This is a genomic window from Streptomyces silvae (assembly GCF_016745505.1).
GTDB lineage: Bacteria > Actinomycetota > Actinomycetes > Streptomycetales > Streptomycetaceae > Streptomyces > Streptomyces silvae.
The window spans coordinates 1-46,219 of the sequence record NZ_JAERUC010000079.1 but is presented as its reverse complement, the minus strand read 5'-3'; the positions used below and the strand labels follow the sequence as shown (position 1 = coordinate 46,219).

Here is a 46,219-nt window from a genome sequence, read left to right as displayed (position 1 = left end):
ACTGCTCGGGTCTGACCCAGTGGGCGTACGCCCAGGCCGGTGCCCAGATCACCCGCACCACCTACACCCAGATCAACCAGGGCACCCGCATCGCGCGCAGCCAGTTGAAGCCGGGCGACCTGGTCTTCTTCAGCAACACCACGCACGTGGGGCTCTACGCGGGCAACAACACCGTGCTGCACGCCCCGTACCCGGGCACGAACGTCCGCTACGAATCGATGAGCACCATCGGCAGCTTCCAGGCCGCGGTACGCATCTGACCGAGGCCGCGTGTGCGGGACGGGTGCACGGATGCCGACGCCGGCCGAGGCGGTCCTGACGGTACGGGTGATGCGGCGTTACCCTGCGCGGACGATCCTGCACTGGAGGTACGGATGCGTCATTCCGTCAGCCGGAATGTGTCGTTCTCAATCGTGATCGCCGTCATCGGGACGCTCGGTGCCGCGACGCCCGCGGCCTCGGCGCCACCCGTCCCGCCTCCCAAGTCGCCGGTGGCGGTGGGGTACGGGGGAGCGGTGTCGAGCGTCGACGCGGACGCCTCGGCGGCCGGCATCGAGGTACTCCGCAAGGGCGGCAACGCCGTTGACGCCGCCGTCGCCACCGCCGCCGCGCTCGGTGTCACCGAGCCCTACTCGGCGGGCATCGGGGGCGGCGGGTACTTCGTCCACTACGACGCCAGGACGGGCCGGGTGGAAACCGTCGACGGCCGCGAGACCGCCCCCCGCAGCGCGGACTCCTCGCTCTTCCTGGAGAACGGGAAGCCGATCCCCTTCGAGGACGCCGTCACCAGCGGACTCGGCGTGGGCACCCCCGGCACCCCCGCCACCTGGGAGAAGGCGCTGGACGCCTGGGGGACCAAACCGCTCGGGCGGCTGCTGGAGCCGGCCGAGCGGCTGGCCCGCGACGGCTTCGTCGTGGACGAGACCTTCCGCTCCCAGACCGCCGCCAACCAGGCGCGGTTCGCCGACTTCCCCGCGACCGCCGAACTCTTCCTGCCCGGCGGGAAGCCGCCGGCGACCGGCTCGGTGCTCAAGAACCCCGACCTCGCCCGTACGTACCGGACCCTGGGGCGCAAGGGCGTCGACGAGCTGTACCGGGGCAGCCTGGCCCGGGACATCGTGTCGACCGTACGGAAGCCCCCCGTGGACCCGGAGGCGACGCGCACGGTACGTCCGGGAGACCTGACCACCGCCGACCTGAAGGCGTACCGCGCGCTGCGCCAGGCCCCGACGAAGACCGGCTACCGAGGCCTCGACGTGTACGGCATCGCGCCGTCCTCGTCGGGGGGCACCAGCGTGGGCGAGGCCCTCAACATCCTGGAGTCGACGGACCTTTCGAAGGCGAGCGAGACGCAGTACCTGCACCGCCTCATCGAGGCGAGCAGGATCGCGTTCGCCGACCGGGGCCGCTGGGTCGGTGACCCCGCCTTCGAGGACGTGCCCACGCGTGAGCTGCTCAGCCAGCGCTTCGCCGACTCGCGCGAGTGCCTGATCAAGGACGACGCGGTTCTCACCAGCCCGCTCGCACCGGGCGACCCGCGCCACCCCACCCGCTGCGCCACCGGGGGGAAGGCGGCCCCGACGACGTACGAGGGGGAGAACACGACGCACCTGACGACCGCCGACAAGTGGGGCAACGTCGTCGCGTACACCCTGACGATCGAGCAGACCGGCGGCAGCGGGATCACCGTGCCGGGGCGGGGCTTCCTGCTCAACAACGAGCTGACCGACTTCTCGTTCGCGCCGGCCTCCCCGGCGGTGCACGACCCGAATCTGCCCGGGCCGTCCAAGCGCCCGCGCTCGTCGATCTCGCCGACCATCGTGCTGGAGCACGGGAAGCCCGTGCTGGCCCTCGGGTCGCCCGGCGGTGCCACGATCATCACCACCGTCCTGCAGTCGCTCATCGGCCACCTGGACCGGGGACTGCCGCTGGTCGACGCGATCGCCGAGCCGCGCGCCAGCCAGCGGAACGCGGCCACGACGGAGATCGAGCCCGGACTGTGGGACAGCCCGGTCCGCGGCGAGCTGGAGGCACTCGGGCACGTGTTCAAGGCGAACCCCGAGATCGGGGCGGCCACCGGCGTCCAGCGGCTCCCGGACGGGCGCTGGCTCGCGGCCGCCGAAAAGGTGCGGCGGGGCGGCGGCTCGGCCATGGTGGTGCAGCCGAGCGGGCGTTCCTGACCGGTCGGCGGCAGCAGTGGGCCCCGGGGCCGGCACGCGGCTGAGCGCGGTGTGCCGGCCCCGGGGCCGTGACGGGCGGCAGGGGTGCCCCGGCCGCCCGGGTCAGGAAGGGCCACCGGGTCCTTCACGTCCAGTGAAAGGCGTCCCCCACGGTGCGTACGCGCATGCACACCCTCGCCGTCGTCTCCTGTGCCGCTCTGCTCGCCGCGACGGCCCTGCCCGCCGCGGCCGACGACACCGGCGGAACCGGGAAGGACCCGGTGAGCGCCGCCGAGCTGCTGGCCAAGGTGAAGACCTGCGACCGGATCTCCACCGGGAAGTACCGGACGGACCAAGGAGGCCCGGCGAAGGTGCCCGTGTGCGGGACGGAGGGAGCCGTGTTCTGGGAGGCGGACATGGACATCGACTGCGACGGCCGGATCACCAAGGCCTGCAACAGCAGGACCGACCCGTCCTTCCAGGCGCAGACGGCGTTCCGGACATCGGCCGGCAAGCCCCTGGACTCCGCCCGTCTGCCGTACGTCGTCGTGCCGGGCCCCGGGCCGCTCTGGGACTACCGGAAGTCGGGGATCCGCGGCGGCGGGGTGGCCGCCGTGATCCACGACGGCAAGGTCCGCTACGCCGTCGTGGGGGACACCGGCCCCACCGGGATCATCGGGGAGGCGTCGTACGCCGCCGCGGTCGCGCTCGGCATCGACCCCGACCCGAGGACCGGCGGGACCGCGTCCGGCGTCACGTACATCCTGTTCAAGAACTCCGAGGTGACGCCCATCGAGAGCGCCGGAGCGGCCGTCACCGAAGGTGAGGCCCTGGCCCGGAAGTTCGTCGGCCAGGGCTGAGCCGCTCCGGCCGTCCCGTGGGGCGGCGCCCGGTCAGAGCGCGGTCAGGATCCGGGGGCCGCTGTCCGTGATGGCCACCGTGTGTTCGGCGTGGGCCGCCCGGCTGCCGTCGTCCGTACGGAGGGTCCAGCCGTCCCGGTCCGGGTGGAACACGTCGCCGCCGCCCGCGATCAGCATCGGTTCGATGGCCAGCACCAGACCGTGCCGCAGCGGCATGCCCCGGCCCGGGCGCCCCTCGTTCGGGACTCCCGGGTCCTCGTGCATCTGCCTGCCGATGCCGTGGCCGCCGAACCCCTCCGGGATGCCGTACCCGGCGCCCCGGCAGACCGTGCCGATGGCGTGGGCGATGTCGCCGATCCGGTTGCCCACGACCGCCGCCGCGATGCCCGCGTCCAGGGCGGCGTACGCCGTGTCGACCAGCCGGGTGTCCGCGGGGCGGGCCCGGCCGACGATGAAGCTGATTGCCGAGTCGCCGGCCCAGCCGTCCAGGATCGCGCCCGCGTCGATGCTCACCAGGTCGCCGTCGCGGAGCCGGTAGGCGGTCGGGATGCCGTGCACGATCGCGTCGTTGACGGACGCGCAGATCACGGCGGGGAAGGGGGTGGGGGCGAAATGCGGCCGATAGTTGAGGAAGGGCGATCCGGCCCCCGCGTCGCGCAGGACCCCGCGCGCCACCTCGTCGAGCTCCAGGAGGGACACGCCGACCGCGGCGGCCTCCCTCACGGCGGTGAGCAGCTGAGCCACGACCCGCCCCGTCTCGCGCATCGCCTCGATGGATGAATCTGTCTTGAGTTGCACCATGCCAATTACTATACCGGTTGAACCGGTATTAGAATGACGGCATGGTACGGAACCCACTGACCCCCGAAGAGCGCCGCCGCGGCGAGCGGCTCGGCGAAGTGCTGCGTGAGGCGCGCGGCGGACGCAGCATGGTCGCGGTCGCGGCGAGCGCCGGAATCTCGGCCGAGACGCTCCGCAAGATCGAGACGGGCCGGGCCCCCACCCCCGCCTTCTTCACCGTCGCGGCCCTGGCGGGAGCCCTCGGGCTGTCCATGGACGAACTGCTCACGCACTGCGCCCCGGCGCCCGCCCCGGTCCCCGGGTCACTGCCGGAACCGGGGGTGCTGCCCCTCACGGCGTAGGCCGAGTAGGGTCACGGCCGTGACTCTCCAGGACTTCGCCCGCAGTGAATACGTCAGCCTGACCACGTACCGGAAGAACGGCACCCCCGTCGCCACGCCCGTCTGGGCCGCGGCGGACGGCGGCGTGCTCTACGTCTGGACCCGGTCCGACTCCTGGAAGGTCAGGAGGCTGCGCAAGGACAGCCGTGTGCGGGTCACCGTCTGCGACGTCCGGGGGCGGATCGCCGAGGGCGCGCCGAGCGCGGAGGGCACCGCGCGGCTGCTCGACGCGGACGGGACCGCGGTGGTCCGCAAGGTGCTGGCCCGCAAGTACACCTGGAAGTTCTGGCTCCTGGACTGGCCCGCCATGGTCGTACGGCTCGGCAAGCGCCCCCACACGGGGATCGCCGTCACCCTCTGAGGGGCGCGCCGACGCCGCCGCGCTCCGGACGCACCGTGCCGGAAAAGCGCGCGTAGTCCACCCGTAACACGCCTGCGGTCGAATGCCCGGCGGACTGGAATGTTCCAGCCCGGGCGACCGGTGAGGGCGACGGTGACAGTGCATCAGCATGCGGTGGAAGTAAGGGCGTTCGCACAGTACCTACGAGAACTGGCCGACCTGCTCGATCCCGGGCAGGGCTGGTACGGGGTCTTCCGCGCACGCGACCCCGAGGGGATGCGCGCCTGCTTCGACGGCTTGGAGGTCCCGCCCTGGGACGTGGTCGAGTCACTGCTCCAGGACCTCGCGGCGGTGCGCGGCACGGCGTTCGCCGCGCAGGAGTCCGTACGGGCCGCCGCCCTGTGCGCCGCGTCGGCCGCCGCGTACGACCGGCGCCCCGGCGGCCGGCAGGCCCTGGTCGACCGGCTCGGCGTGATGCTCGGGGAGCAGGCGTACGCGGCCCGGAGGATGCGGGCGGCCGGGGCGGACGGCGCGGCCGCGCGGGACGGGGAGGGTGAGGCGCTGGCCTGGGCGCGCGACGACCACGCCCGTGCCACGGCGCGCTGCGCCGAGCTCCGTAACCGGCTGGCGGCCGTGGAGAGGACCGTGCCGGACAGCTGGTTCCGTGGTCAGGAGGACCCGGGCGCACCGGACCGGGGTGGCGTACCCACGGTCCCGGGGCCCGGCGCCCAGGGGGCGCACTCCGGCGCGCTCGGCCCGGAGGCGGCGCCCGCCCCGGCGAAGAAGCGCGGGAAGCCACGCGGGGCGCGCTTCGCCGGGCTGGACCTCGAGGACGAGACGGAGCCCGGGCCGGTCACCTCGCAGATCCCCGAGCTGCCCGCCCCCGCGCCCGCCGCCCCCGCCCCGCGTGGGGCACGCTTCAGCGGCGCCCCCGCCGAGACGGGACCGGGCCCGGCCCGGAACGCGGAGCCCGACCCCGCCGCACGCCGGGCCGCCGAGGACGCCGTCGCACAGCTCGTACGGCTGCGCGCGGAGGGCCGCAGCGGCGAGGCGCACGCCCTGCTCTGCGAGGCCGCCGCCTGGCCCGCCGGACACCTGCCGGTGCTCGCCGTCACCCTGCACGGGGCGGGCCTGGACGCCGACTGGGCGACCCTGCTCTGGGAGGTGTCCTCCCTGCCGCCCGCCGGGCTGGCCGCCGCCGCGGGGGCGCTGGCCGTCGCCGGGCACGCCGACGACTGCGGGCAGCTGCTCCGGCAGGGGGTGGTCCGGCCCGCCGGTGAGATCGCCGAGGCCGTGGTGGCCCTCGAACTGGCCGGGCTGGAGCCGGAGGCCCGTGCCCTGCTGGGTGCGTTCGTCCGCGTACGGACCCCGCAGGACGCGGCGCGCGTCGCCGAGGGCGAGCCGCGCCACCTCGTCCCCCGGCTGCTCGCCGCGGCACGCGAGGTGTCGGCGGCGCGGGAGTGGGACGTGGTCCACGCGCTGCGGGTGGCGGGCATCGCGACACCGTAGGGCGCCGGGCGCGCGTACGTCCGGAAAGGCGCCCCCTGTGTCGTACGGCTGGAAGGGCGCCCCCCGCGTCGTACGCCTGGAAGGGCGCCCCCCGCGTCGTACGGCTGGAACGGCGCCCCCCGCGTCGTACGCCTGGAACGGCGCCCCCCGCGTCGTGCGGCTAGAAGGGTGCCCCGCGCGTCGTGCGGCGAGGGCCGGTGCGGCAGTCGTCGATGGCTGCCCAGCGCGCCCACCGTCCCGGTTACCTCGGGCTCGCGCAGGAAGTCGTGCGGGAACCCGAGGGGCACCGCGCTCACCCGGTCCAGCCGCTCGACGGCCTCCGCGTCGAGCTTCACCTCCAGGCAGGCCAGGTTGTCCGTCAGCTGGCTCTCGGTGGAGGCGCCGATGATCGGGACGATGTTGCCCGGCCGTCCGCGCAGCCAGGCGAGCGCGACCTGCGCCGGGGTCCAGCCGCCCCGGTCCGCGATCTCCACCACCGCGCGCACCGTCGCGTACTCACGCCGCTCCGTCTCGCTCGCCGTGCCGTCCGGGGGAGTGGCCGCGTCGAGGTGTTTCCCCGTCAGCCGGCCGCGCGCGAGGGGGCTCCAGGCGAAGACCGCCTGGTCGAACCCGTAAGCCTGGGGCAGGAGTTCACGCTCCGGGGTGCGCTCCAGCAGGCTGTAGCGCAGCTGCGAGCCCGCGAAGGCGGTCCAGCCGCGCAGCTCGGCGAGCGTGCAGGCCTGGGCGATCTCCCAGGCGGGCCAGTCCGACACCCCGAGGTAGAGCACCTTCCCCGCACGTACGAGGTCGTCGAGCGCCCGCATGACCTCCTCCACCGGGGTGAAGTGGTCCCGCGCGTGCACCCACAGCACGTCGAGCCGGTCGGTGCGCAGCCGCCGCAGGCTCGCCTCCACCGCCCGCACGAGGTTCTTGCGGTGGTTCCCCGCCGCGTTCAGATCGTCGGGATCGGTCGCGCAGGAGTACTTGCTGGCGAGGACGAGGCTCTCGCGGCGGTCGCCGAGCAGCCCGCCCAGCACCGATTCCGAGGAGCCGCCGCCGTAGATGTCGGCGGTGTCGACGAAGTTGCCGCCCGCCGCCAGAAAGGCGTCGAGGATGCGCCCGCTGGTCCTGCTGACCGCCTCCGGCCCGGACTCGTGGCTGCCGAGCGTCATGGCCCCCAGGGCCAGTTCGCTGACGCGCAGCCCCGTCCTGCCGAACAGTGTGTACCGCACAAGATCCCCTTCGGTCGGATGCTGCACGGAGGCTACGAGCTGGAGCGGGCTCGAAGGCAAGTGCCGCCACCGGCCGGTCCCGAACAGGTCCCGCCGCGTGCGCCGGTGCCGTCCCGGACACGCCCCGCCGCCGGGCGCCCCCTGTGGTCCATGCATGTCACCGGTCGGCACGGGGTTGGGGAGATAAATCCCCTGTCACCCTTTATCGTCGGTCGAGGCATAACCACACAAGTGGCACATGTCCCCCCAGTGATGTGGAGGCACCATGCTCACCCAGGAGATCACCCTCACTGCCACACCGGCCCAGACCACCACGCTGAGCGCCCTCATGGCGGAGCCCGAGGCGGCCGTCAGCGACGCTCCGCTCTACACCCCCGAGGCCGCGGGCTTCCTGCTCGCCCTCCTCCTCCTGTCTCCCAAGGAGCCGAAGGAGCCCCGGGGCAAGTGAGTTCCCACTCCGCATTCGCCGAGGCGGCCGACGCCCTGGCAGTCAGTGTCCTCGGTGCCCTCGACGGCACCGGGGGCGCTGTGCAGCTGGCGCGGTACGCCGACGACGCCCCCGACACCCTCGCGGCCCTGGCCGCTGTCCGGGTCCTGGGGGCCGACGTCTTCAGCCCCCATCTCCTGGCGGGCCACCCTTTCCCGGCGCAGGACACCGCCGTCGTGGCGAAGGCCTTCGACGCCTTCCCCGCGTCCGACGCCCCGGAGGAGGCCGCGGTCGCCCTGCGCGACCACGCCACCGCGGCCCTGCTCGCCCGGATCTCCGGGGACGATGCGCTGGGCGGCCTCGCACCCGTACCGGCGGACGACGCCGCGCCCGATGACACCGCCGACTGGAGCGCCTGGTCCGTGAGGATGGCCCAACTCGCGCCCCTCGCCACGCTCGGCCTCGACGGCCCGGTCCACGAGGCCGCCCGCCGAGGGGCCCTGTCGCTGAGCCGCGGGGTCAGCCGCTCGATCCTGCGCCGCGACTTCCCCACCGCCGTGCGCCTCGTCCGCTGGCTGGCCTGGCTGCGGTACGACGGCGCGGAACTGCCCCTGGATCCGGATGTCGCCGCCGAGCACGTATGGCTGGTGGGCGGGGCGGGCCCGCGCGCCGCCCTGGACCTGGCGATGGCCCGGCACTTCCTCGAACTGCCGCCCGGTACGGCCCCCAAGGAGGCGGCACGCCCATGACGACGATTCCCGAGCCGGTCACCCGGGCCGCCCGCGGCATGGCGGACCGGGCGCTGTCGTGGCTGCACGCCAACCGGCACCTCGGCGGGCTGCCGCCCGGCACGACCGAGACCATGGCCGACCCCGACAGCGTCTACAAGCCCCTGGGGGAGACCACCCTCGCGGCCTCCCTGATCCTGCGCGACGGCGTCGCGGGCCCCGGCCGGCTGGCCGCCGCCCAGAGCCTGATGGACTTCACCTGGGAGCAGTTCAGGCGCGGCGACATGATCTACGAACGCCAGCTCCGCCACACCCTGATGACGGACCCGCTGGAGATGTACGCCCCCTTCGTCCGCTGCGGCTACCGCCACGAGGCGCTGGACCGGCTCCTCGTCCACCGGTCCCGCATGCGGTCGGTGAGCAGCGTCGAGGTCCTGCCGAACCGGCGGCTCGCCGTCGCCAACGCCGCCCGGGTCGTGGGCCTGGACCAGGCGGAGGACCTGAACGCCCTGGCCGGGGCCACCTGGCTCGGTGCGCGGCCGGAGCCGTGGGCCATCAACTGGATCACGGCCTACGCCATGACCCACACCGTCTTCCACCTCACCGACTGGGGCGGCAACCCGGCCGGACTGCCGCCCGAACTCGCCGACTACGTACGCACCTGGCTCCCCGTCTGGATCGACATCTGGCGCGAGGTGGGGCAGTGGGACCTCGTCACGGAACTGCTCGTGGTGGGTGCCTCGATCGAGGACCCGTACTGCCGGGCGGAGGACTGGGAGGCCGTCGCGGCCCTCCAGCACGAGGACGGACTCGTGCCCCGGGACAGCGACCCGGTGGACGACGACCCGCAGCGGCGCTTCACGGACCACCAGCACACGGTCGTCGTCGCGGCCGTCGCCGGATCGATCGCCCTCGCCCGGGCGGCGGGACAGCGGTGAGCAGGTGACCCGGCCGCCGCTGACCGCCGTGCTCCGGCCCCTCCTGGCATCCGCCCCGGGGCCGGCGGCGGCGGTCGCGGCGGTGCGGGGCGCCGAGCGTACGGTGCTCTGCCGCGGCCCGGTGGGGGAGAGCACCCGGTTCGAGACGGGCTCGCTGACGAAGACCTTCACCGCACTGCTCCTCGCCGAGCTGGCCGCCCGGGGCGAGGTCGGCTACGGCGACCGCGCCGACCGCTATCTGCCCTTCCGGCTGCCCGGCCCCCCGCTCACCCTCCTCCACCTCGCCACCCACACCTCCGGCCTGCCCCGGCTGCCCCCGGGGCTGCTCGGCCGGGCCGTGCGCGGCGGATGGTTCAGCAACCCGTACGCCGGTTTCTCCGAGGACGACCTCCTGGTCTCGCTGCGCCGCACCCGGCTGCGGAACAGGCCCGGCACCAGGGTCCTGTACTCCAACTTCGGCGGGGGCCTGCTCGGCCACGTGCTCGCCAGGGCCGCCGGGGGCACCGGGAGCGACTACCCGGCGCTGCTGGCCGAGCGCGTCACCGGCCCGCTCGGCCTCACCGACACGGACTGCGACCCCAACCGCCCCCAGGCCACCGGCCATTGGCACGGCCGCCCGCGCCCCGCCCTGCTGATGCCCGGGCTGACCGCGGCCGGCGCCGTACGGTCCAGCGCCCGGGACCTGCTGCGCGTCCTGACCGCGCTCCTGGACCCGGAAACCGCCCCCGGCCCCGCCCTGCGCACCGCGCTCACCGAGGTGCAGCGGCCCCGGCTGAGCGTGCCCCGCACCGGATCCCGGCTCTGCCTGATCTGGAACCTGCGCCCGCGTCCGGGCGGTGCACTGCTCCACCACTCCGGCGGCACCCGCGGCTTCACCGCCTTCGCGGGCTTCCTCCCCGGCTCGGGCACCGGCGTCGTGGCCCTCACGAACACGGCCCCGACCCCGCTCGCGCCCTTCGTGCAGTCCGCGTACGGGGCACTGCGCGAACTGGACGCCACACCCTCCGCGACGGTGTGGACCGCTCGGGTATGAAACATGATCGACTCCGCCGGTTCACGGCGATGGTCTTGCCCCGCTGTGTGACGGGGCTTACGTTCTCCTCCTATGCACCGTGTCTACGGGCGTAGAGAACGTAGAGGCTCTCTGACGCCGCGTCGAAGGAGCAGCTCATGTCCCACGTCGTACGCGCCGCACTCGTCCAGGCGACCTGGACCGGCGACACCGAATCCATGATCGCCAAGCACGAGGAACACGCGCGCGAGGCCGCCCGCCAGGGCGCGCAGATCATCGGCTTCCAGGAGGTGTTCAACGCCCCCTACTTCTGCCAGGTCCAGGAGCCCGAGCACTACCGCTGGGCCGAACCCGTCCCGGACGGGCCGACGGTCCGGCGGATGGCCGACCTGGCCCGGGAGACGGGCATGGTGATCGTCGTGCCGGTCTTCGAGGTCGAGCAGTCCGGCTTCTACTACAACACCGCGGCGGTGATCGACGCCGACGGCTCCTACCTCGGCAAGTACCGCAAGCACCACATCCCGCAGGTCAAGGGCTTCTGGGAGAAGTACTACTTCAAGCCCGGCAACGTCGGCTGGCCCGTCTTCGACACCGCCGTCGGCAAGGTCGGCGTCTACATCTGCTACGACCGGCACTTCCCCGAGGGGTGGCGCCAACTCGGACTCAACGGAGCCCAGTTGGTGTACAACCCGTCCGCCACCTCGCGCGGCCTCTCCGGCTATCTGTGGCAGCTGGAACAGCCCGCCTCGGCCGTCGCCAACGAGTACTTCGTGGCCGCGATCAACCGCGTCGGCCAGGAGGAGTACGGCGACAACGACTTCTACGGCACGAGCTACTTCGTCGACCCCCGCGGCCAGTTCGTCGGCGACGTCGCGAGCGACAAGGAAGAGGAACTCGTCGTACGCGACCTGGACTTCGGGCTGATCGACGAGGTCCGCCAGCAGTGGGCCTTCTACCGGGACCGCAGGCCCGACGCGTACGACGGGCTGGTGGAGCCGTGACCGGACTGCACGAACGGCACCTGGCCGTCAGCCCCGCCTGGCTGGCGCTCTACTACCGGCACCCCCTGGAACTCACCCACGGCGAGGGCCGCCATGTCTGGGACGCGGACGGCAACCGCTACCTCGACTTCTTCGGCGGCATCCTCACCACGATGACGGCGCACGCCCTGCCCGAGGTGACCAAGGCCGTCTCCGAGCAGGCCGGCCGGCTCATCCACTCCTCGACCCTCTACCTCAACCGCCCCATGGTCGAGCTCGCCGAACGGATCGCGACACTCTCCGGCATCCCCGACGCCCGGGTCTTCTTCACCACCTCGGGCACCGAGGCCAACGACACCGCCCTGCTGCTCGCCACCGCCTACCGAGGCTCCAACCAGATCCTGGCGATGCGCAACAGCTACCACGGCAGGTCGTTCTCGGCCGTGTCCATCACGGGTAACACGTCCTGGTCGCCGACGAGTCTGTCGCCCCTCCAGACGCTCTACGTCCACGGCGGGGTCCGCAGCAGGGGACCGTACGCCGAGCTGAGCGACGAACACTTCATCAAGGCCTGCGTGGCCGACCTGGAGGACCTGCTCGGACACACCCGGAACCCCGCGGCGCTGATCGCCGAACCCGTGCAGGGGGTCGGCGGGTTCACCGCACCCCCCGACGGGCTGTACGCGGCGTTCCGCGAGGTCCTCGACCGGCACGGCATCCTGTGGATCTCCGACGAGGTGCAGACCGGCTGGGGACGCACCGGCGACCACTTCTGGGGCTGGCAGGCACACGCGGCGAGCGGGCCGCCGGACATCCTCACCTTCGCCAAGGGCATCGGCAACGGCATGTCCATCGGCGGGGTCGTCGCCCGCGCCGACGTCATGAACTGCCTGGACGCCAACTCCATCTCGACGTTCGGCGGATCCCCGGTCACCATGGCGGCCGGGCTCGCCAACCTCTCCTACCTGCTGGAGCACGACCTCCAGGGCAACGCCCGGCGGGTCGGCGGCCTGCTCATCGAACGGCTCCGCGCGGTCGGCGCGAGCTCGCCCGCCGTACGGGAGGTGCGCGGCCGAGGACTCATGATCGGCATCGAGCTGGTGAAGCCCGGCACCGACGAGGCCGCCCCGGAGGCCGCCGCGGCCGTACTCGAAGCGGCCCGCGCGGGCGGGCTGCTCATCGGGAAGGGCGGCGGCCACGACACCAGCGTCCTGCGGATCGCGCCGCCCCTGTCGCTCACCGTCGCCGAGGCCGAGGAAGGCGCGGAGATCCTGGGCGAGGCCCTGCACGCGGCCACCTGAGAGCGGGGCCCCGCGGCGGCCGCCCCGCCGCGGGGCCCGCCCACGTCCCCGTACGCCATCACGCACCAGGAGGGGCACATGAGCCGCACCGTCATCCACGGCGGACTCGTCATCACCGCGTCGGACGAGATCCACGCCGACGTACTCGTCGAGGGCGGCCGCGTCGCCGCACTCGCCGCCCCCGGCACCGACGCCGCGGCGGGCTGGAGCGCCGAGCGCAGGATCGACGCCACCGGGAAGTACGTCATCCCGGGCGGGGTCGACGCGCACACCCACATGGAGATGCCGTTCGGCGGGACCTACGCCGCCGACACCTTCGAGACCGGCACCCGGGCGGCGGCCTGGGGCGGCACCACCACGATCGTCGACTTCGCCATCCAGAGCATGGGCCGCTCGCTGCGCGAAGGGCTGGACGCCTGGTTCGAGAAGGCCGACGGCAGGTGCGCCGTCGACTACGGCTTCCACATGATCCTCTCGGACGTGAACGAGTCCTCGCTCAAGGAGATGGACCGCCTGGTGGCGGAGGGCATCACCTCGTTCAAGCTCTTCATGGCCTACCCCGGGGTGTTCTACAGCGACGACGGCCAGATCCTCCGGGCCATGCAGCGGGCCTCCGGCAACGGCGGCCTGATCATGATGCACGCGGAGAACGGCATCGCCATCGACGTCCTGGTCGAGCAGGCGCTCGCCGAGGGGCGCACCGACCCCCGCTACCACGGCGACGTACGCAAGGTCGCACTGGAGGCCGAGGCCACGCACCGCGCGGTCCAGCTCGCGAGGGTCGCGGGGGCACCGCTGTACGTCGTCCACGTCTCCGCCGACGAAGCCGTCGCCGAGATCGCCGCCGCCCGCCACAAGGGGCTCCCCGTCTTCGGCGAGACCTGTCCGCAGTACCTCTTCCTCTCGACGGACAACCTCGCCGAACCCGACTTCGAGGGCGCGAAGTACGTCTGCTCGACCCCGCTGCGCCCCCGGGAACACCAGGAGGCACTCTGGCGCGGGCTCAGGAACAACGAACTCCAGGTGGTCTCCACCGACCACTGCCCGTTCTGCTTCTCGGGCCAGAAGGAGATGGGCCGGGGGGACTTCTCGAAGATCCCCAACGGCATGCCGGGCGTGGAACACCGGATGGACCTGCTGCACCAGGCGGTGGTGGAGGGACACATCTCCCGCCGCCGCTGGATCGAGATCGCCTGCGCGGCACCGGCCCGGATGTTCGGCCTGTACCCGCGCAAGGGGACGATCGCACCGGGCACGGACGCGGACATCGTGGTGTACGACCCGGAGGCGGAACAGGTGCTCTCGGCCGAGACGCACCACATGAACGTGGACTACTCGGCGTACGAGGGAAAGCGGATCACCGGACGCGTCGAGACGGTCCTGTCGCGCGGGGTCCCGGTGATCGAGGACGGGGCGTACGTGGGGCACGCGGGCCACGGGGCTTACGTGCCACGGGGGTTGAGCCAGAACCTGTGAGCGGCGGTCAGCTCGGGCTGGTGTCGTGCGGGCGCCCTCCTCGTCGGGCCGATGGCCGTGTGGCCCGTGCAGCCTTGAGGAGGGCGGTCCCCCGGTCCGGGAGTGGTCAGTCGACGCAGAACTCGTTGCCCTCGATGTCCAGCATCGGGATGCACGACTCGTTCTCCTCGTCGGCGTACAGCGTCTGCACGTGGGTCGCACCCAGCGCCACCAGCCGTGCGCACTCGGCTTCGAGCGCGGCGAGGCGCTCGTCCCCGACCAGGCCGGTGCCGACCCGGACATCGAGATGCACCCGGTTCTTGGCGACCTTGCCTTCGGGGACGCGCTGGAAGAACAGGCGCGGGCCCTCGCCCGAGGGATCAGTGCAGGCGGACCATGCTCCCTGCTCCTCGGGAGGCAGGGTGCGGTTGTACTCGTCCCAGGTGGTGAACCCCTTCGGCGGAGGCGACATGGCGTACCCCAACACCTCACACCAGAAGCGGGCTACGCGCTCTGGCTCTGCGCAGTCAAAGGTGACTTGGAACTTCTTGATCGCCGACATCGGCGCACCGTACCGCGTACCGGGGGACTCCGCCGCCCATTTTTCTGAGGTGGCTGGTCGGGCTCCGGCTTGACCTTCGAGCTGAGTCGAAGGTCTACCGTCGGTGGGGTGAGCACGATGAGGATCTCCCAGCTCGCCGAGCGCTCGGGCGTACCGGCGACCACGCTGCGCTTCTACGAGGGCGCGGGGCTGCTGCCCGCCGACCGGACCCCGGCCGGCTACCGGGTGTACGGCGAGGACGCGGTCGAGCGGCTGGCGTTCATCGGCGCGGCCAAGCACCTGGGGCTGCCCCTGGAGGAGATCGGTGAGCTCCTCGGGGTGTGGGAGGCCGGTGCCTGCCGGGACGTGAAGGCCGACCTGCGGCCGCGGATCGCCGCCCGCCTGGCCGGGGCGGAGTCCCCCGCCGCTGAGCTGGCCGCGTTCACCGCTTCCCTGCGCACGGCCCTGCACCACCTGGACGCGCTGCCCGACCGGGCGAGCCCGTGTGATTCCGGGTGTGGCCTCCTCGCCCCGCCCACTCCGCCCATGGCCGGTACGGGGGCGGTGGACGCGGTGCTCGCGTCCAGCCCGCACTCCGCCCCGGCAGAGGTGGAGGCAGAGGTGGAGAGGTGGCGTACGGCGCCGGTTGCCTGCTCCCTGAGCGGTGAGGGCCTGGGCGAGCGGACCGGCCGGTGGCGCGAGGCCGTCGCCGGCGCCGTACGGACCGCGATGCCCGAGGGGCTACGGCTGACGCTGCCGGTCGAGCGGACGGGGCGGATCGCGGAGCTGGCTGCGGCCGAGCAGCAGTGCTGCCCGTTCTTCGACTTCCGGCTCCACCTCGACGGCCCGCACCTGCACCTGGAGGTACGCGCACCCGCCGAAGGCGCGGGGCTGCTAGGCGAGTTGTTCGGCCCGGCCGCCTGACCCGTTGCCGTCCATCCTCCGAGAGCCGATCTCGTAGAGTCCTGGCGGGCGACGGGACGACTTGAGTCTCCTGTAGGGGGAGACACAAGGGTGGGGGCATGGACGGCGACACGTACTACACGATCGGCGAGCTCGCTCGGCGAACCGGCCTCACGGTCAAGACCATCCGGTTCTACTCCGATCGCGGAATCGTGGCGCCGACGGACCGCAGCCCGGCCGGCTACCGCCTGTACACCATCGACGCCGTCGCACGCCTCGACCTCGTGCGGACCCTGCGCGAGCTGGGACTGGACCTTCCCACGATCCGCAAGGTCGTGGACCGCGAGCTCTCGCTTCCCGAGGTCGCCGCGGCGCACGCCGAAGCACTGGCCGTGCAGATCCGTGTCCTGCGCCTGCGGCACGCGGTGCTGACGGCGGTGGCCGAGCGCGGGTCCACACCTGAGGAGACGGAACTCATGCACAGGCTGGCCCAGCTCTCCGAGGACGAACGCCGGCGTCTGATCGGCGATTTCCTCGATGCCGTGTTCGGCGGCCTTGACGCCGCTCCCGTATTCGCGGGGGTCATGCGCTCGATGACCCCCGAGCTGCCCGACACCCCGGAGGCGGAGCAGCTCCAGGCGTGGGTCGAGTTGGCCGAGGTTTCTCTGGACCCGGACTTCCGCGCCGTCATGCGGCGGATGGTCGAGGACCAGGCGGCCGACCAGGCCCGGAGCAACACGACGGGCCCACGCCGCGACATTGCCGCAGCCGTCCGTGACCACGTCGGCCCGGCCCTGACCGCCGGCATCGACCCCGCCTCGCCGCAGGCCGGACTGATCGTCGCGGCGCTCACGGCGCACTACGCGCACCTCCTCGGCCGCCCCGACGACGTCGAGCTCCGCCAAAGGTTGGCGACTCGGCTGGAATGCGTGAACGACCCCCGCAGGGAGCGCTACCTCCGGCTGCTCGCCGTGGTCAACGGCTGGCCGGCCCCGGAGAGTCTGGCTCCGGTGTTCGACTGGTCCGTCCAGGCTCTGCGCGTCCGGACACAGCAATGACGGGACGGTCGCCGGACGGCACGGGCCGGACGCGGCCGGCGCCGGGGGAGAGCACCGGCGTACATGAGCGGTCGCTGCATGCCCCCGTCGTACTTCAGGTGGTCGCGACGCCGGTCTCTCCCGCTCTCGTCATGCGCCCCTGGCGCCTGGAGGACGTGACCGCGATGGTCGAGGTGGGCCGGGATCCCGCACTGCGCCGGTGGGTGAGCTCCGTCGTGGACAACGACGCCGACGGGGCACGGTGGGTGCGGGCCCAGCAGCGGGGCTGGGCAGCGGGGGACCGCTTCGGCTTCGCGGTCCTTCAGGCCCGACCCGGTCCGGTCGGCGCACAGTTGGTGGGCGGCATCGTTCTCAAGGACGTCGCCTCCGGCAGACCGGCGGCCGAGGTGGGCTACTGGACCGCGGCCCATGCGCGCGGGCGGGGAGTCGCCCCCCGCGCCCTGGAGGCACTCACCGGCTGGGCCTTCGCCGCCTTCGCGGCCGACGGCCTGGAGCGTCTCGAACTCCTGCATCAGGTGGACAACCTGGCATCATGCCGGGTCGCGCGGAAGAGCCGGTACGCGTTCGAGAGCGTCCTGCCCGCGGAGCCGCCCTGTTTCCCCCGCGACGGCCACCTGCACATACGGCGCAGGTGCGGCTGAGGGTTTCTGTGTGGACCACTTCGCGATCCGTCGCCGCCGGGCCTGCTCCACGGCCTCAGACGGCGACGGAGAGCAGGTCCACCACGAAGACGAGTGTCGACCCCGCAGGGATCGACGACGAGGGTGACTGGTTGCCGTAGCCGAGGCGCGGGGGAACGATGATCTCCCGCCGGCCTCCGACCTTCATCCCTCTGATCCCGCGGTCCCAGCCCTTGATGACCTTGCCACCGCCCACCGCGAACTTGAACGTCCTGCCCCGGTCCCAGGAGGCGTCGAATTCCTTTCCGGACTCGAACGTCACCCCGACGTAGTGCACCTGGACCACCCGGCCCGGCTTCGCCTCGAGCCCGTCCCCTACGACGAGGTCGCGGACCGTCAGCTCGGTAGGCGCGTCACCCTCCGGGAGATCGACCTCGGGCTTCGTCGGTTCACTCATTGCCACCCTCATCCGCTTGTCGCCGGAAGCCGTCGTACGGAGCAGCCAGGCGCGTGGTCCACTCCATGCAGTAGATCATCATGCTGCCGGGCCCCTGCGACGCCGTAGGACGCTCGCCGGGCACGCCATCCGGCGGATGATGCGGCCGTGATGGCGCCACGTCACTTCTCGTGGGCCTGGCCGCGCCCGGTTGCGGGGCGCTTCTTCCCCTCGGGCACGGGCAGGACCGCCAGTGCGGTGTCCGCGACGGTGCGCACCGTCTCCGGGTCCAGTCCCGCCTTGCCCACCGCCTCGATACCGCGGACCACCGTCAGCAGCAGTGCCGCCAGCCGCTCCGGATCCGCGGCGCTGTCGATGTCGCCGTGGCGCTGGGCGGCGCCGATCTCCGTACGCAGCAGGGCCAGCAGGGCTGTCATGGTCTCGGCCGACCGTCCGGCGACCGCCGGGTCGTGCTCGGCCAGTTCCGCCGTGCCCTTGGCCAGCAGGCAGCCCCGGTGCTCGGTGTCGGAGGCGGTGTTCTCCGCCATCAGGTGCACGTATTCCGACAGCCGGTCCAGCGCCTCCGCGTCCGGGCCGCCTGTCAGCCGTCCTTCGGCCACCTCGACGACCGCCGTGCACCAGTCGCCGAAAACGCGGTGGAACAGCTTGCCCTTGTCGCCGAACGCGCCGTACAGGCTGCCCTTGCCCAGGCCGGTCGCCCGGGCGATGTCGTCCATCCGCGTTCCCGCGTAGCCCGTCGTCCAGAACTGTTCCCGGGCCCGCTCCAGGACTTGGTGCTCGTCGAATGCGCGTGGTCTCGGCATGACCTCAGCCTAGCCATTCTTGACTCGATCGTCCATTACGGCCTACGTTATGGACGATCCATTCCAGAACTAAGGGGTTCGACATGCCAGGTGTGCTGCACGAGAAGGTCGCCGTGATCACCGGAGGGACCAGCGGGATCGGGCTGGCCATCGCCCACCGCTTCATCCGGGAGGGCGCGCGGGTCTTCGTGACCGGCCGGGACGTCGACCGTCTCGAAGCGGCGGTCAAGGAGCTGGGCCCCGCGGCCACCGGCGTACGGTCCGACGTCTCGCACCTCGCCGACCTGGACGCGCTCTACGCGCAGGTCGGTGAGGAGGCCGGACGTATCGACGTACTGGTGGCCAACGCGGGAGTCGTCGCGGACGCCTCGCTCGGCGCCCACATCGAGGCGAACGTCGACCTGACGCTCGCCGTCAACGTCAAGGGCCCGCTGTTCACCGTCCAGAAGGCCCTTCCGCTGCTGGCGAAGAACGCCTCCGTCCTGGTCATCGGTTCGAGCAACAGCGTGCGGCCCAACGAGCACCTCGAGGTCTACAGCGCCTCGAAGGCGGCACTGAGCAACCTCGTGCACAACTGGTCCCGGCAGTCACGGGAGCGCCGATTCCGGGTCAACGTGCTCAGCCCGGGACCCACGCGTACCCCTGGCCTGCTGAGCGCCGCGGGGCCGGACGCCGACCGGTTCGCCGAGGCCGTCGTGCCGCTGGGCCGGCTGGCCGACGCCGAGGAGATCGCCGAGGCCGCCCTCTTCCTGGCTTCGGACGCCTCGTCGTTCGTCACCGGCGCCGAACTCTTCGCCGACGGCGGCTACACCCGCGCCTGAATGACCGCCGGCCGGGGGTGCGCATCCGGATCCCTCGAAGCGAGGGGCGCACTCCCGGCCGCGTACCGGCGGTGGGGTGGGGGCTTCTGCGGAGGATTCGCGCGCCGGGAGGCAGGTTCAGGAACTCGTCGCGCATACCCTCTTGCTCAATGGTCAAGAAACGTTGACCATTGCTCGTATGCCTACCGACGACGTCCCCGAGACCTTTCACGTCACCACCGAGGAGCAGCTGCGCGCCGTCTCCAGCCTCACGCGCCACCGGATCATGGCCGTCCTCCGCTTCGAGCCCGCGACGATCACGCAGATCGCCGAGAGGGTGGGCCTCGCGAAGGGGAGTTCCAGCTATCACGTACGGCTGCTGGAGCGGGCCGGCCTGGTGAAGGTGGTACGGACGCGGAAGGTGCGCGGTGTCACCGAGCGGTACTACGCGATGGCCGCGCGAGCGATCGCACTGCCGGATCCGGGCGAGGGCGGGCCGGATGTGCTGATGCGCCATGCGGTGGCCGACCTGGAGGCGTCGCCGGTCGACGACCGGCACGTACGGATGACGCATCTGCGGCTCACCGAGGAGCAGTTCGCGCAGCTGGGGGCGCGGTTGCAGGCACTGGCGGACGAGTACCAGGAGCTGTCGGACCCGTCGCTGCCGGACGCGTCGCTCGTCTTCGCACTGTTCCACCCGGCGCCGCGCGAGCAGGCCGAGGGGGACGCCAAGTGACGTCAGACGTACGGAAGTTCCCTGCCGGGTTCGGACGGCTGTGGACCGCGCAGACGGTGTCCTCGCTCGGCGACGGGGTGTCGCACGCCGCCCTGCCGCTGCTCGCACTGACGCTGACGCGGGAGCCGATGGCGCTGGCCGCCGTCACGGCCGCCGGTACGCTCCCGTGGCTGCTCTTCGGGGTGCTCGGCGGTGCGCTGGTGGACCGCTGGGACCGCCGGCGCACGATGTGGGTCATGGACGCGGCGCGTGCGGCGCTGCTCGTGATACCGGCGGCAGCGGCCGCGCTCGACCTGCTGAGCATTCCGCTGCTCGCGGCCGTCGCCTTCGTGCTCGGCCTCGGGGGGCTCTTCTTCGACACGGCCGCCACGGCCTATCTGCCGGATCTGCTCGGCCGCGACCCCGCACTCCTCGAACGCGCCAACTCCCGCTTGCGCGGCGCCCAGACTGCCATGTCCGGCTTCGCGGGACCGCCCGTGGGCAGTGCGCTGCTCGCGGTCGGCCGGGCGGTTCCGCTGCTCACCGACGCCGTGTCGTTCCTGCTCTCCGCACTGCTCGTACGGACGCTGCCCGCCATGCCCCGCCCCGTTCCGGAGGGCCGCGAGTCGCTGCTCCGGCAGGCGCGGGCCGGGGCGTCGTACGTCTTCCGGGACTGGTTGCTGCTCGGGCTCGCGCTCCGCCCGGCGGTCGGGAACGTCGCCTTCCTCGCCGTGGAGACCGTCCTCGCCCTCTTCGCGCACGACCGCCTCGGCATCGACACCTACGGCTTCGGCCTGCTCCTCACGGCGGAGGCCACCGGCGGCCTGCTCGGTGCGGGCATCGCCTCCTCCCTCGGCCGTCGCCTGGGCACCGGCACCGCGCTGACCTGCACGGCCGCGGTCGAAGGGCTTGCCATCCTGGGCCTTGCCGCCGCCCCGAACCCGTATGTGGCCGGGCTGGCGCTCACCGTCTGCGGGGCCGGCATGGGCGCCACGATGGTGCTCGCCCCCTCGCTCCGGCAGGCGATCGTCCCGGCCCACCTCATGGGCCGGGTCGCCTCCACCTCCCGCATGCTGGCCATGTGCGCCGCCCCCGTCGGGGCCTTTCTCGGCGGCTGGCTGGCCACCACCTACGACATCCGCACCCCGCTCTACGCCGCTGCCTTCCTCCTCCTGGCGATGACGGCCGTCACGGCGACCATGACCAGTAACCGACGGGTCGAGGCGGCGCTTCGTGCCGCCGCCCCGACCGAGGGTCCGGATCATTCGGATCACTCGGATCACTCGGATCGCATGGATCACCCGGATCACTCGGGCCGCTCGGATCACTCGGGTCACCCGGCGCTCAAGGGTCCCGTCCAGGAGAGTGCGACCGACGTGGTGTGACGCGGCCGGGACCGGCTACCCGCTCCGGGTCTGCAGGAAGGTGCCGATGGCCTCGGCGACAAGGGCGGCGCCACGGCTGTTCTGGTGGATGTGATCGGTCGTCAGCAGGAGGCCCCGGCGCCGCGAGATCGAGTCGAGGCTGCGACGCAGCACGGCGCGCTGGACGAGCACGCCGACGCCCGCCGCCGGCGTCAGCTCCCGGTACGGGACCGGCGGCGGGTCCGCTCGGCTCAGGACCTCCATCTGGCGTTCGTGGAGCGGGAGGTAGGCCGCCGAGTGGGTGGCGGCGACCTCGGCGATCGTCCGGCTGTACGCCTGTACGCCTGTACGCCTGTACGCCTGTACGCCTGCGACGCCTGCGCCGCCGCTCCGTCGAGCTGTTGGCCGAGGACCGGGAGCGACAGCAGGCCGATCGTCGCGTCGGTCTCCGCCCGCAGCCGTTCGACGACGGCTCCCAGGCACTGCTGGAACCAGCCGGCCGACGGGCGCCGGGGGAGTCGTCTGCGCTTCACGGCCCGCTCGACCGGATAGCCGGCCAGGCTCGCCCGGGCGTCGTTGGTCCCGATCAGCACGGTGATCACGTCGGGCGGGTCCGCGACGACGGCATCGAGGCGCTGCGAGAGGTTGTGGACGAAGTCGCCGTTGCCGGAGAAACGGGTGAGCCGTACGTCGCCCGGAGGATGGCGTCGTTCGAGAAGGCCCAGGTAGTCGACGCTGAGCTGCGCGCGGGTGAGGCTGTCGCCGAGACATGCGACGCGGGTCGTCACGACGCTTCCGGGCCGGGCGTACCGACGTGCTCGGTCGGTCGGGTGCCGGTCCGGGGGCGGTGGTCGGTGCCGAGGCCGGCGGTGACGGTCAGGATGGACGCCGGGCCTGTCATGTCGACCGCGTGCCATGCCCCGGCCGGGTTGACGGTGGCCCCGCCCGGCCCGAGCACGACGCTGTCGGGCACCCCGTCCACGTCGCGGGTGACCGTCACCGACCCGCTGAGGCAGACGACCAGTTCGTCGCCGGCCGGGTGGCGCTCCCAGCGGTCGCCGGGGCCGTCGCCGTCGAAGATGGCCACCATCCGGCCCTCGGCGCCGTCCGCCGCGACCGCGGCGCTGTAGGCCTGGAGCACCTGCGGGTCCCAGGCGAAGCCCTCGACGGGTTTCGCTCTCGATCCCAGCCCGAGGTGCACCGGGGTGGTCCGCAGGTCGACGGCGTGGTGTTCGTTGTCGAGGAGTCTCATGCCGACGATCGTCACAGGACGGCGGCCGGGCGGTCTTGAAGGAAAGGGAACGGGAGCCGGAGCCGGAGCGACGGACGGAGGGCTGCCACTACCCGGTGCCGAGCAGGACTTCACCGCGACGCCAGACCGTCGGCGACCGGCCCGTGAACTCGCCCCATTCCCGGATGAGATGGGCCTGGTCGGCGTAGCCGGAGGCGGTCGCCACAGCGGCCCAGGGGAGCGGATCGTGCGCTGTCGCCAGCTCGTGCGCGTGCTCGAAGCGCAGGACTCGGGCGAAGGTCTTCGGCGAGAGGCCCACCTCACCGCGGAATCGCTCGGTGAGGTACCGGCGGCTCCAGCCCAGCTCGGCGGCGACCGCCCCGACCTGGACGCGGCCCCGCGCGGCGACGAGGCGGCGCCAGGCCTCCGCCACCTCGGGGCGTACCCGGGGCACGCGGTCGCCGCCGCGGCCGACGGCCAGCAGGAACACCTCGTCCAGCACGGCGAACCGCGCGGTCCAGCTCGTCGCCGCTCGGAGCCGCTCGGTCAACTCCACTCCGAGCGAGCCGAGAAGCGCGTCGAGCGGTACCAATTGATGGGCCAGCGCTGCGGCGGGCATGCCGTAGACGGCCCGTGCCCCGCGCGGTGTCAGCGACACCTGCACGCCGTGCTGCCGTCCGTCGTGGTGGATCGCGACGGACCGGCACATCGGACCGCCGGCCACGCTGCCGAACCGGTTGACCAGTGACCCGTCGTCGACGCCCGCCGCCATCTCCAGAGGGTCGGACAGGCTGATCACCGTGGTGAGCATGCGGCCGGGCGGACCGCAGTGCACCCCCGCAGGGAACCCGCGAAGGTCGAACCCGATGTACGAGCCGACGTACCGCCGCAGGGCGGGCGCCGGACGTGCCTCGATCCTGGTGGCCGTATGGTCTTCCACCCTCGTCAGTGTACGAAGGGGAGAGCCCGACAGGAGCACCTTGAGCCGGCCGGTGCGGCAGACACCCGTGAGGGCCCCATGGCGTGAGCGGCGCGGTGAATTCGGTGCGGCAGCGCGGCACTTCGGGTGCCGAGATCCGCCACCTCCTCAGTCCAGGTCGGACATGTCGAGCACGAAGCGGTAGCGGACGTCGTTCCGTCGGAGGCGGTCCAGGGCCGTCTCCACCTGTGACGACGGGAGTACTTCGATGTCGGCGCCGATGTTGTGGTCGGCACAGAACTGGAGCATCTCGGCTGTCGCCGGACGTCCTCCGCTGCCCCCGGAGCTGAGCTTCTTGCGGCCGACGAGCAGATCCATCGCCTCGACAGTGAGGGGACCCAGGTACCCGACGAGGCTGAGGGTGCCGTCCATCGCCACCAGCTGCAGATACGGCGCGAGGTCGTGCTGGGCGGAGATGGTGTCGATGATGACATCAAAGGTGTCGCGTGCCGCGGCCATCTGCTCGGCGTCGGTGGACGCGATGAGGTCGTGGGCGCCGAGCTTGAGGGCGTCGTCGCGCTTGTCGTGCGTACGGCTGATGACGGTCGTGGTGGCGCCGAGTGCCACGGCCATCTTGACCGCGAGGTGGCCCAGGCCGCCGAGGCCTGCCACGGCGACACGGCTGCCGGGGCCCACGCCGAGGGAGCGCAGAGGTTCCCAGACGGTGACTCCGGCGCACATCAGCGGGGCGGTCGCGGCCGGGTCGAGGCCGGAGGGGAGCACGTAGGCGAAGGCGTCGCGCACGACGTACTCACGGGAGTAGCCGCCGAGGGTGGTCGAGCCGTCCTGCCGGTCGGTGCCGCCGTAGGTCAGCGTCGGGAAGGAGTGGCAGAAATTCTCCTGTCCGGCTTTGCACATGGCGCACACGCCGCAGGAGTCGACGATGTTGCCCACCGCGACGTGGTCGCCGACCGAGAAAGCGGTCACCTGGGAGCCGGTCCCGGTCACCACACCGGTGAATTCGTGCCCCGGAACCAGGGGCGCTTCCGTCCGCTGGTCGAAGGCGTGCAGGGCGTGCAGGTCGGTGTGGCATACGCCGCAGTAGTCGACCCGCACCGCGATGTCGTCCGGGCGCAGGTCGCGGCGCTCCAGCGGCGTGCGGCGCAGCGCCGTCGGGCCGGTCGCCTGCCATCCGGTGGTCGTGCGCATGGCTAACTCCTTAAACAGACTGTTCTGTCTGTTTCAGCGTAAGCGCGACCGGACCCGAAGGCAAACCAACTGTTCTGTTTGGTAGACTGCGGACATGCCGGAACAGCCCCAGACCTCGCGCGGCGCCGCGACCTACCAGCGCATCCTGGACGCCGCCACCGAAGAGTTCGCCCAGCACGGGATCGCCGGGGCACGCATCGAGCGCATCGTGACGGCGGCGCGCACGAACAAGGCGCAGCTCTACGCCTACTTCGGCGACAAGGAGCGGCTTTTCGACGCGATCTTCCTCAGTTCCCTGGAGCGCATAACCAACGTCGTGCCCATCGACGCCGACGATCTCGCCGAGTGGGCGGTCCGCCTTTACGACGAATACCTGCGCCGCCCCGACCTCATCCGGCTGGCGACCTGGACGCGCCTGGAGCGCCGGCCTGCCGGGCACCTGGTCGAGACGCACCAGGACTACGACGACCGCAAGCTGGCCGCCATCGCCGAGGCTCAGGCCGCAGGGCGGGTTCGCGCGGGTGATCCGTTCGACATCATGGCCATGGTCATCGCCATGTCCATGGCCTGGTCGCCGGTCAGTAACGTCTATGCGGCCGGCAGCCAGGAACCCGATGCCGTGCACGACGGGCGCCGCGCGCTGCTCCGCGACTGCGTCCGAGGCGCGATTGCGGCCGGCGGGGGCGAGGCATCCGTTTCGTGACCGTCACCAGCTCTCCCTGGTGATGCTGACGCACATCGCCTGGGCCCTGCCCGGACCGGAGCCCAGGTGTCACGCCGGGGCCTGGGCTGCCTCCGCCTGGCTCGGGCGTACCCGGAGGGGATCGAGGAGTGGACCGAGAAGCTGACCCTGTGTGCTCTCGGAATTACCCCCACCGGTTGCAACCATCCGGCGTTCACGAATGTCACACATGGCAACCACATTGCCGTCGTGACCCCCACCGCCCGGCAGCCCCTCACGACAGGCAGCCATGACTGACATCCGGCCCACCCCGTCCGACGGTGAGCAGCAGCCCACAGCGGACAGCGTCACCCCTCCGAAGCCGCTCGCACCGCCCGAGATCGCGCCCGCCACGGTCCCCGCGGCTCCGCAGGCCTCGGCCGAGCCCAGCCGCCTCCGCACCCTGACCACGCTCCTCATCGGCGCCCTGGCCGGCGCGGCGATCGTCGGCGGCACCTGGTACGCCACCAGCTCCAGCAGCGGTGACAACACCAGCGGCAAGGCCACCGGCCTGCCCGCGGACGTCATCAATGCCGAGCCGGACGGCACGTTCACCCTCGAAGGCGAGTTCACCCTGGCCGACGGCGCGATCAGCGACGGCATCGGAGGGTGCGAGGGAAGCGGTGGCTACACCGACATCGGGATCGGTACCTCCGTGACTGTGTACGACGCCGCAGGATCCGTCATCGCGACGAGCGCCCTGCTCCTCTCCGAGTTCGACGCCACCGCCGGATCGTGCACGTACGACGTGGCCGTCGAGGACGTGCCGGCGGACGAGGACTTCTACCAGGTCGAGATCTCCCACCGGGGGAAGCTGCAGCTGTCCGCGGACGAGGCGAAGTCCGGTTCGTTCTCAGGCACGTTGGGCGACTGATCCAGGTGGAAGGCGGTGGCATCGTCCTCCGCCTCGTAGGAGGGAGGCTCGGTGAAGACTTCGGCGGGGATCAGCCCGTTTCACAGGCGCGGAGCCGGTCGTGGCGGACCACTAACGGGATCTTGAGGCCATGAGCAGTCCGTGGCAGGCTCATGCCGCATGATCGATGAGTTCGCGAAGGACAACCTGCACGGGCGACTCCGGCGGGACCGCGAGGCGCTGCTCTGGAAGCTCGACGGCCTGTCCGAATACGACGCCCGTCGGCCATTGACGGCGACCGGAACCAACCTCCTCGGCCTGGTCAAGCACGTGGCCACCGTCGAGGCCAGGTATTTCGGCGAGGTCTTCGGCCGCCCTTCCCCGGAACCGCTGCCCCGGTGGCAGGACTCCGACGGCAGCGATCTGTGGGCGGCCGAGGACGACACCCGCGATCAGATCGTCGGCTTCTACCGGCGTACGTGGGAACACTCGGACGCGACGATCAGCGAGCTTCCCCTCGACGCCCCCGGCAACGTGCCGTGGTGGCCGGAGCCTTATGCCGGCACGAACCTGTTCGCCGTCGTGGTCCACGTCCTCGGCGAGACCATCCGGCACGCCGGGCAGGCCGATGTGCTGCGCGAGGGCCTCGACGGCCGGACCGGGTTGCGCGCCGAGCACGAGGAGCGGATCGACGAGGAAGCCCGGGCCGCCTACCGCGCGAAGATCGAGCAGGCTGCCAGGTCGGCCACCGCACCGGTCAGGGCCTAGGGGCCGGCTCACGCCCTCGCGGACCCGCAGGTCAGATGACTGAGACCGACAGCTGCGGTTCGTAGTTCGTAACAGGATCGCGCGCGGGAGAGCCCTGGTGGATGCGATCAGTCGGCGGTGCCGGGGCCGTGCGTGGCCTGTTCCCAGAGGTTCAGTCCCGTGCTGAGGAGGTCGCGTACCGCCTCTGATTCCTCGGCCGTCCAGGCTTCCTCGCCTGCCGTCGGTTCGAGAGCCTCGCCGCCGAAGAGCTTTTCGTAGGCGCTGTCGTGGACCGGTCCTTGCGGGGGGAAGGCCGGGCCTGACTTCACGCTGTGGGAGAGGTCTTCGAAGAAGTTCCATGCGTCCAGCAGCAGTTCCGGCTGGGGCGAGGCGTGGTCAGGGTGCTCGACCCATCGGCGTACGGCGTCCAGATCGAGGGTGGTTCCGCCGTCCCGTACCAGCTTCCAGCCGTGGCCATCGCAGTACGCCTGCAGCGTGTCGAGGTCGTGGAACGTGAGCAGGCCTCCGAGTTCGTCGACGGCGAGCTGATCGGGGCCATCTCCCTCTCCGGGCCGCCAGATCAGCGTCAGGTCTCCTCTTCTCGCCGCGAGCCGGTAGGGATAGTGGTCGGTCATGCGGAGTCTCCTCGGTGCCGCGGCGATGTCGCTTCGCCGTGGGTCATCCTGCCTGGGAGGAGCCTCGCGGGGGCGCCGAACCAGCGGGTTGCGGCCCTTTCGAGCGCTTCGGGGTCGGGCGTGCGGTCGTCGGCCCAGGCCACCACTCCGTCGGGGCGGACCAACGGCTCCGCAGCCGATCGCGGCCGCTCCGGGCCCTCGGTTCGGCCGGTGACGTGACCCAGCTCGGGGGCGGCTACCGGCTGGACGTGGACGTGACCGATGTGGACGCGCTGCGGTTCGAGCAGCGTGCCGCCGCAGGCCGTGACCGGTTGCGCTCCGGTGACCCGGACGCCGCGGCGGTCCTGCTCGGCGAGGCCGTGGACCTGTGGGGCGACCGTCCCGGCGCCGAGCCCGCCGTCATCGCCCCGGTGGCGCCCGCCGCCGCGATCCGGCTGGCCCATGTCTCGGTCGAGGCCGTCGCCGACCTCGCCGAGGCCGAGCTGGCCCTGGGCCGCGCCGACGCCGCCACCTCCCATCTGACCGCCCTGCTCGCCGAGCGGCCCGTCCACGAACGGGCCGCCGCCCTGCTCATGGACGCGCTCGCCGCCCAGGGACGTCAGGCCGAGGCCCTCGCCCGGTACGAGCGGTTCCGCGAAACCCTGGCCGACACCCTCGGCGCCGACCCGGGCGCCGCCCTGCGCGAGCGCCATCTGCGCCTGCCGCGGGCCGAGCGGCCGACGCCCGCCGCCGACGCCGTCGAGCGGGAGGAGCGGGGCAACCTGCCCGCGCCGCTGACCAGCTTCATCGGCCGGGAGGACGACCTCGCCCGCATCGACACGCTGCTCGCCACCGGGCGGCTTGTTACCGTCCTCGGTCCCGGCGGCGCCGGCAAGACGCGCCTCGCCGTCGAGGCCGCCCGGCGCCACCGCCAGGCGTACCGCGACGGCGCCTGGCTGATCGACCTCGCCCATGTCACCGACCCGGCCAAGGCCGGCGGGGCGCTGCTCGTCGCGATCGGGCTGCGCGGCTCGGCCCTGTTCGAGGCCCCGGCCCGGCTGCGCAGCGACCCGGTCGGCGAACTGGACGTGCTGGCCGACCAGTTGAACGGCCGGGAGAGCCTGCTCGTGGACAACTGCGAGCACCTCATCGACGCCGTCGCGCACCTGGTCCCGGCCCTGCTGGCCCGTCTGCCCCGGGCTGCGGGTGCTGGCCACCAGCCGGGAACCGCTGGCGGTCGACGGCGAGGCCTTGGTCCCGCTCGGCCCGCTCCCGCTGCCCGAGCGATCCGCGCCCTGAGCCGTCGCGCCCGGACCGCGCTCGGCGACGAAGGCTTCGCCGAGGCGTACGGGGCCGGCCGGGACCTGGACGCGGCGGCGGCCCTGCGGCGGACCGACCCGGCCCTGCTGTGCCGGGGGACCCGATCCGCCGTTGAGCCTGACCGGCCTTGAGGACCGGTGCCAGCCGCACCGTGCGCTCAGGTGCGCCCCTGCCCGAGCCGGTGCGTCCGGGCGCGACGGAAGTCGAGGTAGGCCAGCAGGACGACGGCCACCGGGACCAGGGTGCACATCAGGGCCAGCCGCACCCCTCCCTCGGTCAGGGCGGCGACCAGGGTGACGACGACCGCAGCGGCGACGAATCCCAGGAGCTGCCGGTAGGAGCGGAAGGCTCCCACGGCGGCGGCCCCCGCCCCGGCCTCCTGGGGTTCCTCGTCCTCGAAGGCCGTGCGCACGGGGTGCTCGGCGCCCTCCCTCCTCGCCTGGTTCCAGGCGAGGAGCCAGCGGGTGAGCAGGTAGAGAACCAGTACGCCGAGGTAGATCCACCACTCGGTCGCGTTGTCGGGTAATGCGCGCGCCTGCGTCATGGCACAGCGCGTACCCCGTCTCCGGGCGTGCAGCCGGGACGCGCCCGGCGGGTCCCGGGTGGGCCTACTCCTTCACGAACGCCAGGAGGTCGGGGTTGAGGACCTCCGGGTGCGTCGAGAGCATGCCGTGCGGGTAGCCCTCGTAGCTCTTCAGCCTGCCGTTGGGCAGAAGCTTCGCCGACAGGGGCCCCGCGTCCTCGTAGGGCACGACCTGGTCGTCGGTGCCGTGCGCGACCAGGACAGGAACCTCGATCTTCTTGAGGTCCTCGGTGAAGTCGGTCTCGGAGAAGGCCTTGATGCACTCGTAGTGGGCGTTGGCCGCGCCCCGCATGCCCTGCCTCCACCAGTTGTCGATCAGCCCCTGCGACACCTCGGCGCCGGGGCGGTTGAAGCCGTAGAACGGGCCCGCCGCCACGTCGATGTAGAACTGCGCGCGATTGGCCGCGAGGGAGGCGCGGAACCCGTCGAAGACCTCGATCGGCAGGCCGCCCGGATTCGACGCGGACTTCAGCATGACCGGGGGCACCGCGCTCACGAGTACGGCCTTCGCCACCCGGCCGGGCTCGGACCTGGCGACGTACCGGGCGACCTCGCCGCCGCCGGTGGAATGGCCGATGTGCACCGCGCCCCGCAGGTCGAGCGCCTCGGCCAGCGCCCACACATCGGCGGCGTAGGTGTCCATGTCGTGCCCGTCGGCGCTCTGGCTGGAGCGCCCGTGACCCCGGCGGTCGTGGGCGATCACGCGGTAGCCGTGGCCGAGGAAGAAGAGCATCTGGCTGTCCCAGTCGTCCCCGCTGAGCGGCCAGCCGTGGTGGAACACGATCGGCTGCGCGTCGCGCGGGCCCCAGTCCTTGTAGTAGATGTCCGTGCCGTCGATGGTGGTGATCGTGCCCATGATCAATCCTTCCGCTGGAATCGCTCGTGCGGTGAGACGTGCGGTGAGACATGTGCGCGTGCGTGTGCCCCCCCGAGGAGGCGGTGAACGCCATCGTCGAAGAGGCCGAGGACCGGGACCAAACGCTACAAACGATACCTTCAAGGGCAAAAAGCATCATTTCGTGGAGCGGGTTCCTCCCCGTTCACCCGCCCGGACCGCCTGACGGTGCCGCGCGTTCCTGCCGGCGGCAGTGTCAGCAGCGTTCGGCCCCTCCTCCTCGAAAGAACGGTCATGACGCAGCCAAGACCCGCACGCATCCGACGCGTTCTCCCCCTCGCCCTGCTCCTCCCCACGGCGGCGCTCATATCCGCCGGGCCCGCCGCGGCGTCCGAGGGCGGTGGCAGCGGGGATCCGCACCCGAGCGCCAAGCCGACCGTCGTGGTGGTGCACGGCGCCTGGGCGGACGCCTCGGGGTGGAGCGAGGTGACAGAGAGCCTCCAGGCCAAGGGGTATCCGGTGGTCGCCACCGCAAACCCGCTGCGCAGCCTGACCGGCGACTCCGCCTACCTCGCGGCCCGGCTGAAGACGATCAAGGGCCCGATCGTCCTGGTCGGCCACTCCTACGGCGGCGCCGTCATCACCAACGCGGCCACCGGCAACCCGAACGTCAAGTCCCTCGTCTACATCGCCGCGTTCGCCCCGGACCGTGGCGAGGCCACCCTCCAGCTGGCGGCCAAGTACCCCGGCAGCCGCCTCACGGACGACCCCGCGGCGCCCATCCCCACCGCACTCGACGCCGTACCGCTCGGCGGCGGTCCCACCGACGTCGACCTGTACGTGAAGCCCGACAAGTTCAGCGACGTGTTCCTGAGCGACCGGCTCGACGCGAGCCGCGCGAACGTCCTGGCGGCCTCCCAGCGCCCCGCGACAGCGGTGACCGGCGCGGAGAAGTCCGGGACACCCGCCTGGAAGACGATCCCGTCCTGGTACCTGGTCGCCACCGACGACCGGACCATCGGCACCGAGAACCTGCGGTTCATGGCCGAGCGGGCCGGCTCCACCACCGTCGAGGTGGACGCCCCGCACGCCGTCATGGAAACGAACCCCGGCGACATCACCGACCTGATCCTCCAGGCCGCCCACGACACCCGCCCGGGTCTCGCCCGCACCGGAACCTCCCCGCAGACGCTGGCACTCGCCGGCACCGCCCTGCTCGCGCTCACCGGTGGCACCTCCCTGGTCCTGGGCAGCCGCCGCTCCCGCGCCTGAGCGCACGGAGGGCCTGCCCCGGCCGGGGCAGGCCCTCGGGTGAACTGCTCGGTACGGAACGGGAGATGTCAGCCGGAGCCGTCCGTGCACGCCTCGTCGGCACCGGCTTCGTCCCAGGGGATCTCCGTCGACGCGACCCTCGGACTGGTCGGCGAGTCGGGGTCGGGCAAGACGACGATCGGGCGCGCGGTCCTCGCTCAGCGAGCCCCTCCTGGGGCACGGCACGACCGCCAGGGAGGCGCGCGGCCGGGTGGGCGACCTCCTCCTCGCGCGGGTCCACCACCCGCAGGACGCGGCGGGCCGGCTGCCACGGGAGTTCTCGGGCGGTCAGCGCCAACGGGTCGCCATCGCCCGCGCGCTGGCGCTGCGGCCACGGTTGGTGATCTGCGACGAGCCGGTGTCCGCGCTCGACCTGACCACCCGGCGGACGGTCCTCGAACTGCTGCTGGAGATCCAGGAGGAGACGGGCGTCGCGTATCTCTTCGTCACCCATGACCTCTCGGTCGTACGGTTCATGAGCCACCGGGTCGCGGTGATCGAGGGAGGTGTGCTCGTGGAGACGGGCGACGCCGGGAGCGTCACCACCGCCCCCCGGCACCCCTACACCCGCGCCCTCATGCTCTCCGCTCCCGTGGCCGACGTCGCGGAGCAGCGCCGCCGCAGGGAGTCCGCCGCGGCGCTCGGCGGGAAGGCCGCCGTGACGGCGGCCGACGGCGGCTGACGCCGACGGGGCGGTGCGGAACCGGTCCGTCGGGGGAGTTGCCCGACGGGCCGGCCCGGCACCGCCCCGGCGGGACGCCGAACGGGCTCCGGGGGGAGGCCCGTTCAGCGGGTCCGGTCGCCTCCGCCGAGCTGGGCGACCCCGGGGACGAGGAGGCACAGCAGGCTGGATGCGGCCACGAGGACACCGCCGCCGAGCAGCGTGGCGGTCGTGCCGAACGCGCCGACGACCGGGCCGACGAGGGCGTAGCCGAGAGGGAGCAGCGCGTACGCACTGAGCTGGTCCAGGGCGAAGACCTTGCCCAGGACGTCGCCGGGGAACGTCCGCTGGAGCGCGCTCGCCCAGTACACGAAGTACAGCTCCACGACGAAGCCGCCGAGCGCGAAGCAGACGACCACCCCCGCGAGCGGGAACGGCGCGGCCAGCGAGACGGGGACCAGGGCGTACACGGTGAGCACCAGCATGGCCACCGTGCCCGGTGACCTGGGCCGCCAGCGGCCCGCCACCACGATAGCGGGGAGCGCCCCGACGGCCATGGAGGCCAGGACCACGCCGTAGGCGACGTCACCGCCGAAGTGGTCCCGGGAGATCACCGGCAGCAGGGTCAGCGCGGTCGCCGTGCCGGCGAACAGGTGCAGGCACACCGTGAACATGACGGCCATCGCCCACGGCCGGCGGCGTACCGCGCGCAGTCCGTGCGCGGCGTCCGCCAGCACCGTCCGCCGCTGCCCCGGCGTACCGGGCGCCTTCTCCGGCACGTTGAGGACCGTCAGCGCGCCCAGCGCGAAGACCACACCGGCCAGGGCCAGCGCCCAGCGCGTCCCGATCAGGGCCACCAGCGAGACGCCGAGCAGGGCGCCCAGCACGGCGGAACTGCGGTGCGCGGCGGCGACCAGGGCGTTGCCCCGCTCCAGCAGAGCGTCGGGCAGCAGCGTGGGGATCAGGGAGCGCGCCGCCGGGCGCGACATCGCCTCGCCCGCGCCCATCAGCATGGTCAGCAGGGGCACCGCGGTGAGCGGCAGCCAGGGCAGCGCGGCGGCCGCCGTCAGGATCAGCACGGCGCGGAACAGGTCGGCGCCGAACAGGATCCGCGTACGTTTCAGCCGGTCGGCCAGCACGCCGCCCACCAGCAGACAGAGCACCAGGGACACGGCACGGCCGCCGAGCACCAGACCGACCTCGGCGACGCCGCCGCCGGCGTGCAGCACGTACAGGCTCAGCGCCACCGGCAGCAGCTGGTCGCCGACGGCGCCGCTGGCCTGGCCCAGCCACACCCGTACGAAGCGGGGGTGTGCGCGCAGGGTGTCGGCGACGTCCGGGCCGGTCCTCTTCTCGGTGAGGTCGGTGCTCATGCGGCGGTCTCCTCGTCACGGTCGTCGGCCGGGCCGGCGGGGCTGACGAGCCCGATGCCGACCAGGGCCTGGGAGACCTCGGTGGCGTCGTTGACGCCGAGCGCGTCGACCAGCGCGCCGAAGTCCAGCGCGGGGCCGCGCCGCAGGGATTCGAGCGCGGGGGCGACCGCCGCCGGAAGGCGCGCGGTGTGCGAACGGGTCGTCAGCAGCGCGCTGCCGTCGTCCTCCTCCGTCACCCGGAACACGGCGCCGTCCCGCAGCCGGTAGGGCCCGCCGGCACCGGTGCCGGGGAGCACGGGGACGGGCTCCGGGACCACGGACCTGAAGGCGGCCTTGCGCACGGCCCAGAGGACGTCGGCCGTGTCCGCGCTCTTCGCGGAGACGGCCAGGCGCTCCGCGGCTTCCAGGAGGAGGCCGCGGGCCAGTTCCCCGTCGTTCTCCAGGTCGTCGAGCGAGACGGTGCCCCTGAGCCAGTCGTCGTCGCCGACGGCCTGGGCCACCAGCTCGGTGAGCAGGTCGTGGCGGGTGACCGGGGGTATGGCGATGGTCAGATGCATGGACAGGTCCTCCCGGGTGCGCGGCGAGTGGAAGGTCCCTCGCGGGAAGTAGAGCGAATCGCCCTCGTTCAGGACGAGTTCGGCCAGCGGCTCGCTCCCGGAGCGCAGCTCGTCCCGGCGGCGGTCCGTCGAGTGGAACCAGGCGTGGCGCGGCAGCGGGTCGGTGAACGGCTGGGTGCGGAGCTCCCAGCTCTTGCTGCCCGCTATCTGCAGGACCAGGACGTCCTCGACGTCGTAGTGGAGGTCGACGCCCTGCGAGTGCGGCGGGGTGATGAAGGCGTTGATCCGTACGGGGTGGCCGAGTTCGGCCGACAGCTCGTGCGCCAGGCGGCGCAGCGGGGGGTGGATGCGCTGGAGCGAACGGATGATGAGCGTGTGCCCCGAGACGAGCGCCGCGCGCACGGTGTCCGTCGACACGAACGGCGCGCTCCCCGGGCTGTCGCCCTCCTCGGTGACGGTGCCCTTGGTGACGGGGGCCTCGACGTTGTCGCGGAGCAGCCGGATCGAGGAGGTGCGGAGCCCGGTGGCGAGCACGTCGTCGAGCGCCTCGGGGGAGAAGAGATCGGCGAAGCCCCCGGGGAGTTCGGCCGCGGTGCTGTGCAGATGCCGCCGGCCGAAGATCCGGTCGCGGAAGTCGTCGGGGGATGTGGAGACGCAGCGTTCCAGGGCCATGGTCCGCTCCCTTCGGGGGCTCGGTCAGATGCTCGGTCCGGGCGCCGGCGTGGGCCTCGCCGGGCGGTGTGCGGTACGGGACCGGCGTACGGGTGCCGGGTGGTGCGGGGTGTGGCGGTGAGGGCGGTCGCGGCCGGTCAGCCGGTGAGGCGCAGGGCGCCGCGCACCAGGAGCTGGCTCAGCGCACCGCCGGCCACGGCGTGCGGGTCGTCCGGGTCGAAGTCGCCCGCGTGGACCGACCCGCCGTCGGCGAGGCGTCGCAGGGCCGGGCGGGCCGCCGCCGGGAACTGGGCGCGGAAGCGCCCGAAGTCGGCCGCGACCGTGCCGTCCTCCCCGTCGTGCAGCGAGATCGCACCGGTCGCCGCGTAGCGGGCGCCGGGGGCGGCCAGGGCGTCGAGACCGTGCAGTACGGTGGCCAGCGCGGCGCCCTCCCCGTCCGTGCCGCCGGGGCCGGCGGGCGCGGGCGTCAGCAGGCCGAGCGCGCGGGTGGCGCGTTCACGCACCAGGGCGCCGATCTCCTCGGCGGGGGCGAGGCTGTCCAGATCGCTGTCGGGCGCGGCTTCGCGCAGCGCGGCCAGGACCGTGTCGGCGGTGAGCGCGCCCAGGGTGGGGCGCCGGGCGGCGAGGGAGAGATGCAGCGAGTGGCCCCCCGTGGACACGGCGTGGTGCGGGGTTCCCCGTGGTACGTACATCACGTCGCCCGGGCTCAGCAGCGGGGTGAGGGCCACCGGGCCGAGCGCGGACGGGGACAGCACGCCCGGGGTCAGCGGGACCGGGCGCAACTGCTCGTGCACGGTCCACTGCTTGGTGCCGGAGAGCTGGAGGACGAAGACGTCCTCGTCGTCGATGTGCGGGGAGAGCCCCTTGCGGTCGGGCGGGGTGAGGAAGGCCACCGCGTCCACCGGGCAGCCCAGGGACGCGGAGAGCCGCTCGCAGAGCGCCCGTACGGACGGCACGAGCAGCTCCACGGCGTCCAGGACGAGGGTGGCGCCGAGGCTGAAGTGGCTGAGCACCTTCTCCGGGACGACCGCGTCGGTGACGGTGCCGTGCCCGATGGGGCGGACCCCGGTGTACTGCCCCTCGGCCACCTGCTGCCCATCCCGCACGAGACGTACGTGGGGCAGCCTCAGCGCCCGGGTGGTGAGCAGGTCGGAGACGCCGGCCAGCGTCAGGAGCCCGGCGAAGGCGTCGCCCGACGCGGCGCGCCGCAGCAGCGGTTTGCTCGTCCAGTGCTCCCGCAGGAACGTCCCGGGGTCACCCACGAGCCGTGCGAGCTCACCGCCGGCGGCGGGGGCGGGCGGACCGGCGGGTACGGAAGCCCGGGCGGCCTCCGTGGCCTCGCTCAGCGTCGTGCTCATCAGCGCACCTCCGACGGTGGCGGGAAGGCGAAATCGGTGGGGACCAGCGGCCCGGGACGCTCCGCTACGCCCGCCGAGAGCAGGTACACGGCGAACTCCTCGTCGGGGTCGACGCCGAGGAACCGCTCCACCTCGCTGTCGGCGAAGGCGACCGTCTGGAACGGGCCGAGACCCAGCGCGGTCGCGGCCAGGGCGAAGGTCTGGCCGTAGTGGCCGGCGTCGTACATCCAGAGCCGGTAGGCGCGCGGATGGCGGTACTTCCAGGCCAGCCGGTTGGCGACGGCCGTGGTGAAGACCGTGAACGCGCCCTCGTACGAGGGTTCCTGGTGGTACGTCAGCTCCGCGACCCGCTCGCGCGGGGCGTCCGCGTCGAGCAGCTCCAGGGCGTGGCGGGCGGCCGAGTAGTGGTAGAGGCCCGGCTGGACCCCCTCGACGTCGTAGACGACGACGTACGCCTCGACCTCGTGACGGCCGCCGGCCGAGGAGCTGACGCGGCACTGCTGGGCGCCGAACGGGCCGCCGTGGATGAAGCGGTGCGGGGCGAAGCTGTGGAAGAGCAGGGTGCCGAGCTGGTCCAGCGAGACCGGGGCGCCGGTGAAGCGGCGGTGGGTCCGCCGCGTGGCGAAGACCTCCTCGACCCGCTCGTCCAGGCGCAGCGGCCGGCGCGGCAGCATCACGACCGGCTTGTCGGGGTACTCCTTGAAGATGTCCGGGGAGTCGCCCTCGGCGACGATGTCCTCCACCAGCTCGACGCGGGCGGGGGAGTGCACCAGGTAGTTGGCGTTGCGGGCCTCGTCGTGGAAGCGCTCGGCGACGGCACCCCAGCGCTCCCACAGCGGGGGCAGCGGCGGAGCACCCTCCTGGGGCACCAGCACGCCCAGTTCCGTGAGGGTCCCCACGGCGCTGCGCACGCGGTCGCGCTCCTCGGCGGGGAACTGCTCGGCGAGCTCGTCGGTGTCGGCCCCCTCGCCGGCCTTCGACAGGAGGTCGAGCAGATCGGGGGTCACCTCGATCCAGCGGCGGTGTCCGGGAATACCCATGCGCAACCCGTCCTGATGCCAGCTGCAGACCAGGTGATCCCTGCGGCGGACCTTCATGGTCGAATCTCCTCGTCTGTTTCCTGGACGTGCTGCGGGGCATTACGGTGGAAGGTGCGCAGTCATGTGGCGGGGCACGCCCGGCTGCGAGACACAGCCCGTCTCGCAGCCGGAACGTTCATTGCCCGGCCCCTCGTCAGAAATGCGGGGGCCTTTTCTCGTCAGAGACCCTGGTGATGGGCGAGGGCCTCGCTGTCCTCGATGATGACGATGTCCATGTCCTTACCTCCCCTCGGAATTCTCGGAACGGAATTCTGGAAGGCGGATGCCGGACGAGTCGGCCGCGACCCCCGCGGTGCGGAGGCTGGGGTGGCCGGTGCTCTCGTATCAGAGGCTCGGGTGGTGGGCGACGACCTCGCGGTCCTCGATGATGACGATGTCCATCTTCTTTTCCTCCCCTCGAATTCTTGAATCAACGCGGAGGGTTCTCCGCGTTGATTCAATGACACCATCGCGCGGGTGCCGAGTACATAGTTTTCGGGGGAGCTTCTGTGCGCCATCGGAATTCCTGAAGCCTTATCAGGAATTCCGAATCCTAAGCTGCCTTGGCCTTGCGAGAAACGAATGCGAAAGCGAGCACGGCAGCCAGTGCGGACACGCCGGCCACGACCCACAGACCGGTGTGGATACCGACGTTGAACGACGCGGCGACCGCTTCGGTGACCTCGGGCGTGGAACGGCCGGCGCTGTTGCCGCCCTCCCGCGCCACGGCCACCACCTGGGTGGCGACCTCCGGAGGCACGTGTGCCGTGTCCAGCCGGTCCGGCAGCGCGCCGATGAACCGTACGGCGAGCACCGCACCGAGGATGGCGGTGGCGAGCACCGAGCCGACCTGGCGGAAGGCCGTCACCGCGTTGGACGCCGCGCCCATCTGGGCCGGCTCCGCCACGGCGAACGCCGCCGCCGTCGACGGGGCGACGACGAGACCACTGCCCAGGCCGAGCAGCGCCAGGCCGACGGCCGTGATCCCGTACGCGCTGTCGGGCTGCTGACCGACCAGGACGACCGCGGCGGCGGCCGTGACCAGGGAGCCCACGGCGAGCAGCCGGCCGGGCCCGACCTTGGTCGCGATCCGCTGCGCCACCAGGGTGGACAGGACGAACGCGACCATCGCGGGCAGCAGCTTGAGGCCGGTGTCCATGGGCGCGGCGCCCTGGACCCGCTGCAGGAACAGCACTTCGAGGAAGACGACGCCGACGAAGGTGAAGAGCGCGCTCGCCGCCACCACCAGCGTGGCGGACAGCGGGACCGAGGCCATCATCCGTACGTCGAGCATCGGCACCGGAGCCCGCCGCTCGACCAGGACCAGCGCGGTCAGGGCCACCACCGCGATCACCAGCGTGGTCACCACCACCGGGTCGCCGTACCCCTCACGGCCGCCGACGGCGATGCCGTACACCAGCGTGCCGAGGCCGACGATGGACAGGAACTGGCCCGGCAGGTCGAGAGCCCGGTCGGGAACCTTCGTCTCCTTGACCGCGTACAGGGTGACGGCCACGGTCACCACCGCGAGCGGGGCGTTCACCAGATACACCGCCGGCCAGTCGAACCGGTCCAGCAGCGCGCCGCCGAGCAGCGGGCCCACGGCCAGGCCGACACCCGACATGGAGACCCAGATGGTGATGTAGCGCAGCATGCGCGGCAGATCGACGAAGAAGGTCGTGGTGATGATGGCGAGCGACGTGGGCAGCACCAGCGCACCGCCGACGCCGCTGACCGCCCGGCCGACGAGCACCTGCGGGAAGCCGCTCGCGGTCGCCACGACGAGCGAACCGGCGGCGAGCGCCACCACGCCGATGACGAACACACGCCGCCGGCCGAAGCGTTCGCCCAGCGCGCCACCGGAGAGCACGCAGGCGGCCACGACCAGGGTGTACGTGCTCGACACCCAGCTCAGGTCGGCGGGGGCGACGTGCATGTCGACCTGCAGCGCGCGCAGGGTCGAGATCGCGGCCGTCACCTCGATGAAGGACATGAACAGCCCGAGGCAGGCGGCGGTCAGCACCAGCGCGCCGCGCGGGATCACCGGCTTCGGGGGCGTGTCCGTGGCGGCCTGACCCGTGACGGCGCTCATCGGCCCGCCTCCTTCTCGCTCAGCCGCTTCACCGCGTCGTCCCAGCCGGCGGGCAGCTGCTCGCGGTCGGTGGGGTAGAAGACGAACACCGAACGGGCCATCACCTTGCGCAGACGGCCGGCGATCCCGGCGTGCGGTTCCGAACGCGAGAACGTGTCCAGGGCTTCCTGGGAGCTCCACGCCGACAGGGTCCAGAAGGTCTTCTTCAGCGGCTCGGCGCGCAGCGAGGCGCCGATGACGCCGGGCGCGGACCGCACCTGCTTCCAGACCACCAGCGACAGGAGGAAGAAGCGGGGGACCTGGAGCAACGAGGTGACATGGAACTTGGAAGCCATGACCACGGCTTGGCCGGAGTCGGCGGTCGCTTCGTCGGCGGCTGCCCCTGGCATCCAGGGAATGGTGGGCATGGAAGCCCCTCCTCTACTACTACTGCTACGGCATGACACTGGGCATCGGGGCAGGGGTACCTGCCTCCTACAAGAGCCCACCCTGGCCGTGATCCGGACAGTCACGGAGGATGAACTTCGGATCGTGTGCGGAGTTGGCCGAATAACAGTCACGAGCGCAGAGACGTTCGAATCCGGACACCAGTTTTTCGGTCCATCGGATAATCCGATGGACGCTCGGGCATCCCCGATCCGGTGATTGACCCCCGCGCGGCGCCCGACCTACTTTTCTGGCCATGCCGGCCCGCCGCCGGCACACCACCGCCCCACCCCGCCGTCGCAGCGACGCCGTCGTCACACCGGCCGTCAACGCCGTACGGGGCACACGCGAACTCCCTCCCCAGAGGTCCCACTCCTCTGCGCCCCAGCCGTCGTCGCGCCGCGCGACCGGTTCCACGAGTACCGCTCACGCCGAAGGGCTGCCTGCCATGACCACCCGTGTCGCTGTCGTCGGTGCCGGCATATCCGGACTGTCCGCCGCCCACCACCTGCCGGACGACGTCGAAGTCACCGTGTACGAGAAGGACGACCGGCCCGGAGGCCACGCGCTGACCGTCGAGGTCGAGGAGGAGGACGGCCGGACGATCGGGATCGACACCGCCTTCGTCGTCTTCAACTCCCGTACCTACCCGCAGATCACCAAGTTCTTCGAGGAGATCGGCGCCCCCGCCCTGGACCACACCGGCGGATTCGACTTCTTCGACCTCGACCGTGGCCTCGACTACGGCACGACCGAGTTCGAACTCACCGAGGCGGAGATAGCCGCGCGCTACCCGGCCGACTTCCTCACCCTGTGGCGGGACGCCGAGCGCTTCCACCGCGAGGCGCCGCGCGACTTCCTGCGCAAGCGCACCGACATGGCACTCGGCGAGTACCTCCGGCGAGGCGGCTACTCCGACGCCTTCAAGTACGGGTACGTCGTGCTGCTCGCCACCGCCGTCTGGTCGGTCCCCGCCGAGCTCATCTGGGAGATGCCCGCCACCACCGTCATCGCGTTCTTCATGTCCCACGACCCCGGCGGCCTCGGCGGCCGCACGGTCAACTGGAAGACGGTGGCCGGCGGCAGCATCGAGTACGTACGCCGGGTCGTCGCCGGCATCCACGGCAAGGTCCGCACCTCAAACCCGGTCACCCGGGTCCGCGAGGAGGCCGACGGGGTGGTCATCGGCACGGCCGACGGCGAGGAGCGCTACGACTACGCGGTCCTGGCCTCGCACGCCGACCAGACACTCGGGATGCTCGAACAGCCCACCGCGCTCCAGGCCGACATCCTCGGCAAGGTCCGCTACAGCTCCACCAGCGCCGTCCTGCACACCGACCCGGCCGCCATGCCGCCCAACCGCGAGCGCTGGCAGAGCTGGAACTACGGCCTCAAGACCGTGGACGGGCGCACCCGCACCTGGGTCGCTTACTACATGAACTCGCTCCAGGGCTTCACCGCAGCCAAGGACTACTTCGTCACGCTCGACTCGCCGATCGTCCCCAAGGACGAACTCGTCATCCGCGAGCTGCCGTTCACCCACCCGATCATCGACCTGGACGTGCGCACCATGCAGCGCACCATCTACTCCGTCAACGAGACCGGGCGCGTCAAGCTCGCCGGTTCGTACTTCCACTCCCCGAAGATCGGCCACGACCTGATCGGGTCCCACGAGGCCGGCTTCGTCTCGGGGCTCAAGGCCGCCGAGTCCATCGCCCGTGATCTCCGCCCCACCGCCGTCAAGAAGTGAATCGAGGGAGACCCATGCAGACCGTCACCGCATCGGAAGCACAGGCCTGGCTGGTAGAGAAGCTGGCCGTCCGCCTGGAGGTCGAGGCCTCCGAGATCGACGTCGAGCGTTACTTCGACGAGTTCGACCTCGACTCCACCGAGGCCCTCATCCTCGCCGGCGAGCTGGAGAAGTGGCTCGGCTTCGAGCTGGAGGCCACCGCCCTCTGGTACCACCCGACCGTCGCCGCGCTCTCCGAGCACATCGCCGAGGAGAGCGCCAACCATGTCGCCGCGGCCTGACCCGTCCACGCCCCGCCCCGTCCTGCGCACCCTGCGGGACGCGGGCGGGGGGACCGCCCACCGGATCTGCGCCGTCCACCCGGGCGCGCTCGCGGCCGGTGAGTGGGAGGCGCTCGCCGGGCAGCTGCCCGAGGACACCGCCCTGCACCTGCTCGACCTGGGCAACATCCCCGAGTTCCTCGCCGCCGCCCTCGACCCGCGCGCACCCGTCGTGCCCGTCGAGGCCCTGGCGGACCGCTGCCTGACCGAACTCCGGGCGGCGGGGCTCGACTCCGCGCCCTTCTCGCTCGTCGGCTGGTCCTTCGGCGGCGTCGTCGCGTACGAGATCGCCACCCGGCTCCACGCGGCCGGACGCGGCGCCGTCCTGCGGGACCTCGTCCTGCTCGACAGCATCGCCCCCGTACCCGCCTTCAAGCGCACCGACGAACTGCTCGACGCCTCGATGCTCCTCGACTGGTTCGCGATGTACCTCGGAGCCAAACGCCGCAGGCCCCTCACCGTGAGCGTCCCGTCCCTCGCCGCACCCGAGGACGGGCTGCCCCAGGTGCTCGACGCCGCCGTCACCCAGGGCCTCCTGCCGCAGGGCACCGAGCTCGCCGGCCTGCGCAAGCTGTACGCCGCCTACCAGGGCGGCCTGTCCCGTAACAACCGCTGCACCGCCCCGTACGAGCCGGGCCCGATCGACCGACCCCTCACCCTCGTCAAGCCGGAACGCTCCCTGCTGCCCGCCAGCGGGGACCTCGGCTGGAGCGGTCTCAGCGCACATCCCGTACGACAGGTGGGCGTCCCGGGCGACCACTACACGATGCTCCGGGACCCCGAGGCCGTGAGCGCGATCGCCGGACTGCTGGCCGGCTCCGCCGTCGTCTGAACCACACCCATGGACCCGCGCCCCGCCCACCCGCCGCACTTGAACGAGAGGACCGTCGTGCACCACTCACGTCTGGCCGAGACACCCATCGCCATCGTCGGGTTGGCCGGCCTGTTCCCCCAGTCGCGCAACGTGCGCGAGTTCTGGCACAACATCGTCGACGGCAACGACTGCATCGAGGACGTTCCGGACACCCACTGGAACCTCGACGACTACTACGATCCCGACCCCGCCGCCGAGGACAAGACCTACGCCCGGCGCGGCGGGTTCCTGCCCGAGATCGCCTTCAACCCCATGGAGTTCGGCCTGCCGCCGAACACCCTGGAGGTCACCGACATCCTCCAGCTCCTCTCGCTGACCGTCGCCCGCGACGTCCTGCGCGACGCGGGCACCGAGGGCTCCGGCTGGTACGACCCGACCCGCACCGGCGTCATCCTCGGCGTCACCGGCGCCAACTCGCTGACCCAGCCGCTCTCCGCGCGCCTCCAGACGCCGGTCCTGAAGGAGGTCGTCCGCAGCGTCGGACTGAGCGAGGCCCAGGCCGAAGAGGTCGCCGAACGCTTCAAGAAGGCGTACATCCCCTGGGAGGAGAACTCCTTCCCCGGCATGCTCGGCAACGTCGTCGCCGGTCGCATCGCCAACCGCTTCGACCTCGGCGGCACCAACTGCACCGTGGACGCGGCCTGCGCCAGCGCACTCGCCGCCGTCAAGCTCGCCGTCAGCGAGCTCGTCGAGGGCCGCTCCGACCTGATGATCACCGGCGGCTGCGACGCCGAGAACACGATCCTCATGTACATGTGCTTCAGCAAGACCCCGGCGTTCTCCAAGAGCCAGATCATCCGGCCCTTCGACGAGTCCGCCGACGGCACCCTGATCGGCGAGGGCATCGGCATGCTCGCCCTCAAGCGGCTCGCCGACGCCGAGCGCGACGGCGACCGGATCTACTCCGTCCTGCGCGGCATCGGCACGTCCAGCGACGGCCGCTTCAAGAGCATCTACGCCCCGCGCGCCCAGGGCCAGCAGCTCGCGCTGCGCCGCGCCTACGAGGACGCGGACGTCCCCGCCGGCTCCATCGAGCTCTTCGAGGCACACGGCACCGGAACCGCCGTCGGCGACCACACCGAGCTCTCCGCGCTCGGCTCCTTCGTGGCCGAGGGACAGGACGCCCGGGGTTACGCCGCCATCGGCAGCGTCAAGTCCCAGATCGGGCACACCAAGGCGGCGGCCGGCGCGGCCGGGCTCATCAAGCTCTCGCTCGCCCTGCACCAGAAGGTCCTGCCGCCGACCATCAACGTCGAGCAGCCCAGCGCCGCCGTCGACCCCGCCGAGACCCCCTTCTACGTCAACTCCCAGGCCAGGCCCTGGATCGCCGACCCGGGCCGCGACAAGCGCCGGGCCGCCGTCTCCTCCTTCGGCTTCGGCGGGACCAACTTCCACATGGTGCTGGAGGAGCACGACACCACCGGCGGCAAGGTGCTCGGGCCCGTCGCCCGCACCGGCCTCTGGCACGCCGCCGACCCCGAGGCGCTCGCCCGCCGCCTGGAGCAGGGCGCGGCGCCCGACCCGCTGGGCTGGGTGCCCGCGGGCGACGCGCGCATCGGCATCGTGGCCCGCTCCGACGAGGAGTTCGAGACCCTGCGCACCACCGCCGTCGAGCTGCTGCGCGCCAAGGCCGGCGCGGACGCCTGGCAGCACCCCAAGGGGATCACCTACCGACGCTCCGGCATCCCGGCCGGCACGAAGGCCGCCGCGGTCTTCGCGGGCCAGGGCAGCCAGTACGTCGGCATGGGCCGCGAGGCCGCCCTCGCCGTCCCGCCCGTCCTCGCCGCGTACGACAGGGCCAACCGGCTGACCGCGGGGGCCGAGACACTCGGCCGCGTCGTCTTCCCGCCGCCCGCCTTCGACGACGCCACGCGTACGGCGCAGGAGGAGTCGCTGCGGCGCACCGAGTTCGCCCAGCCCGCGATCGGCGCCCTCTCCGCCGGACAGTTCGCCTGGTTCAAGGAGCTCGGATTCGCCCCGGACGGCGTCATCGGACACTCCTTCGGCGAACTGACCGCCCTGTGGGCCGCCGGCGTCCTCGACGACGACGGATTCACCGGACTGGCCCGGGCCCGCGGACTCGCGATGGCCCCGCCCGCCGACGCCTCCGGCCACGACTCCGGCGCCATGGCCGCCGTACGCGGTGAGCTGAGCGCGGTCGAGGCACTCGTCGCCGGCTACCGGGACGTGTCCGTCTGCAACATCAACGCCCCTGGCCAGATCGTGGTCGGCGGCCCCACCGCCGAGATCGACCGCCTGGTGGCCGACTCGGCGAGCGGAAAGGTCCCCGCGAAGCGGCTCCCCGTCTCCGCGGCCTTCCACACCCGGTTCGTCGCCCACGCCGCCGACGCCTTCCGCGAGGCGGTCGAGGGCGTCGCCCTGAACGCCCCGCGCATACCCGTCTACGCGAACACCCCCGGCGCCTCCTACGGCGCCGACCAGGCCGAGAGCCGCCGGACCCTGGTCGACCAGCTGCTGCGCCCGGTCGCCTTCGCCGACCGCATCGAGGAGATGTACGCCGACGGCTTCCGGGTCTTCGTGGAGTTCGGCCCCAAGCGGGTCCTCTCGGACCTGGTGGACCGCGTGCTCGAAGGCCGTGAGGGCGTACGCACCGTCGCGGTCGACGGCGGCCCCGCCAAGGACGGCGAGATCGCCCTCAAGCGCGCCGTCATCGAACTGGCGGTCCTGGGCCTCCCGGTCACCGGCATCGACGACCACAGCGCCGAGGCGCCCGAGGTACGTCCGGGCAAGGGCATGGCGATCCCGCTGCGAGGCATCAACTACGTGACGGACGCGCGTCGTTCGGCGTACCGCGAGGCGCTCGCCGAGCCCTCGCGCGAGGCGCTGCCGACGGCGCGGCCCGAGCCGGTTGCCGAACTGGCCTCCGAGCCGGTTTCCGAGCCCGTTTCCGAGCCTGTGGCGCCGTCGACGGAGGGCGCTGCGGAGAGTCTGAGCGCGGTGGCCAAGGAAGGGCTGGACCTCCAGGCCGAGATCCTCGACGCGCACGTCTCGACGATCCAGGAGGCGGTCAAGACCCTCGAACAGTCGGTCCGCTCCGGCACCCACCCCGACGCCGACGCGGCGCTGCGGCTCATCGAGCAGCACGGCGCGTCGATCACGACGGCACACGAGCGCGCCACGCGCCTCCTGATCGACGCCTTGAAGGGCGAGGAGACGCCCACGGCCCCGGTCGCCCCGGCTGCTGCGCCTGTTGCTTCTGTTGCTCCTGCTGTGCCTGTTGCCGTCGCCCCGGTGGAGGCTCCTGCCCCCGCTCCGGTGGCGGCGGAGCCCGCCGCGCCTGCGCCGTCCGGTGAGGTGAACGCCGCTGTGCTGGGGGCGTTGTTGGAGGTGG

Annotated in this window: 45 protein-coding genes and 3 pseudogenes; 29 read left to right on the top strand and 19 right to left on the bottom strand. The window is 72.3% G+C overall.

Annotation, left to right across the window (positions count from 1 at the left end):
• From JKV81_RS10600 to JKV81_RS10590, 3 genes are all read left to right on the top strand, one after another.
• A partial coding sequence (locus tag JKV81_RS10600; protein ID WP_202075512.1) for a C40 family peptidase occupies positions 1-260 on the top strand: 260 nt, incomplete at its 5' end.
• 114 nt (positions 261-374) lie between these two features.
• Positions 375-2,180 (top strand): gamma-glutamyltransferase, encoded by a 1,806-nt coding sequence (gene ggt, locus JKV81_RS10595; protein WP_202075511.1) that lies wholly within the window; start codon positions 375-377, stop codon positions 2,178-2,180.
• Positions 2,181-2,332: 152 nt separating this feature from the next.
• Positions 2,333-3,019: a glycoside hydrolase family 75 protein gene (locus JKV81_RS10590; protein WP_241748552.1), complete on the top strand. Its 687-nt coding sequence runs from the start codon at positions 2,333-2,335 to the stop codon at positions 3,017-3,019.
• Between the two features lie 33 nt (positions 3,020-3,052).
• Here the strand turns inward: JKV81_RS10590 and map are convergent, their stop codons facing one another.
• Positions 3,053-3,820 carry a type I methionyl aminopeptidase gene (gene map / locus JKV81_RS10585; RefSeq protein WP_124275570.1) on the bottom strand — a complete coding sequence of 256 codons (768 nt, stop codon included), beginning with the start codon at positions 3,818-3,820 and terminating at the stop codon, positions 3,053-3,055.
• A gap of 41 nt (positions 3,821-3,861) precedes the next feature.
• Here map and JKV81_RS10580 point away from each other — a divergent pair, with 41 nt between their 5' ends.
• The 3 genes from JKV81_RS10580 to JKV81_RS10570 all read left to right on the top strand — a co-directional run bounded on the left by JKV81_RS10580 (position 3,862) and on the right by JKV81_RS10570 (position 6,049).
• On the top strand, positions 3,862-4,161 hold the full coding sequence (locus tag JKV81_RS10580) for a helix-turn-helix domain-containing protein (protein WP_202075510.1): 300 nt from the start codon (positions 3,862-3,864) through the stop codon (positions 4,159-4,161).
• Positions 4,162-4,180: 19 nt separating this feature from the next.
• Complete coding sequence (locus tag JKV81_RS10575; protein WP_202075509.1) at positions 4,181-4,561, top strand: PPOX class F420-dependent oxidoreductase; 381 nt, start codon at positions 4,181-4,183, stop codon at positions 4,559-4,561.
• Between the two features lie 132 nt (positions 4,562-4,693).
• Positions 4,694-6,049 (top strand): hypothetical protein, encoded by a 1,356-nt coding sequence (locus tag JKV81_RS10570; RefSeq protein WP_202075508.1) that lies wholly within the window; start codon positions 4,694-4,696, stop codon positions 6,047-6,049.
• Between the two features lie 160 nt (positions 6,050-6,209).
• On the opposite strand, the pseudogene JKV81_RS10565 reads toward JKV81_RS10570, so the two are convergent.
• Positions 6,210-7,260 (bottom strand): annotated as a pseudogene (locus JKV81_RS10565) (aldo/keto reductase).
• Between the two features lie 265 nt (positions 7,261-7,525).
• On the opposite strand from JKV81_RS10565, the gene JKV81_RS10560 reads away from it, so the two are divergent.
• From JKV81_RS10560 to hydA, 7 genes are all read left to right on the top strand, one after another.
• Positions 7,526-7,708 (top strand): hypothetical protein, encoded by a 183-nt coding sequence (locus JKV81_RS10560; protein ID WP_099175108.1) that lies wholly within the window; start codon positions 7,526-7,528, stop codon positions 7,706-7,708.
• Positions 7,705-8,436 (top strand): hypothetical protein, encoded by a 732-nt coding sequence (locus tag JKV81_RS10555; protein ID WP_202075507.1) that lies wholly within the window; start codon positions 7,705-7,707, stop codon positions 8,434-8,436. Before JKV81_RS10560 ends, JKV81_RS10555 begins: the two co-directional genes overlap by 4 nt.
• Entirely contained in the window at positions 8,433-9,353 is a 921-nt protein-coding gene (locus tag JKV81_RS10550; protein WP_129266325.1) for a DUF6895 family protein, read from the top strand. Before JKV81_RS10555 ends, JKV81_RS10550 begins: the two co-directional genes overlap by 4 nt.
• 4 nt (positions 9,354-9,357) lie before the next feature.
• The gene (locus tag JKV81_RS10545) at positions 9,358-10,386 is read left to right on the top strand and encodes a serine hydrolase domain-containing protein (RefSeq protein WP_129266326.1); all 1,029 of its coding nucleotides are present in this window, start codon (positions 9,358-9,360) and stop codon (positions 10,384-10,386) included.
• A gap of 137 nt (positions 10,387-10,523) precedes the next feature.
• The gene (locus JKV81_RS10540; protein ID WP_129266327.1) at positions 10,524-11,366 is read left to right on the top strand and encodes a nitrilase-related carbon-nitrogen hydrolase; all 843 of its coding nucleotides are present in this window, start codon (positions 10,524-10,526) and stop codon (positions 11,364-11,366) included.
• On the top strand, positions 11,363-12,646 hold the full coding sequence (locus tag JKV81_RS10535; RefSeq protein WP_202075506.1) for an aspartate aminotransferase family protein: 1,284 nt from the start codon (positions 11,363-11,365) through the stop codon (positions 12,644-12,646). Before JKV81_RS10540 ends, JKV81_RS10535 begins: the two co-directional genes overlap by 4 nt.
• A 78-nt stretch (positions 12,647-12,724) precedes the next feature.
• Positions 12,725-14,122 carry a dihydropyrimidinase gene (gene hydA, locus JKV81_RS10530; protein WP_129266329.1) on the top strand — a complete coding sequence of 466 codons (1,398 nt, stop codon included), beginning with the start codon at positions 12,725-12,727 and terminating at the stop codon, positions 14,120-14,122.
• 106 nt (positions 14,123-14,228) lie between these two features.
• Here the strand turns inward: hydA and JKV81_RS10525 are convergent, their stop codons facing one another.
• The gene (locus JKV81_RS10525; protein ID WP_129266330.1) at positions 14,229-14,663 is read right to left on the bottom strand and encodes a VOC family protein; all 435 of its coding nucleotides are present in this window, start codon (positions 14,661-14,663) and stop codon (positions 14,229-14,231) included.
• A 108-nt stretch (positions 14,664-14,771) separates the two neighbouring features.
• Between JKV81_RS10525 and JKV81_RS10520 the strand changes: the two genes are divergently transcribed.
• The 3 genes from JKV81_RS10520 to JKV81_RS10510 all read left to right on the top strand — a co-directional run bounded on the left by JKV81_RS10520 (position 14,772) and on the right by JKV81_RS10510 (position 17,244).
• On the top strand, positions 14,772-15,566 hold the full coding sequence (locus JKV81_RS10520; RefSeq protein ID WP_241748553.1) for a MerR family transcriptional regulator: 795 nt from the start codon (positions 14,772-14,774) through the stop codon (positions 15,564-15,566).
• A gap of 98 nt (positions 15,567-15,664) precedes the next feature.
• Positions 15,665-16,603 (top strand): MerR family transcriptional regulator, encoded by a 939-nt coding sequence (locus JKV81_RS10515; protein WP_202075504.1) that lies wholly within the window; start codon positions 15,665-15,667, stop codon positions 16,601-16,603.
• A gap of 131 nt (positions 16,604-16,734) precedes the next feature.
• A complete protein-coding gene (locus JKV81_RS10510; protein WP_236056179.1) occupies positions 16,735-17,244 on the top strand; it encodes a GNAT family N-acetyltransferase in 510 nt (169 codons plus the stop codon).
• Between the two features lie 55 nt (positions 17,245-17,299).
• Here the strand turns inward: JKV81_RS10510 and JKV81_RS10505 are convergent, their stop codons facing one another.
• Positions 17,300-17,680 (bottom strand): FKBP-type peptidyl-prolyl cis-trans isomerase, encoded by a 381-nt coding sequence (locus JKV81_RS10505; protein ID WP_129266333.1) that lies wholly within the window; start codon positions 17,678-17,680, stop codon positions 17,300-17,302.
• Between the two features lie 161 nt (positions 17,681-17,841).
• Positions 17,842-18,483 (bottom strand): TetR/AcrR family transcriptional regulator, encoded by a 642-nt coding sequence (locus tag JKV81_RS10500; protein ID WP_202075500.1) that lies wholly within the window; start codon positions 18,481-18,483, stop codon positions 17,842-17,844.
• Between the two features lie 83 nt (positions 18,484-18,566).
• Between JKV81_RS10500 and JKV81_RS10495 the strand changes: the two genes are divergently transcribed.
• From JKV81_RS10495 to JKV81_RS10485, 3 genes are all read left to right on the top strand, one after another.
• Positions 18,567-19,304 carry an SDR family NAD(P)-dependent oxidoreductase gene (locus JKV81_RS10495; protein WP_202075498.1) on the top strand — a complete coding sequence of 246 codons (738 nt, stop codon included), beginning with the start codon at positions 18,567-18,569 and terminating at the stop codon, positions 19,302-19,304.
• Between the two features lie 178 nt (positions 19,305-19,482).
• Entirely contained in the window at positions 19,483-20,019 is a 537-nt protein-coding gene (locus JKV81_RS10490; protein WP_129266336.1) for an ArsR/SmtB family transcription factor, read from the top strand.
• A complete protein-coding gene (locus JKV81_RS10485; RefSeq protein ID WP_202075496.1) occupies positions 20,016-21,383 on the top strand; it encodes an MFS transporter in 1,368 nt (455 codons plus the stop codon). The genes JKV81_RS10490 and JKV81_RS10485 overlap by 4 nt, the downstream gene beginning before the upstream one ends.
• Before the next feature lie 15 nt (positions 21,384-21,398).
• Here the strand turns inward: JKV81_RS10485 and JKV81_RS10480 are convergent.
• The 4 genes and pseudogenes from JKV81_RS10480 to JKV81_RS10465 all read right to left on the bottom strand — a co-directional run bounded on the left by JKV81_RS10480 (position 21,399) and on the right by JKV81_RS10465 (position 24,721).
• Positions 21,399-22,150: pseudogene (locus JKV81_RS10480) on the bottom strand (SGNH/GDSL hydrolase family protein).
• Positions 22,147-22,614, bottom strand: a complete 468-nt coding sequence (locus JKV81_RS10475) for a cupin domain-containing protein (RefSeq protein ID WP_129266337.1) — start codon at positions 22,612-22,614, stop codon at positions 22,147-22,149. The pseudogene JKV81_RS10480 and the gene JKV81_RS10475 overlap by 4 nt, the downstream one beginning before the upstream one ends.
• Before the next feature lie 88 nt (positions 22,615-22,702).
• Complete coding sequence (locus JKV81_RS10470; protein ID WP_129266338.1) at positions 22,703-23,533, bottom strand: AraC family transcriptional regulator; 831 nt, start codon at positions 23,531-23,533, stop codon at positions 22,703-22,705.
• 147 nt (positions 23,534-23,680) lie between these two features.
• Positions 23,681-24,721 carry an NAD(P)-dependent alcohol dehydrogenase gene (locus JKV81_RS10465; protein WP_202075494.1) on the bottom strand — a complete coding sequence of 347 codons (1,041 nt, stop codon included), beginning with the start codon at positions 24,719-24,721 and terminating at the stop codon, positions 23,681-23,683.
• 94 nt (positions 24,722-24,815) lie between these two features.
• Here JKV81_RS10465 and JKV81_RS10460 point away from each other — a divergent pair, with 94 nt between their 5' ends.
• The 3 genes from JKV81_RS10460 (at position 24,816) to JKV81_RS10450 (ending at position 27,063) form a co-directional block, all read left to right on the top strand.
• Positions 24,816-25,424 (top strand): TetR/AcrR family transcriptional regulator, encoded by a 609-nt coding sequence (locus JKV81_RS10460; protein WP_129266340.1) that lies wholly within the window; start codon positions 24,816-24,818, stop codon positions 25,422-25,424.
• Between the two features lie 268 nt (positions 25,425-25,692).
• Complete coding sequence (locus JKV81_RS36160; RefSeq protein WP_164992731.1) at positions 25,693-26,316, top strand: hypothetical protein; 624 nt, start codon at positions 25,693-25,695, stop codon at positions 26,314-26,316.
• Between the two features lie 159 nt (positions 26,317-26,475).
• Complete coding sequence (locus JKV81_RS10450; RefSeq protein ID WP_129266342.1) at positions 26,476-27,063, top strand: DinB family protein; 588 nt, start codon at positions 26,476-26,478, stop codon at positions 27,061-27,063.
• Between the two features lie 107 nt (positions 27,064-27,170).
• Here the strand turns inward: JKV81_RS10450 and JKV81_RS10445 are convergent, their stop codons facing one another.
• A complete protein-coding gene (locus JKV81_RS10445) occupies positions 27,171-27,677 on the bottom strand; it encodes a hypothetical protein (protein WP_202075492.1) in 507 nt (168 codons plus the stop codon).
• The gene (locus JKV81_RS36785; RefSeq protein ID WP_372444116.1) at positions 27,674-27,964 is read right to left on the bottom strand and encodes an aromatic-ring hydroxylase C-terminal domain-containing protein; all 291 of its coding nucleotides are present in this window, start codon (positions 27,962-27,964) and stop codon (positions 27,674-27,676) included. Before JKV81_RS36785 ends, JKV81_RS10445 begins: the two co-directional genes overlap by 4 nt.
• On the opposite strand from JKV81_RS36785, the gene JKV81_RS10440 reads away from it, so the two are divergent.
• On the top strand, positions 27,893-29,107 hold the full coding sequence (locus JKV81_RS10440; RefSeq protein ID WP_307820516.1) for an AfsR/SARP family transcriptional regulator: 1,215 nt from the start codon (positions 27,893-27,895) through the stop codon (positions 29,105-29,107). The genes JKV81_RS36785 and JKV81_RS10440 overlap by 72 nt on opposite strands.
• 26 nt (positions 29,108-29,133) lie before the next feature.
• Here JKV81_RS10440 and JKV81_RS10435 read toward each other — a convergent pair whose 3' ends face one another.
• Together JKV81_RS10435 and JKV81_RS10430 are read right to left on the bottom strand one after the other, a co-directional pair.
• On the bottom strand, positions 29,134-29,520 hold the full coding sequence (locus tag JKV81_RS10435; RefSeq protein ID WP_129266343.1) for a hypothetical protein: 387 nt from the start codon (positions 29,518-29,520) through the stop codon (positions 29,134-29,136).
• Positions 29,521-29,584: 64 nt separating this feature from the next.
• A complete protein-coding gene (locus JKV81_RS10430; RefSeq protein ID WP_099175130.1) occupies positions 29,585-30,415 on the bottom strand; it encodes an alpha/beta fold hydrolase in 831 nt (276 codons plus the stop codon).
• A gap of 273 nt (positions 30,416-30,688) precedes the next feature.
• Here JKV81_RS10430 and JKV81_RS10425 point away from each other — a divergent pair, with 273 nt between their 5' ends.
• Together JKV81_RS10425 and JKV81_RS10420 are read left to right on the top strand one after the other, a co-directional pair.
• Positions 30,689-31,666, top strand: a complete 978-nt coding sequence (locus tag JKV81_RS10425; protein ID WP_129266344.1) for an alpha/beta fold hydrolase — start codon at positions 30,689-30,691, stop codon at positions 31,664-31,666.
• 84 nt (positions 31,667-31,750) lie between these two features.
• Positions 31,751-32,387, top strand: a pseudogene (locus JKV81_RS10420) (ATP-binding cassette domain-containing protein).
• 104 nt (positions 32,388-32,491) lie between these two features.
• Here JKV81_RS10420 and JKV81_RS10415 read toward each other — a convergent pair.
• The 6 genes from JKV81_RS10415 to JKV81_RS36155 form a co-directional block, all read right to left on the bottom strand.
• Positions 32,492-33,739, bottom strand: coding sequence for an MFS transporter (locus JKV81_RS10415; RefSeq protein WP_124275596.1), 1,248 nt, complete (start codon positions 33,737-33,739; stop codon positions 32,492-32,494).
• Complete coding sequence (locus JKV81_RS10410) at positions 33,736-34,968, bottom strand: JmjC domain-containing protein (RefSeq protein WP_202075489.1); 1,233 nt, start codon at positions 34,966-34,968, stop codon at positions 33,736-33,738. The genes JKV81_RS10415 and JKV81_RS10410 overlap by 4 nt, the downstream gene beginning before the upstream one ends.
• Positions 34,969-35,105: 137 nt before the next feature.
• Positions 35,106-36,326 carry a cupin domain-containing protein gene (locus tag JKV81_RS10405; protein ID WP_202075488.1) on the bottom strand — a complete coding sequence of 407 codons (1,221 nt, stop codon included), beginning with the start codon at positions 36,324-36,326 and terminating at the stop codon, positions 35,106-35,108.
• Positions 36,326-37,366 carry a SagB/ThcOx family dehydrogenase gene (locus JKV81_RS10400; protein ID WP_202075487.1) on the bottom strand — a complete coding sequence of 347 codons (1,041 nt, stop codon included), beginning with the start codon at positions 37,364-37,366 and terminating at the stop codon, positions 36,326-36,328. Before JKV81_RS10400 ends, JKV81_RS10405 begins: the two co-directional genes overlap by 1 nt.
• Before the next feature lie 592 nt (positions 37,367-37,958).
• Positions 37,959-39,497, bottom strand: coding sequence for an MFS transporter (locus JKV81_RS10395; protein ID WP_236056177.1), 1,539 nt, complete (start codon positions 39,495-39,497; stop codon positions 37,959-37,961).
• Entirely contained in the window at positions 39,494-39,904 is a 411-nt protein-coding gene (locus JKV81_RS36155; RefSeq protein ID WP_236056174.1) for a DUF3291 domain-containing protein, read from the bottom strand. Before JKV81_RS36155 ends, JKV81_RS10395 begins: the two co-directional genes overlap by 4 nt.
• A gap of 467 nt (positions 39,905-40,371) precedes the next feature.
• Between JKV81_RS36155 and JKV81_RS10390 the strand changes: the two genes are divergently transcribed.
• The 4 genes from JKV81_RS10390 to JKV81_RS10375 all read left to right on the top strand — a co-directional run.
• Positions 40,372-41,673, top strand: coding sequence for an NAD(P)/FAD-dependent oxidoreductase (locus JKV81_RS10390; RefSeq protein ID WP_129266349.1), 1,302 nt, complete (start codon positions 40,372-40,374; stop codon positions 41,671-41,673).
• Positions 41,674-41,687: 14 nt separating this feature from the next.
• Entirely contained in the window at positions 41,688-41,954 is a 267-nt protein-coding gene (locus tag JKV81_RS10385) for an acyl carrier protein (protein WP_124275602.1), read from the top strand.
• Positions 41,938-42,825, top strand: coding sequence for a thioesterase domain-containing protein (locus tag JKV81_RS10380; protein ID WP_124275603.1), 888 nt, complete (start codon positions 41,938-41,940; stop codon positions 42,823-42,825). The genes JKV81_RS10385 and JKV81_RS10380 overlap by 17 nt, the downstream gene beginning before the upstream one ends.
• A 57-nt stretch (positions 42,826-42,882) precedes the next feature.
• Positions 42,883-46,219, top strand: a 3,337-nt coding sequence (locus tag JKV81_RS10375; RefSeq protein ID WP_307820515.1) for a beta-ketoacyl synthase N-terminal-like domain-containing protein, incomplete at its 3' end; no start/stop codon positions are given.

Coding starts and splice junctions, on each gene's coding strand:
- JKV81_RS10525 (WP_129266330.1), bottom strand. CDS start 14,663: ATGTCGGCGATCAAGAAGTTCCAAGTCACCTTTGACTGCGCAGAGCCA.
- JKV81_RS10500 (WP_202075500.1), bottom strand. CDS start 18,483: ATGCCGAGACCACGCGCATTCGACGAGCACCAAGTCCTGGAGCGGGCC.
- JKV81_RS10380 (WP_124275603.1), top strand. CDS start 41,938: ATGTCGCCGCGGCCTGACCCGTCCACGCCCCGCCCCGTCCTGCGCACC.
- JKV81_RS10450 (WP_129266342.1), top strand. CDS start 26,476: ATGATCGATGAGTTCGCGAAGGACAACCTGCACGGGCGACTCCGGCGG.
- JKV81_RS10580 (WP_202075510.1), top strand. CDS start 3,862: ATGGTACGGAACCCACTGACCCCCGAAGAGCGCCGCCGCGGCGAGCGG.
- JKV81_RS10510 (WP_236056179.1), top strand. CDS start 16,735: ATGCGCCCCTGGCGCCTGGAGGACGTGACCGCGATGGTCGAGGTGGGC.
- JKV81_RS10400 (WP_202075487.1), bottom strand. CDS start 37,366: ATGGGTATTCCCGGACACCGCCGCTGGATCGAGGTGACCCCCGATCTG.
- ggt (WP_202075511.1), top strand. CDS start 375: ATGCGTCATTCCGTCAGCCGGAATGTGTCGTTCTCAATCGTGATCGCC.
- JKV81_RS10415 (WP_124275596.1), bottom strand. CDS start 33,739: ATGAGCACCGACCTCACCGAGAAGAGGACCGGCCCGGACGTCGCCGAC.
- JKV81_RS10425 (WP_129266344.1), top strand. CDS start 30,689: ATGACGCAGCCAAGACCCGCACGCATCCGACGCGTTCTCCCCCTCGCC.
- JKV81_RS10430 (WP_099175130.1), bottom strand. CDS start 30,415: ATGGGCACGATCACCACCATCGACGGCACGGACATCTACTACAAGGAC.
- map (WP_124275570.1), bottom strand. CDS start 3,820: ATGGTGCAACTCAAGACAGATTCATCCATCGAGGCGATGCGCGAGACG.
- JKV81_RS10490 (WP_129266336.1), top strand. CDS start 19,483: ATGCCTACCGACGACGTCCCCGAGACCTTTCACGTCACCACCGAGGAG.
- JKV81_RS10515 (WP_202075504.1), top strand. CDS start 15,665: ATGGACGGCGACACGTACTACACGATCGGCGAGCTCGCTCGGCGAACC.
- JKV81_RS10560 (WP_099175108.1), top strand. CDS start 7,526: ATGCTCACCCAGGAGATCACCCTCACTGCCACACCGGCCCAGACCACC.
- JKV81_RS10505 (WP_129266333.1), bottom strand. CDS start 17,680: ATGAGTGAACCGACGAAGCCCGAGGTCGATCTCCCGGAGGGTGACGCG.
- JKV81_RS10385 (WP_124275602.1), top strand. CDS start 41,688: ATGCAGACCGTCACCGCATCGGAAGCACAGGCCTGGCTGGTAGAGAAG.
- JKV81_RS36160 (WP_164992731.1), top strand. CDS start 25,693: ATGACTGACATCCGGCCCACCCCGTCCGACGGTGAGCAGCAGCCCACA.
- JKV81_RS10540 (WP_129266327.1), top strand. CDS start 10,524: ATGTCCCACGTCGTACGCGCCGCACTCGTCCAGGCGACCTGGACCGGC.
- JKV81_RS36155 (WP_236056174.1), bottom strand. CDS start 39,904: ATGCCCACCATTCCCTGGATGCCAGGGGCAGCCGCCGACGAAGCGACC.
- JKV81_RS10395 (WP_236056177.1), bottom strand. CDS start 39,497: ATGAGCGCCGTCACGGGTCAGGCCGCCACGGACACGCCCCCGAAGCCG.
- JKV81_RS10410 (WP_202075489.1), bottom strand. CDS start 34,968: ATGGCCCTGGAACGCTGCGTCTCCACATCCCCCGACGACTTCCGCGAC.
- JKV81_RS10550 (WP_129266325.1), top strand. CDS start 8,433: ATGACGACGATTCCCGAGCCGGTCACCCGGGCCGCCCGCGGCATGGCG.
- JKV81_RS10435 (WP_129266343.1), bottom strand. CDS start 29,520: ATGACGCAGGCGCGCGCATTACCCGACAACGCGACCGAGTGGTGGATC.
- JKV81_RS10465 (WP_202075494.1), bottom strand. CDS start 24,721: ATGCGCACGACCACCGGATGGCAGGCGACCGGCCCGACGGCGCTGCGC.
- hydA (WP_129266329.1), top strand. CDS start 12,725: ATGAGCCGCACCGTCATCCACGGCGGACTCGTCATCACCGCGTCGGAC.
- JKV81_RS10495 (WP_202075498.1), top strand. CDS start 18,567: ATGCCAGGTGTGCTGCACGAGAAGGTCGCCGTGATCACCGGAGGGACC.
- JKV81_RS10475 (WP_129266337.1), bottom strand. CDS start 22,614: ATGAGACTCCTCGACAACGAACACCACGCCGTCGACCTGCGGACCACC.
- JKV81_RS10405 (WP_202075488.1), bottom strand. CDS start 36,326: ATGAGCACGACGCTGAGCGAGGCCACGGAGGCCGCCCGGGCTTCCGTA.
- JKV81_RS10460 (WP_129266340.1), top strand. CDS start 24,816: ATGCCGGAACAGCCCCAGACCTCGCGCGGCGCCGCGACCTACCAGCGC.
- JKV81_RS10445 (WP_202075492.1), bottom strand. CDS start 27,677: ATGACCGACCACTATCCCTACCGGCTCGCGGCGAGAAGAGGAGACCTG.
- JKV81_RS10390 (WP_129266349.1), top strand. CDS start 40,372: ATGACCACCCGTGTCGCTGTCGTCGGTGCCGGCATATCCGGACTGTCC.